Annotated in this window: 55 protein-coding genes and 1 tRNA gene (1 of these 56 running past the window's edge); 20 read left to right on the top strand and 36 right to left on the bottom strand. The window is 69.8% G+C overall.

Features of this window, described 5'->3' with window-relative positions:
* Positions 1–151 precede the first annotated feature (151 nt).
* Entirely contained in the window at positions 152–2710 is a 2559-nt protein-coding gene (locus tag FKR81_RS14145; protein WP_146352012.1) for an ATP-dependent Clp protease ATP-binding subunit, read from the bottom strand.
* A 317-nt stretch (positions 2711–3027) separates the two neighbouring features.
* Between FKR81_RS14145 and FKR81_RS14150 the strand changes: the two genes are divergently transcribed.
* Positions 3028–3822, top strand: a complete 795-nt coding sequence (locus tag FKR81_RS14150; protein WP_146352014.1) for a (2Fe-2S)-binding protein — start codon at positions 3028–3030, stop codon at positions 3820–3822.
* On the opposite strand, the gene FKR81_RS14155 is transcribed toward FKR81_RS14150, so the two are convergent.
* The 3 genes from FKR81_RS14155 to FKR81_RS14165 are packed head-to-tail and all read right to left on the bottom strand — an operon-like array spanning position 3819 to position 6663.
* The gene (locus tag FKR81_RS14155; RefSeq protein ID WP_146352016.1) at positions 3819–4616 is read right to left on the bottom strand and encodes an ABC transporter ATP-binding protein; all 798 of its coding nucleotides are present in this window, start codon (positions 4614–4616) and stop codon (positions 3819–3821) included. The genes FKR81_RS14150 and FKR81_RS14155 overlap by 4 nt on opposite strands.
* Complete coding sequence (locus FKR81_RS14160; protein ID WP_146352529.1) at positions 4613–5608, bottom strand: FecCD family ABC transporter permease; 996 nt, start codon at positions 5606–5608, stop codon at positions 4613–4615. Before FKR81_RS14160 ends, FKR81_RS14155 begins: the two co-directional genes overlap by 4 nt.
* Positions 5609–5667: 59 nt before the next feature.
* Positions 5668–6663, bottom strand: coding sequence for a FecCD family ABC transporter permease (locus FKR81_RS14165; RefSeq protein WP_146352018.1), 996 nt, complete (start codon positions 6661–6663; stop codon positions 5668–5670).
* A 61-nt stretch (positions 6664–6724) separates the two neighbouring features.
* Here FKR81_RS14165 and FKR81_RS14170 point away from each other — a divergent pair, with 61 nt between their 5' ends.
* Positions 6725–7699, top strand: a complete 975-nt coding sequence (locus FKR81_RS14170) for an ABC transporter substrate-binding protein (protein ID WP_146352020.1) — start codon at positions 6725–6727, stop codon at positions 7697–7699.
* A gap of 88 nt (positions 7700–7787) precedes the next feature.
* Here the strand turns inward: FKR81_RS14170 and FKR81_RS14175 are convergent, their stop codons facing one another.
* Both FKR81_RS14175 and lysS read right to left on the bottom strand, forming a co-directional pair.
* Positions 7788–8132, bottom strand: a complete 345-nt coding sequence (locus tag FKR81_RS14175; RefSeq protein WP_146352022.1) for a histone-like nucleoid-structuring protein Lsr2 — start codon at positions 8130–8132, stop codon at positions 7788–7790.
* A gap of 117 nt (positions 8133–8249) precedes the next feature.
* Positions 8250–9704, bottom strand: a complete 1455-nt coding sequence (gene lysS, locus FKR81_RS14180) for a lysine--tRNA ligase (protein ID WP_186762987.1) — start codon at positions 9702–9704, stop codon at positions 8250–8252.
* A gap of 119 nt (positions 9705–9823) precedes the next feature.
* On the opposite strand from lysS, the gene FKR81_RS14185 reads away from it, so the two are divergent.
* Positions 9824–10576, top strand: a complete 753-nt coding sequence (locus FKR81_RS14185; protein WP_146352026.1) for a class I SAM-dependent methyltransferase — start codon at positions 9824–9826, stop codon at positions 10574–10576.
* Positions 10577–10587: 11 nt separating this feature from the next.
* On the opposite strand, the gene FKR81_RS14190 is transcribed toward FKR81_RS14185, so the two are convergent.
* The 5 genes from FKR81_RS14190 to FKR81_RS14210 all read right to left on the bottom strand — a co-directional run bounded on the left by FKR81_RS14190 (position 10588) and on the right by FKR81_RS14210 (position 14895).
* Entirely contained in the window at positions 10588–11379 is a 792-nt protein-coding gene (locus FKR81_RS14190) for a type III pantothenate kinase (protein ID WP_146352028.1), read from the bottom strand.
* Positions 11380–11390: 11 nt separating this feature from the next.
* Positions 11391–11849, bottom strand: a complete 459-nt coding sequence (gene panD / locus FKR81_RS14195; protein ID WP_146352030.1) for an aspartate 1-decarboxylase — start codon at positions 11847–11849, stop codon at positions 11391–11393.
* 13 nt (positions 11850–11862) lie between these two features.
* Positions 11863–12753, bottom strand: coding sequence for a pantoate--beta-alanine ligase (gene panC / locus FKR81_RS14200; protein WP_146352032.1), 891 nt, complete (start codon positions 12751–12753; stop codon positions 11863–11865).
* A 3-nt stretch (positions 12754–12756) separates the two neighbouring features.
* Complete coding sequence (locus FKR81_RS14205; RefSeq protein WP_146352034.1) at positions 12757–13641, bottom strand: Rossmann-like and DUF2520 domain-containing protein; 885 nt, start codon at positions 13639–13641, stop codon at positions 12757–12759.
* Between the two features lie 102 nt (positions 13642–13743).
* Positions 13744–14895 carry a PrsW family intramembrane metalloprotease gene (locus tag FKR81_RS14210; RefSeq protein WP_146352036.1) on the bottom strand — a complete coding sequence of 384 codons (1152 nt, stop codon included), beginning with the start codon at positions 14893–14895 and terminating at the stop codon, positions 13744–13746.
* Between the two features lie 28 nt (positions 14896–14923).
* On the opposite strand from FKR81_RS14210, the gene FKR81_RS14215 reads away from it, so the two are divergent.
* The 3 genes from FKR81_RS14215 to FKR81_RS14225 are packed head-to-tail and all read left to right on the top strand — an operon-like array spanning position 14924 to position 17394.
* Entirely contained in the window at positions 14924–15847 is a 924-nt protein-coding gene (locus tag FKR81_RS14215; RefSeq protein ID WP_146352038.1) for an SAM-dependent methyltransferase, read from the top strand.
* Between the two features lie 14 nt (positions 15848–15861).
* The gene (locus FKR81_RS14220) at positions 15862–16284 is read left to right on the top strand and encodes a DUF1203 domain-containing protein (protein WP_146352040.1); all 423 of its coding nucleotides are present in this window, start codon (positions 15862–15864) and stop codon (positions 16282–16284) included.
* A 21-nt stretch (positions 16285–16305) separates the two neighbouring features.
* The gene (locus FKR81_RS14225) at positions 16306–17394 is read left to right on the top strand and encodes an NADH-quinone oxidoreductase subunit D (protein WP_146352042.1); all 1089 of its coding nucleotides are present in this window, start codon (positions 16306–16308) and stop codon (positions 17392–17394) included.
* A gap of 4 nt (positions 17395–17398) precedes the next feature.
* Here the strand turns inward: FKR81_RS14225 and FKR81_RS14230 are convergent, their stop codons facing one another.
* From FKR81_RS14230 to ftsH, 7 genes are read right to left on the bottom strand one after another with little or no spacing between them, the layout of a single operon-like run.
* A complete protein-coding gene (locus tag FKR81_RS14230; protein WP_146352044.1) occupies positions 17399–19120 on the bottom strand; it encodes a DUF6779 domain-containing protein in 1722 nt (573 codons plus the stop codon).
* A gap of 50 nt (positions 19121–19170) precedes the next feature.
* Entirely contained in the window at positions 19171–19623 is a 453-nt protein-coding gene (locus FKR81_RS14235) for a DUF3180 domain-containing protein (protein WP_146352046.1), read from the bottom strand.
* Between the two features lie 4 nt (positions 19624–19627).
* The gene (folK, locus tag FKR81_RS14240; RefSeq protein ID WP_146352048.1) at positions 19628–20113 is read right to left on the bottom strand and encodes a 2-amino-4-hydroxy-6-hydroxymethyldihydropteridine diphosphokinase; all 486 of its coding nucleotides are present in this window, start codon (positions 20111–20113) and stop codon (positions 19628–19630) included.
* Positions 20110–20481, bottom strand: a complete 372-nt coding sequence (gene folB, locus FKR81_RS14245; protein ID WP_146352050.1) for a dihydroneopterin aldolase — start codon at positions 20479–20481, stop codon at positions 20110–20112. Before folB ends, folK begins: the two co-directional genes overlap by 4 nt.
* On the bottom strand, positions 20474–21286 hold the full coding sequence (folP, locus tag FKR81_RS14250) for a dihydropteroate synthase (RefSeq protein ID WP_146352052.1): 813 nt from the start codon (positions 21284–21286) through the stop codon (positions 20474–20476). The genes folB and folP overlap by 8 nt, the downstream gene beginning before the upstream one ends.
* A complete protein-coding gene (folE, locus tag FKR81_RS14255; RefSeq protein WP_146352054.1) occupies positions 21283–21924 on the bottom strand; it encodes a GTP cyclohydrolase I FolE in 642 nt (213 codons plus the stop codon). The genes folP and folE overlap by 4 nt, the downstream gene beginning before the upstream one ends.
* Entirely contained in the window at positions 21921–24110 is a 2190-nt protein-coding gene (ftsH, locus tag FKR81_RS14260; RefSeq protein WP_146352056.1) for an ATP-dependent zinc metalloprotease FtsH, read from the bottom strand. Before ftsH ends, folE begins: the two co-directional genes overlap by 4 nt.
* A 329-nt stretch (positions 24111–24439) precedes the next feature.
* Between ftsH and FKR81_RS14265 the strand changes: the two genes are divergently transcribed.
* On the top strand, positions 24440–26146 hold the full coding sequence (locus FKR81_RS14265; RefSeq protein ID WP_146352058.1) for a substrate-binding and VWA domain-containing protein: 1707 nt from the start codon (positions 24440–24442) through the stop codon (positions 26144–26146).
* A gap of 67 nt (positions 26147–26213) precedes the next feature.
* Here the strand turns inward: FKR81_RS14265 and hpt are convergent, their stop codons facing one another.
* From hpt to dacB, 4 genes are read right to left on the bottom strand one after another with little or no spacing between them, the layout of a single operon-like run.
* Positions 26214–26762 carry a hypoxanthine phosphoribosyltransferase gene (gene hpt, locus FKR81_RS14270; protein WP_146352059.1) on the bottom strand — a complete coding sequence of 183 codons (549 nt, stop codon included), beginning with the start codon at positions 26760–26762 and terminating at the stop codon, positions 26214–26216.
* Between the two features lie 16 nt (positions 26763–26778).
* Positions 26779–27693 (bottom strand): tRNA lysidine(34) synthetase TilS, encoded by a 915-nt coding sequence (tilS, locus tag FKR81_RS14275; RefSeq protein ID WP_146352060.1) that lies wholly within the window; start codon positions 27691–27693, stop codon positions 26779–26781.
* Positions 27690–28733 carry a zinc-dependent metalloprotease gene (locus tag FKR81_RS14280; RefSeq protein WP_146352061.1) on the bottom strand — a complete coding sequence of 348 codons (1044 nt, stop codon included), beginning with the start codon at positions 28731–28733 and terminating at the stop codon, positions 27690–27692. Before FKR81_RS14280 ends, tilS begins: the two co-directional genes overlap by 4 nt.
* Before the next feature lie 28 nt (positions 28734–28761).
* Positions 28762–31152, bottom strand: coding sequence for a D-alanyl-D-alanine carboxypeptidase/D-alanyl-D-alanine endopeptidase (gene dacB, locus FKR81_RS14285; protein WP_146352063.1), 2391 nt, complete (start codon positions 31150–31152; stop codon positions 28762–28764).
* Positions 31153–31280: 128 nt separating this feature from the next.
* Between dacB and FKR81_RS14290 the strand changes: the two genes are divergently transcribed.
* Positions 31281–31784 carry an inorganic diphosphatase gene (locus tag FKR81_RS14290; protein ID WP_146352065.1) on the top strand — a complete coding sequence of 168 codons (504 nt, stop codon included), beginning with the start codon at positions 31281–31283 and terminating at the stop codon, positions 31782–31784.
* A gap of 52 nt (positions 31785–31836) precedes the next feature.
* Here the strand turns inward: FKR81_RS14290 and FKR81_RS14295 are convergent, their stop codons facing one another.
* Positions 31837–33462 (bottom strand): MDR family MFS transporter, encoded by a 1626-nt coding sequence (locus FKR81_RS14295; RefSeq protein ID WP_146352067.1) that lies wholly within the window; start codon positions 33460–33462, stop codon positions 31837–31839.
* Positions 33463–34002, bottom strand: a complete 540-nt coding sequence (locus FKR81_RS14300; protein WP_235921540.1) for a MarR family winged helix-turn-helix transcriptional regulator — start codon at positions 34000–34002, stop codon at positions 33463–33465.
* Between the two features lie 104 nt (positions 34003–34106).
* Here FKR81_RS14300 and FKR81_RS14305 point away from each other — a divergent pair, with 104 nt between their 5' ends.
* Positions 34107–34562 carry a DUF4442 domain-containing protein gene (locus FKR81_RS14305; RefSeq protein ID WP_146352071.1) on the top strand — a complete coding sequence of 152 codons (456 nt, stop codon included), beginning with the start codon at positions 34107–34109 and terminating at the stop codon, positions 34560–34562.
* On the opposite strand, the gene FKR81_RS14310 is transcribed toward FKR81_RS14305, so the two are convergent.
* The gene (locus tag FKR81_RS14310) at positions 34543–34896 is read right to left on the bottom strand and encodes a CGNR zinc finger domain-containing protein (RefSeq protein ID WP_146352072.1); all 354 of its coding nucleotides are present in this window, start codon (positions 34894–34896) and stop codon (positions 34543–34545) included. The two genes, FKR81_RS14305 and FKR81_RS14310, sit on opposite strands and share 20 nt — an antisense overlap.
* Complete coding sequence (locus tag FKR81_RS14315; protein WP_146352073.1) at positions 34893–35288, bottom strand: uL11 family ribosomal protein; 396 nt, start codon at positions 35286–35288, stop codon at positions 34893–34895. Before FKR81_RS14315 ends, FKR81_RS14310 begins: the two co-directional genes overlap by 4 nt.
* A 114-nt stretch (positions 35289–35402) precedes the next feature.
* On the opposite strand from FKR81_RS14315, the gene FKR81_RS14320 reads away from it, so the two are divergent.
* Genes FKR81_RS14320 through FKR81_RS14335 form a run of 4 tightly spaced genes read left to right on the top strand, consistent with a single transcriptional unit; the run spans position 35403 to position 38570 of the window.
* Positions 35403–36104, top strand: coding sequence for an excalibur calcium-binding domain-containing protein (locus tag FKR81_RS14320; protein ID WP_146352075.1), 702 nt, complete (start codon positions 35403–35405; stop codon positions 36102–36104).
* Between the two features lie 41 nt (positions 36105–36145).
* Positions 36146–36898 carry an excalibur calcium-binding domain-containing protein gene (locus FKR81_RS14325; protein WP_222598269.1) on the top strand — a complete coding sequence of 251 codons (753 nt, stop codon included), beginning with the start codon at positions 36146–36148 and terminating at the stop codon, positions 36896–36898.
* 40 nt (positions 36899–36938) lie between these two features.
* Positions 36939–37604 carry an excalibur calcium-binding domain-containing protein gene (locus FKR81_RS14330; protein ID WP_146352077.1) on the top strand — a complete coding sequence of 222 codons (666 nt, stop codon included), beginning with the start codon at positions 36939–36941 and terminating at the stop codon, positions 37602–37604.
* A 9-nt stretch (positions 37605–37613) separates the two neighbouring features.
* Positions 37614–38570 (top strand): TIGR03617 family F420-dependent LLM class oxidoreductase, encoded by a 957-nt coding sequence (locus tag FKR81_RS14335; protein ID WP_146352079.1) that lies wholly within the window; start codon positions 37614–37616, stop codon positions 38568–38570.
* On the opposite strand, the gene FKR81_RS43565 is transcribed toward FKR81_RS14335, so the two are convergent.
* Entirely contained in the window at positions 38548–38721 is a 174-nt protein-coding gene (locus FKR81_RS43565) for a hypothetical protein (protein WP_186762976.1), read from the bottom strand. The two genes, FKR81_RS14335 and FKR81_RS43565, sit on opposite strands and share 23 nt — an antisense overlap.
* 143 nt (positions 38722–38864) lie before the next feature.
* Here FKR81_RS43565 and FKR81_RS14340 point away from each other — a divergent pair, with 143 nt between their 5' ends.
* Entirely contained in the window at positions 38865–39452 is a 588-nt protein-coding gene (locus FKR81_RS14340) for an ArsR/SmtB family transcription factor (RefSeq protein ID WP_146352081.1), read from the top strand.
* On the top strand, positions 39449–40189 hold the full coding sequence (locus tag FKR81_RS14345; protein ID WP_146352083.1) for an SRPBCC family protein: 741 nt from the start codon (positions 39449–39451) through the stop codon (positions 40187–40189). The genes FKR81_RS14340 and FKR81_RS14345 overlap by 4 nt, the downstream gene beginning before the upstream one ends.
* Positions 40190–40257: 68 nt before the next feature.
* Here the strand turns inward: FKR81_RS14345 and FKR81_RS14350 are convergent.
* Positions 40258–40331 (bottom strand) — tRNA-Thr (locus FKR81_RS14350).
* Positions 40332–40433: 102 nt separating this feature from the next.
* Here FKR81_RS14350 and FKR81_RS14355 point away from each other — a divergent pair.
* Positions 40434–41828, top strand: coding sequence for a hypothetical protein (locus tag FKR81_RS14355; RefSeq protein WP_146352085.1), 1395 nt, complete (start codon positions 40434–40436; stop codon positions 41826–41828).
* On the opposite strand, the gene FKR81_RS14360 is transcribed toward FKR81_RS14355, so the two are convergent.
* Entirely contained in the window at positions 41791–43014 is a 1224-nt protein-coding gene (locus tag FKR81_RS14360) for a glycoside hydrolase family protein (RefSeq protein ID WP_146352087.1), read from the bottom strand. The two genes, FKR81_RS14355 and FKR81_RS14360, sit on opposite strands and share 38 nt — an antisense overlap.
* The gene (locus tag FKR81_RS14365; RefSeq protein ID WP_146352089.1) at positions 43011–44624 is read right to left on the bottom strand and encodes an L-lactate permease; all 1614 of its coding nucleotides are present in this window, start codon (positions 44622–44624) and stop codon (positions 43011–43013) included. The genes FKR81_RS14360 and FKR81_RS14365 overlap by 4 nt, the downstream gene beginning before the upstream one ends.
* Before the next feature lie 109 nt (positions 44625–44733).
* Between FKR81_RS14365 and kduI the strand changes: the two genes are divergently transcribed.
* From kduI to FKR81_RS14380, 3 genes are read left to right on the top strand one after another with little or no spacing between them, the layout of a single operon-like run.
* A complete protein-coding gene (kduI, locus tag FKR81_RS14370) occupies positions 44734–45561 on the top strand; it encodes a 5-dehydro-4-deoxy-D-glucuronate isomerase (RefSeq protein WP_146352091.1) in 828 nt (275 codons plus the stop codon).
* Positions 45562–46293, top strand: coding sequence for an SDR family oxidoreductase (locus tag FKR81_RS14375; protein ID WP_146352093.1), 732 nt, complete (start codon positions 45562–45564; stop codon positions 46291–46293).
* Entirely contained in the window at positions 46290–47033 is a 744-nt protein-coding gene (locus FKR81_RS14380) for an IclR family transcriptional regulator (RefSeq protein WP_146352095.1), read from the top strand. The genes FKR81_RS14375 and FKR81_RS14380 overlap by 4 nt, the downstream gene beginning before the upstream one ends.
* A gap of 531 nt (positions 47034–47564) precedes the next feature.
* Here the strand turns inward: FKR81_RS14380 and FKR81_RS14385 are convergent.
* The 5 genes from FKR81_RS14385 to FKR81_RS14405 all read right to left on the bottom strand — a co-directional run bounded on the left by FKR81_RS14385 (position 47565) and on the right by FKR81_RS14405 (position 54816).
* Positions 47565–48761 (bottom strand): DNA polymerase III subunit delta', encoded by a 1197-nt coding sequence (locus FKR81_RS14385; RefSeq protein WP_146352097.1) that lies wholly within the window; start codon positions 48759–48761, stop codon positions 47565–47567.
* A 76-nt stretch (positions 48762–48837) separates the two neighbouring features.
* A complete protein-coding gene (locus FKR81_RS14390) occupies positions 48838–50835 on the bottom strand; it encodes a bifunctional MFS transporter/dTMP kinase (protein WP_146352099.1) in 1998 nt (665 codons plus the stop codon).
* Positions 50836–50942: 107 nt separating this feature from the next.
* Positions 50943–51335, bottom strand: coding sequence for a hypothetical protein (locus FKR81_RS14395; RefSeq protein WP_146352101.1), 393 nt, complete (start codon positions 51333–51335; stop codon positions 50943–50945).
* A gap of 24 nt (positions 51336–51359) precedes the next feature.
* Complete coding sequence (gene topA / locus FKR81_RS14400) at positions 51360–54122, bottom strand: type I DNA topoisomerase (protein WP_235921541.1); 2763 nt, start codon at positions 54120–54122, stop codon at positions 51360–51362.
* Positions 54123–54246: 124 nt separating this feature from the next.
* Entirely contained in the window at positions 54247–54816 is a 570-nt protein-coding gene (locus FKR81_RS14405; protein ID WP_146352105.1) for a hypothetical protein, read from the bottom strand.
* Positions 54817–54966: 150 nt separating this feature from the next.
* Here FKR81_RS14405 and FKR81_RS14410 point away from each other — a divergent pair, with 150 nt between their 5' ends.
* A complete protein-coding gene (locus FKR81_RS14410; RefSeq protein WP_146352107.1) occupies positions 54967–55533 on the top strand; it encodes a hypothetical protein in 567 nt (188 codons plus the stop codon).
* A gap of 53 nt (positions 55534–55586) precedes the next feature.
* Here the strand turns inward: FKR81_RS14410 and FKR81_RS14415 are convergent, their stop codons facing one another.
* On the bottom strand, positions 55587–56114 hold the 3' portion of the coding sequence (locus FKR81_RS14415) for a hypothetical protein (protein ID WP_146352109.1). 51 nt of this gene lie beyond the right edge of the window; the window shows 528 of its 579 coding nt (coding positions 52–579); its start codon lies off the right edge, out of view; the stop codon is at positions 55587–55589.

The following is a 56114-nucleotide window of genomic DNA, read 5'->3' on the forward strand; positions in this document are numbered from 1 at the left end:
CATCGAAACGCCCCTGTCAAGGCAGCTTTTCCGCCTTGACAGGGGCTTTTCGATGTGGCGACCGTGAGGTGATCAGCGAGGACCTCCCCACCCCACCACCAAAAGAAAACGCCCCCCGAGCCGAAGCTCAGGGGGCGCATTCAGCCAAGCATCACTCGGACTCGGCAGCCTCACCGGCAGCCTCGGTCCCGGCAGGAGCAGCCAGGTCCACAGGCGGAGCGTCCGGCACGCGCAGCGGCTTGGGCTCGCCTCGGAAGACGAACTTGGCCTTGTCGTGCTCGTCGGACACGCCGTCCCAGCCCTCGACGTCGGTGATGATGATCTGGCCCGGCTGGATCTCGCCGAACAGGATCTTCTCCGACAGGGTGTCCTCGATCTCGCGCTGGATCGTGCGACGCAGCGGCCGGGCGCCGAGCACGGGGTCGAACCCGCGCTTGGCCAGCAGCGACTTCGCGCGATCGGTGAGCTCGATCGCCATGTCCTTGTTCTTCAGCTGCGTCTCGACGCGGGCGATCATCAGGTCCACCATGCGGATGATCTCGTCCTGCGTCAGCTGGTGGAAGACGATGATGTCGTCGATGCGGTTGAGGAACTCGGGCCTGAAGTGCTTCTTCAGCTCGTCGTTGACCTTGTTCTTCATCCGCTCGTAGTTGGACGCGGTGTCCTGACCTGAGGTGAAGCCCAGGCCGACGGCCTTGGAGATGTCCGACGTGCCCAGGTTGGACGTGAAGATGATGACGGTGTTCTTGAAGTCCACCGTGCGGCCCTGACCGTCGGTCAGTCGACCATCTTCCAGCACCTGGAGCAGCGTGTTGTAGACCTCCTGGTGCGCCTTCTCGATCTCGTCGAACAGCACCACGGAGAACGGCTTGCGGCGCACCTTCTCGGTGAGCTGACCGCCCTCTTCGTAGCCGACGTAGCCGGGAGGGGCACCGAAGAGCCGCGACGCGGTGTACCGGTCGTGGAACTCGCCCATGTCGATCTGGATGAGCGCGTCGTCCTCGCCGAACAGGAAGTTCGCCAGGGCCTTCGAGAGCTCGGTCTTACCGACACCGGACGGGCCGGCGAAGATGAACGAGCCGGAGGGGCGCTTCGGGTCCTTCAGGCCGGCGCGGGTGCGGCGGATCGCCTGCGACACGGCCTTGACCGCGTCGATCTGGCCGATGATCCGCTTGTGCAGCTCGTCCTCCATGCGGAGCAGACGGGTCGTCTCCTCCTCGGTGAGCTTGAACACCGGGATACCGGTCCAGTTGGCGAGGACTTCGGCGATCTGCTCGTCGTCGACCTCGGCGACGACGTCGAGGTCGCCGTCCTTCCACTGCTTCTCCCGCTCGGCCTTCTGGCCCAGCAGCTGCTTCTCCGCGTCACGCAGCTTGGCCGCGCGCTCGAAGTCCTGCGCGTCGATCGCGGACTCCTTGTCGCGACGCACGTCCGCGATCTTCTCGTCGAACTCGCGCAGGTCCGGCGGAGCGGTCATGCGACGGATGCGCATGCGCGCGCCCGCCTCGTCGATCAGGTCGATCGCCTTGTCCGGCAGGAACCGGTCGTTGATGTACCGGTCCGCCAGCGTGGCGGCGGCGACCAGCGCGGAGTCGGTGATCGAGACGCGGTGGTGCGCCTCGTACCGGTCGCGGAGACCCTTGAGGATCTCGATCGTGTGCTCCAGCGACGGCTCGCCGACCTGGATCGGCTGGAACCGGCGCTCCAGCGCGGGGTCCTTCTCGACGTGCTTGCGGTACTCGTCGAGCGTGGTGGCGCCGATGGTCTGCAGCTCACCACGCGCCAGCATCGGCTTGAGGATCGACGCGGCGTCGATCGCGCCCTCGGCCGCACCCGCGCCGACGAGCGTGTGGATCTCGTCGATGAACAGGATGATGTCGCCGCGCGTGCGGATCTCCTTGAGCACCTTCTTCAGGCGCTCTTCGAAGTCACCGCGGTAGCGCGAGCCGGCCACCAGCGAGCCGAGGTCGAGCGTGTAGAGCTGCTTGTCCTTCAGCGTCTCGGGCACCTCGCCCTTGACGACCATCTGCGCCAGGCCTTCGACGACGGCGGTCTTGCCGACGCCGGGCTCGCCGATGAGGACCGGGTTGTTCTTGGTGCGGCGGGACAGCACCTGCATGACCCGCTCGATCTCCTTGGTGCGACCGATGACCGGGTCGAGCTTGCCTTCCCGCGCCGAGGCGGTGAGGTTCCGGCCGAACTGGTCGAGCACGAGAGAAGAGGAGGGGGTGCCCTCACCGCGGCCGCCCGACTCGGTGGGCTCCTTGCCACCGGAGTAGCCGGACAGCAGCTGGAGAACCTGCTGCCGCACGCGGTTGAGGTCGGCGCCGAGCTTCACGAGGACCTGCGCAGCAACGCCTTCCCCCTCGCGAATCAGGCCGAGCAGGATGTGCTCGGTGCCGATGTAGTTGTGGCCGAGCTGCAGCGCTTCGCGCAGCGACAGCTCAAGGACCTTCTTTGCACGTGGGGTGAAGGGGATGTGTCCACTCGGGGCCTGCTGGCCCTGGCCGATGATCTCCTCGACCTGCTGGCGGACGCCCTCCAGCGCGATCCCCAACGACTCGAGCGCCTTGGCGGCGACACCTTCACCCTCGTGGATCAACCCCAGGAGGATGTGCTCGGTGCCGATGTAGTTGTGGTTGAGCATCCGTGCCTCTTCTTGGGCAAGGACAACCACCCGCCTCGCGCGGTCGGTGAACCTCTCGAACATTCGTCACTCCCTGACTGCTGCGCCGGCGGTCCTCGGCTCCACCGATCTACCCTGGTGAGCGCGGCACCGTGTCACCACTGTAGTGGGCCGGGCCGACCGTCTCAGTTCCCGTTCGCCGACAGTCGCCCGCGGGGATCTCTGATACCTGCATCAACGCAGGTAGTCGCGCCTGGATTCCACGGATCGGGGGATGTCCGCTCAGCGCGAACATCTAGCCGTTTGTCGATACTTGGCGTGACCGGAGTCACCAGCCTGAGCGGAGCACCCCTCGTTTTCGGTAAGGTTAGGCAAGCCTCAGAGATCGGCAGGAGGATTGCATGTCCGTACCGGCGAGGGTCACCCACGACCCGCGAGCGCTCACGCCTCTGGCTGAGTCACTCGCGCGGCTCGAGGTGGGCGCCCAGGTCCGGTTCGGCATGCCCGCGGAGCCGGACTGGATCATCTGCTCCGACCTGCTCGCCGATCCCGAGCGCTTCGACCTGTGGCGCAAGGACCTCGCCGACTGGATGGTCGAACAGTACGGCGAGTCGTCCGACCGGGCCACCGGCGGCTACGTCATGGGCTGGTACCTCAGCATCCCCGGTTTCCTGGCCGGCCTGCTGTTCCACACCGCCCGCCGCGTGCCGACGCTGCGCCCCGCCGACCTGGCGTTCCGCATCGCCGCCGACGGCCGCCCGCACCCGGACGGCATCGCGCTGCTGTGCGACGAGTTCGCGTGCCTGCCGGACGACCCGGCGAACAACCACCCGGCGGCGACCGTGGTGAAGGACGAGGCCGCGCTCGCCGCGGTGCTGCGCGCCAGGTACGCGGGCCACGCCGCCCAGTTCGTGCAGTCGTTCGGCCAGACCGTGCGGTTCGGCCGCCGCCAGCTGTGGGCCGCGGCGACGGACGCGCTGGACTCAGGCGCGTGGACGGCCGGGAAGCTGTGCGGCGACGAGGCGTCCGGCGTGACCGACGCGGCGATGCTGCTGCCGGAGAAGCTGGACCCGTTCACCTCGGCGTCGAAGGTCTACCTGGGCGACGAGGGCTGGACGCGGCGCCGCGAGAGCTGCTGCTTCCACTACGTCCTGCCGAACGCGACGCCCTGCTCGACCTGCCCGCGCGTCAACTAGCCGATCCGGTGGCGTGAGCCGACCGGCACCACGAGCGGCGTGCCGGACACGGGGTCCTCCACGACGCGGGCGTCCAGCCCGAAGACCTCCAGCAGCATCTGCTCCGTCAGCACCTCGGCCGGCGCGCCGAGCGAGACGATCTTGCCGGCCTTCATCGCGACCAGCTGGTCGGCGTACCGGGCGGCCAGGTTGAGGTCGTGCAGCACCATCACGACCGTGCGTCCCATGTCGGTGTGCAGCTGCTGGACGAGGTCCAGCACGTCGATCTGGTGCGCGAGGTCGAGGTACGTCGTCGGCTCGTCGAGCAGCAGCAGGTCCGTGCCCTGCGCGAGCGCCATCGAGATCCACGCCCGCTGCCGCTGGCCACCGGACAGCTCGTCGACGGTCCGCTCGGCGAGGTCCTCGATGCCGGTCATCCGCAGCGCCTCGGCGACCGCGGCCTCGTCGTCCGACGACCACTGCCGGTACCAGGCCTGGTGCGGGTGCCGCCCGCGCGCGACCAGGTCCGCGACGGTCAGGCCCTCGGGAGCCTGCGGTGCCTGCGGCAGCAGCCCGAGCACCTTCGCGACCTCGCGGGTCGGGATCTTGTCGATCTGCTTGCCGTCCAGCAGCACCGCGCCGTGTCGCGCGGGCAGCAGCCGTCCCAGCGCGCGCAGCAGCGTCGACTTGCCGCAGCCGTTCGGCCCGATCACGGCCGTGACGGTGCCGCCGACGACGTCGAGGTCGAGCCGGTCGACGACGGTCCGCTCGCCGTAGCCGACGCTCAGCCCCGCCGCCTGCAGACGCACACTCATATCCGCGCCTCCCGGCGGCTCCGAACCAGCAAGTACATGAGGTAGGGCGCACCCAGCACGGCGGTGACGACACCGACCGGGAGCTCGATCCGGTAGATCGTCCGCGCGACCAGGTCGGACAGCACCACGAGCACGCCGCCGATCACGACCGATCCGAACAGCGGCGGCGTCGCCGTCTTCGCCAGCCGCAGCGCGATCTGCGGCGTCGCGAGCGCGACGAACGCGATCGGACCGGCCGCCGCGGTGGCGACGGACGCGAGCACGATCGCGACGAGGATCAGCATGCTGCGCGACAGGTCGACCCGGACGCCGAGCCCCTTGGACGTCTCGTCGCCGAACTGCAGCGCGCCCAGCACGTGGCCGAACACCAGCGCGAGGGGGATCAGCACGACGAGCGCGAGCGCGACCGGCACGACGTGCTCCCAGCCGCGGCCGTTCAGGCTGCCGGTGATCCACACCATGGCGCGGGCGGCGTCGGTGACGTCGCCGACGGTCAGCAGGTACTGGGTGAAGTTGCCCGCGACGGCCGTGACGCCGATGCCGACGAGCACCATCCGGAAGCCCTCGATGCCCTTGCGCCACGCCAGCGCGTAGACGAGCAGGCCCGCGGTCAGGCCGCCCGCGAGCCCGGCGAGCGGCAGCCCGAACTCGGCGTACGGGCCGGTGATCGAGCCGAGGCTGCCTGCGAACGTGATCACCGTGACCGCGCCCGCACCCGCGCCCCAGGTGATGCCGAGCAGGTCGGGGCTGGCGAGCGGGTTGCGGACGATCGACTGGAAGATCGCGCCGGACAGGCCGAGCGCGCCGCCGACGAGCAGGCCGGTGAGGGTCCGCGGGAGGCGGAGCTCGAGCACGACGAACTGGTCTCGTCGTGCGCCTCCGCCGAGCAGGACGTCGACGACCTGGGAGACGGTGAGCGGGAAGTCGCCGGTGGTGATGTCCAGCGCCATCACGGCGACGAGCGCGGCCAGCCCGATCGCGACGACCAGCATCGGCCGCGGGCGCAGGCGGAACGACGCCCGGCCGACCCGCAGCGCCTTCGCAGGTGCGATCACAGCTTCACCAGCTTCCTGCGCCGCACCAGCACCACGAAGAAGGGTGCGCCGACGAGCGCCAGCATCACGCCGACCTCCACCTCGCTCGGCCGCGCCACCACCCGCCCCACGACGTCCGCGAGCAGGATCAGCACGGCCCCGAACAGCCCGGACAGCGGCAGCAGCCAGCGGTAGTCGGGTCCGACGAGCGCCCGCGCCAGGTGCGGCACGACGAGGCCGAGGAACCCGATCGGCCCGCACGCGGCGACCGCGCCGCCGACCAGCAGCGTGATCGCGACGACGCCGAGCACCCGCGTCTGCCCGACCCGCGTGCCGAGTGCGCGGGCGACGTCCTCGCCGAGCGCGATGGAGTTGAGGCCGGGCGCGTTCACGAACGCCAGCACCAGACCGACGACTAGGAACGGCAGCACCTGGCTCAGCACCGTCAGGTCGCGGCCGGCGATCGAGCCGACCTGCCAGAAGCGGAACGCGTCGAGCGACTGCTGGTCCAGCAGCACGATCGCGGACACCAGCCCGTGCATCAGCGCCGAAACGGCGGCACCCGCGAGCGCCAGCGTCACCGGCGAGGAACCGCCCCGCCCTGCCGACCCGAGCAGGAACACCGCGACCGACGCGATCATCGAGCCGGCGAACGCGAACCAGATGTAGCCGTACAGGGAGGACACGTCGAGCAGGAAGATCGAGAGCACCACCGCGAGCGCCGCGCCGTGCGTGACGCCGAGGATGCCCGGATCGGCCAGCGGGTTGCGGGTGTGGCCCTGCATGAGGGCGCCGCCGACGCCGAGTGCGATGCCGGCCGCGATCCCGATCAACGTCCGTGGCACGCGCAGCGACCGGATGATCACGTCGTCCTCGACCCCGGTCGGCTCGAACAGCGCGTGCCACACGCCGTCCAGCGGGATCGGTTTCGCGCCGACGGCGATGCTCGCCACGCACACGGCGACCAGCGCCAGCCCGAGGAGCAGCAGGCCGATCAGCCGGCGACGGGCCACTGTCCACTCCTCAAACCTATGCTCGGTGAGGGAAGCCTAACCGAACCGACAGGAGCCGCCGATGCGAAGGCCACTCGTTGCGACCGTGGCGCTGCTCGCACTCACCGCCTGCGGTCAGACGACCACGACCAGCCCGCAGGCGCCGACGACGGACCAGGCCTTCGTGCCGGTGACCATCGAGCACGCGATGGGCAGGACCGAGATCAAGGAACGGCCCGCGCGCGTCGCCGCGCTCGACACGAGTTACGTCGACGCGACGCTGGCGCTGGAGACCGAGGTCGTCGCGTTCACCCGCTACCCCGGTCAGGGCGACGAGTTCCCGGAGTACCTGAAGGCCGACGGCGAGAAGTACGGCAAGAACGCCAAGGCGATCGGCGACCTCATGACGCCGAACCTGGAGGAGCTGGCGGGCATCGCGCCGGACCTGATCGTCTCGGCGAAGGTCAGGCACGCCGAGATCTACGACAAGCTCACGAAGATCGGGCCGACGGTGTTCTCCGAGACGACCGGCCTGACCTGGAAGGACAACATCAAGCTGCTCGGGAAGGCGCTCGGCAAGGAGGAGCTCGCGAACAAGAAGATCGCGGACTACGAGCAGCGCGCCAAGAAGGTCGGTGACGCCATCCGCGCCGAGGAGGGCCGCAACCCGACGCTGTCGCTCGTGCGGTTCGTCGCGGGCGAGCAGACCGTGCGGCTGTACACGCCGAACTCGTTCCCCGGCATCGTGCTGAAGGACACCGGCCTCGCCCGGCCGGACGGCCAGCCGACGTCCGAGAAGATCTCGGTGAACCTGAGCCAGGAGCAGATCATCTCGACGGACGCGGACCGGATCTTCGTGTCCACGTGGTCGGATCCGAAGAACGAGTCGCAGAAGATCAAGGAGCAATTTCTGCAGAACCCGTTGTGGAGTCAACTGAAGGGCGCGAAGCAGGACGTGAGTGACACCGTTTGGGTGGCATCAGTCAGCCTTCAGGGTGCACATGGGATGCTCGATGACCTCGCCAAGGCATTCGGAGTAGATCCTCAGCGTAGTTGAGTGGTCACTCAAAGACTGAAGGGCTGTCGCGGAATTTCGTGACAGCCCTTCGTGTCTTTACGAATTTCAGTCCAGCTGGTTCGGGTGTTCAGCCCTGCTGGTGGTAAGCGTCAAGAACCTCGGCCGGGATGCGGCCTCGGTCGGAGACCTTCATCCCCTGCTTGCGGGCCCACTCGCGAATGGCCTGGTTCTGCTCACGGTCAGCCGATGCAGGACGTGCCTTCACACCAGCCGGGCGACCAGGGCCGCGCTTGCGCCCACCGGCACGACGTGCACCGGTGACGTAGTCCGCAAGAGCGTCACGCAACTTGTCCGCATTGCCCGAGGAAAGGTCGATCGTGTACGCGACACCGTCCAACCCGAACTCGACGGTCTCTTCAGCCGTGGACCCGTCCAGGTCATCGACCAGGGTCACGGTGACCTTCTGCGCCATGCGTATCCTCCTGGACTCCGAATGCGCGAGTGACACCCGCGACGCCAACTAATACCACTTCGAGGGCAGGTTAGCGCACGGATGCCGCATTGCACCTATCGACATCCGGAAAGTTACTCATTCAGGGCGAACGAGCGGGAACAAGATGGTCTCCCTGATACCCAGGCCGGTGATGGCCATCAGGAGCCGATCGATCCCCATTCCGACGCCACCGCTCGGTGGCATTCCGTACTCCAGTGATCGCAGAAAGTCTTCGTCGATCGGCATCGCTTCGACATCTCCGGCGGCACCGAGCTTCGCCTGAGCTTCGAGGCGTTCGCGTTCCACGACCGGGTCGACCAGTTCGGAGTAACCGGTCGCCAACTCGAATCCGCGCACGTAGAGGTCCCACTTTTCCGCCACGCCAGGACGGCTGCGGTGCTGGCGGGTCAACGGCGAGGTCTCGACCGGGAAGTCGCGGACGAACGTCGGTGCGTACAACTGGTCGCCGACCAAGTGCTCCCAGAGCTCTTCCACCAACTTGCCGTGGCCGAGCTTCGGGTCCACCTCGAGATCGTGCTTGTCACACAGCTTTCGCAGCACATCCGCGGGAGTTTCCGGCGTGATCTCCTCACCGGCGGCCTCGGACAGCGAGCCGTACATGGTGAGCGTCGTCCACTCACCGGACAGGTCGTAGTCCGTGCCGTCGGCCAACGTGACGACCTGTGAACCAGTAACCGCTTGCGCGGCTTCTTGGATCAGTTCACGCGTGAGTACCGCGTTCGTGTCATACGTCGCATACGCTTCGTAGTACTCGAGCATTGAGAACTCGGGCGAATGCGACGAGTCGATGCCCTCGTTGCGGAAGTTCCGGTTGATCTCGAAGACCTTCTCGATGCCACCGACCACGCAGCGCTTCAAGTACAGCTCCGGCGCGATGCGCAGGAACAGATCAATGTCGAGCGCGTTGGAGTGCGTCACGAACGGACGAGCCGCGGCACCACCCTGCAGCGACTGCAACATCGGCGTCTCGACTTCGACGAATCCGCGGTTGTGGAACGACTCGCGCAACGAGCGGACGACGTTCGCACGGGTCCGAACGGTGTTCCGCGCCTGAGGCCGCAGGATGAGGTCGACGTATCGCTGACGAATACGCGTTTCCTCGCCGAGTTCCTTGTGCGCGACCGGCAACGGGCGCAGCGACTTCGCGGTCAGCTGCCAGCCGTCCGCCATCACGGAAAGCTCACCGCGGCGCGAGCTGATGACCTCGCCGTGGATGAAAACGTGGTCGCCGAGGTCGACGTCGGACTTCCAATCGGAAAGCGCTTCCTCCCCGACTCCGGCAAGGCTCAGCATCGCCTGGAGTTCGGTGCCGTCGCCTTCGCGCAGCGTCGCGAAGCACAGCTTTCCGGTGTTCCGCATGAACATCACGCGCCCGGTGACACCGACGATCTGGCCGGTCTGCGTGTCCGGCTCGAGTTCGGGGTGGGCGTCGCGAATCTCGCGCAGCGTGTGCGTGCGCGGAACCTCGACGGGATACGGTTCGACGCCGCGCTCCAGCAGCCGCGCACGCTTCTCCCGGCGTACCCGCATCTGCTCCGGCAGATCTTCTTCGCTGGTCACGGCGCTTTGCTTGGGCTGCTCACTCACGACTTGAGAGGGTACGGAAAGGCCGGAGCCGGAAGCGAACCGGATACCCCTAGGTTAGGGGGATGGATCTCCACGCGCGCCGTGCCGACTCCTTCGGGGCCCATGCCTTCGCTTACGCCGAGCACCGCCCCGACTACCCCGTCGCCGCCGTCCGCTGGGCGTTGGAACCGCTCGGCACCGGGCACTTGGACGTGCTGGACCTGGCCGCGGGCACCGGAAAGCTCAGCTCCGTGCTGATCGCCGAAGGCCACCGCGTGACCGCCGTGGAACCCAACGAGGCGATGCTGTCGGAGCTGGTGCGCCGCGTGCACGACGTGCGCGCGCTGCCGGGCCACGCCGAGCACATCCCGGTCCCGGACGGCACCGTGGACGCCGTGCTGGTGGGCCAGGCGTTCCACTGGTTCGACCCGCTGAAGGCCTATCCGGAGATCGCGCGCGTGCTGCGGCCCGGTGGCGTGGTCGCGGGGCTGTGGAACGAGCTGGACGTCTCCGTGCCGTGGGTCGACGAGCTGGACGACGCGGCGCGCTCGAGCGTGAGCTCCGCGCGGACCGAGGTCGTGGACACCATGCCGCCGCACCCGTTGTTCGCCGACGGGGCGGTCGCCGAGTTCCCGCACGCGCAACGACGTGCGTCGCCCGAGGAGTACGCGGCGACCATCGGCACCCACTCGCACGCGCTCGTCGTGTCGGAGGAGGAGCGCGCCGAGCTGATGGACCGGGTCGTCAGGTTCCTGTACGCGCGGCCCGAGACGTCGTCCGGGCCGTTCGACGTGCCGCTGGTGACCACGGTGAAACGCCTCGTGCTCGCCGGCTGAGCAACGCCAGGTCAGCGGCTGGCGAGGTTGCGCTCGAACACCAGGCGGAGACCGAGGAGGGTCAGGTCGGGCACGTGGTGCGCGATCGTCTCCGACTCGGCCACCACGAGCGGCGCCAGGCCACCGGTGGCGAGCACCGTCACGGGCCCCGGATCGGTCTCGTGCAGCTCGGTGATGATCTTGCGCACCAAGCCGTCGACCTGCCCGACGAAGCCGTAGACGATGCCGGACTGCAGGCACTCCACGGTGTTCTTCCCGATGACGTTGCGGGGCCGCACGAGCTCGACCTTCCGCAGCTGGGCGGCCCGCGCGGCGAGCGCGTCGACGGAGATCTCGATGCCCGGTGCCAGCGCACCGCCGAGGAACTCACCGCGCGCCGAGATCACGTCGAGGTTCGTGGAGGTGCCGAAGTCGACGACGACGCATGCCGTGGAGTGCAGGTGGTGGGCAGCCAGCGTGTTGATCACGCGGTCCGAGCCCACTTCCTTGGGGTTGTCCACCAGCAGCGGGACACCGGTCTTCACGCCGGGCTCGACCAGCACCTTGGGCACCGCCGAGTAGTAGCGGCCGAGCATGACCCGCAGCTCGCGCAGCACGGCGGGCACCGTGGACAGCGCGGAGATGCCGGTGATCTTCTCGGCGTACTCGCCCAGCAGCCCGCGCATGGTCAGCGCCAGCTCGTCGGCGGTCATGCGCGCGTCGGTGCGCATGCGCCAGTCGCGCACCAGTGGTGCGCTGTCGCCGACCCCGTCGTAGAGGCCGAGGACGATGTTGGTGTTGCCGACGTCGATGGCGAGCAGCACGGCCGAATCCCTTAGTTCTCTGCCTGGATCAAGGCGTCCAATGCGGTGGCTTCCACGGTCTCCGACACGGACCCGTTGACCAGGCCCGACCCCTCCGGCGCGTGCGCCGGGTCCGCGCCGAGGTCGGCGACGCGGTTGTCGGCGTCGACGAAGACGACGCGCGGCTTGTAGGTGCGGGCCTCCGCGTCGTCCATCTGCCCGTAGGCGATGAGGATGACGATGTCGCCGGGGTGCACGAGGTGCGCGGCGGCACCGTTGATGCCGATCACGCCGCTGCCCCGCTCACCGGGGATGACGTAGGTCTCCAGGCGCGCGCCGTTCGTGACGTCGACGATCGCGACCTGCTCGCCCGCCAGCAGGTCGGCGGCCTCCATGAGGTCGAGGTCGACGGTCACCGAGCCGACGTAGTGCAGGTCGGCCTGCGTCACCGTGGCGCGGTGGATCTTGGACTTCAGCATGGTGCGGAACATGGTCGGGCCCCCTCTATTCGTCGCCTGCGCCGAGCAGAACCGGCGCGTTGTCGATCAGTCGCGTCGAGCCCACCCGCGCGGCGACGAGCAGCCGGGCGTCGCCGTTCTCCGGCGCGGGCCCCAGGTCGGGGTCGCGCAGCTCCAGGTAGTCCAGCTCCACCAGCGGCGAGGCGTCGATGACGGACCTGGCGGTCTTCAGCACGGCCTCGGCGCCCTGCGCGCTCACGTGGGCGCCCGCGGACAACGCCGCGGACAAGGCGATCGCCGCCTGGCGCTGCTCGGGGTCGAGGTAGACGTTGCGCGACGACAGGGCCAGCCCGTCGAACTCGCGCACGGTCGGGACGCCGACCACGTCGAGCGGGAAGTTCAGGTCCCGCACCATCTTCCTGATGAGCGTGAGCTGCTGGTAGTCCTTCTGCCCGAACACCGCGTAGTTCGGCCCGACGATGTTGAACAGCTTCGACACGACCGTCAGCACGCCGCCGAAGTGGCCGGGCCGGGAAGCGCCTTCCAGCTCGTCACCCAGCGGACCGGGCTCGACGGTGACCTGTGCGCCCGCCGGGTACATGTCCTCGACGGACGGTGCGAACACGAGGCCCACCCGCTCATCGCGGCAGATGTCCACATCGGACTCCAGCTGGCGCGGGTAGCGGTCGAGGTCCTCGGAAGGCCCGAACTGCAACGGGTTCACGAAGATCGAGACCACGACGACGGTGTTCTGGAGCACGTGGCACTCGCGCATCAGCTGGCGGTGCCCGGCGTGCAGCGCGCCCATCGTCGGCACGAGCACGACGTTGCGGCCCGCGCCGCGCAGCGCCCGGACGACGCGCCCGATCCTGGCCGGATCGCGGTGCACGGTGACGTCCGACGGGCTGTAGTCGTCCTTGGTCAGGGGCTTGGTCATGCGTCAGTCCTCGAGGGTGGTGCGGACGTCTTCTGCGGTGTCGGGCTTCAGCAGCCCGGCCGCCTCTGCGCGGTCGGCCGTGCGGCGCGCGAGCACCTTGTACGCGGGCAGCACCTCGTGCTCGGCGAGCACGTCGAGGTGCTTGCGCAAGGTACCCGTGTCGCCGCGCGCGACCGGACCGGTCAGCGCGCGGTCGCCGTGGCGCAGCGCGTTGTCCAGTGCGGCCGACAGCAGCGGGCCGATGAGTCGCTCGGCGTCGGCGACGCCCGCCCCGGTGAGCAGGTCGACGGCGTCGCGGACGAGCGTGATCAGGTGGTTCGCGCCGTGCGCCAGCGCGGCGTGGTAGAGCGGCCGGATGGGCTCGGGGACGCGCACCGGCTCGGCGTCCATCTCGACGACCAGCGCCTCGCCGACGCTCCAGGCGGCCTCGTCGCCGTCGGCCGCGGTCACGCCGACGCACGCGGCGGTCATCCGCAGCAGGTCCTCGGAACGGCCGGTGAACGTCATCACGGGGTGCAGCGCCAGCGTCAGCGCGCCCAGCTCGGCGGCGGGCGCGAGCACGCCGACGCCTTGCGCGCCACTGGTGTGCACGATGATCTGCCCGGCGCGCAACGAGTTCGTGGCGACGAGACCGCGCACGAGACCAGCGAGCTCGTCGTCGGGAACGGCCAGCAGCACGAGGTCGGCGATGGCGGCGACACCGGGCGGATCGAGGATCGGGACGCCGGGCAGCAGCTCTTCGGCGCGCCGCAGCGAGTGGGAGGAGACGGCGGACGCACCGACGACCACGTGGCCCGTCCTGGCCAACGCGGCGCCGAGCACCGAGCCGACCCTGCCTGCCGAGATGATCCCCACGGCGAGCCTGGCCGGACGTCCTGTCGCGTCCATGCGACTAACTCCTTCTGGCGTTCCAGTCCCTGAGCGGGTACCAGACGACGCCGACGAGGGTAAACCGGCGTTCTGGCCCGCGTACCGCGTCGGTGACGAGCTTCACCGGCGGGCGGCGGCGCGGGCCGCCTGCAATGTCATCAGCAGCGTGCCGTGCCTGGTCTCGGCCTGCGCGTCGGCGGTGCCGCGGTCGATGCGGTGCCGCAGGAACGCCAGCTCCGTCACGGTCTCCTGGTAGGTCTTCACGGCGCGCGCGGCGTCCTCACCGGACTTGCGGCGCACCGCGCGCTGCCAGCTCCGGCGGCCGGGCAGGCTCGCCAGCAGCGACACCTCGCTCGCCGCGATCCACCTGTTCATCGCCATCGCGGGCAGCTGCTCGGCGACGATCCGCTGCTCGCGGCGGCGCTGCCAGACGACGAGCGTCAGCGTTCCGGCGAACACCGGCACCATGATCAGGAAGTACAGGTTGATGAAGTCGGACCCGGTGCCGACGGTCGTGGAGAAGTTCCACAGCGCGTGCAGCCCGATGGCCCCCAGGTAGCCGAGGACCGGAGCGAAGATCCGCACGTTGCGGCTGCTCGTGACGGCCGCGACACCGATGCCGATGCCGGTCATCGCGGTGAACAGCGGGTGCGCGAACGGCGACAGCACGCCGCGCAGGATGAACAACGCGATCACGCCGCCCTCGGCGTTGCCGAACCCGCTGCTCTCGAAGATCCGGCCGAAGTACCAGATGTTCTCGGTGAACGCGAAGCCCGCCGCGGTGATGCCCGCGTAGACCATGCCGTCGACGACACCGTCGTACTCGTGCCTGCGCCGCAGGTAGATCGCGAGCAGGAACACGCCCTTGGCGGTCTCCTCGATGATCGGCGCGCCGAAGATCGCCGCGAAGTCCCGCCCGTCGGTGTTCGTGATCAACGCGCCGAGCACCTGCGTGGTCTGGTTGAACACGAGGCTCGTGATCGTGGCACCGCACGCACCCCAGAGGAACGCGTACAGCAGCATCCGCCCCGGTTCCGGCTCCCAGCGGTCGATCCACAGGAAAGCGCTCACCACGAACGCGACCGGGATCAGCGCGGCGGCGGCACCGATCGCCACCGGCAGCAGGCCGAGCGAAGACGTGCCGAGCCCGAAGAGGACCAGTCCGCAGACGGCCAGCGCGACCAGCCCGACGACGGGGAGGAGGACCGTCCAGCGGCGTTGTTCGATGCGCTTGCGGGTTGGCGGCGTCGGCTCGTAGTCGGCGTCGTTCACGGGGGAACCTTAGAGGCACACTTGTCCGGTGCTCGACCGGGAAGCGGCTTGGCGATCAGCTCTTTACGGACCCGACGGGTTCTTCACCCGAGGTGAGCGGCCTTCCGACCACTTCAGGACGGCCCCGCTCATCGGTCCCGAGCTCGCATCCGCCCTGCTCGAACTGCTGGCGCGGGTCGACCGAGCGCTCGGGTCTCCGCCGGTCGTCGACTTCGTGGACGTCGGCGCGGGCGGCGGAGAGCTCGCGGCGGCCGTGCGCGCGCTGGCGACGGGCTCGCTCGGATCACGCCTTCAGGTGACAGCGGTGGACGTCGGGCCGCGGGTCGAGCTGCCGGGCGTGCGGTGGACGTCATCGGTGCCGTCCTGCATCGGCCTGCTGGTCGCGCACGAGTGGCTGGACGCGATTCCCTGCCCGGTGGTGCGGGGACCGTCCGACGACCCCTGGCTGGCCTCCTGGTGGCCGCTGGAGGCCGGCGGGTGGGCCGAGGTGGGTGCACCGCGTGACGAGGCGTGGACGTCCGCTGTGGCGGCGGTGACCGGCGCGGCGCTGGCGATCGACTACGGGCACACGATCGAGTGCCGGCGGCCGACGCTCACCGGGTACCGGGACGGGCGGCAGGTCGAGCCGGTGTTCGACGGCTCGTGCGACATCACCGCGCACGTCGCGTTCGACTCCGCCGCGGCGGCGGCCGGCGGCGATCACGTGCTGATCTCGCAACGGGACGCGCTGCCCGCACTCGGCCTGGCCGGCGACGTGCCGCCGCTGTCCGACCCGATGGCCTGGCTGTCCGCCACGGCGCGCGCGGGCCGGATCGCCGAACTGCGGGCCGTCGGCGGCCTGGGCGACTTCGGCTGGCTGCTGCACGCGACCGGCCCCGTGCGGGTCGCGGACCTGCTGCCGCCGCTGCCTGCGTGGCGTCCGAATCCCGCCAGCTTTCCGGGCCCGCGCTGAGCAGCCTGGAAGGCATGAGGATTCACGCGATTCCGGTTTCCGCCGCGATGGACGACCCCGGCCGCGAGCACCGCGACTCCGAGCCCGGCGTGCCGCTGCGGTGCTGTCTGCGCAAGTCGCTGCCCGGCGAGCCCGTGTGGCTGTTCCGCTACTCACCCTCGGCGGGCAAGGGCCCGTACGCCGAGGTCGGCCCGGTCTTCACGCACGTCACCTGCCCGACAGTCCCCCAGTCCGACGATCTCCCCGCAGAACTGCTGAACAACTCCCGCGTGCTGCGTGCCTACAACGCGGCCGGGCAGATCCACGACGGGCACGTCGTCGAGCCCGGATCGTTCGCTCGCGCGATCGAGGAGTCGTTCAACGATCCGGCCGTCGACAGCCTGCAGGTCCGCAGCCTGTCGCACGGCTGCTTCCTGTTCGCGATCAGCCGCTCGTAGCGGCCGTGAAACCATGTGCGGGTGAGTGACCAGATCACCGTCGGGGTGGGTGCGGGGGCGAAGTACCTGGGCGTCGACCAGGTGGTCGACCTGGGGCCGCTGCACCCCTCCGCGCACGGCGCGTACCGGCTGCGCCTGACGGTGTCCGGAGCCGACCCGGTGATCACCGAGGCCACCCCGCTCGTCGGCCACCTGCACCGCGGCGCCGAGAAGCTGTTCGAGGTGCGCGACTACCGCCAGGTGCTGACGCTCGCCAACCGGCACGACTGGCTGGCCGCGTTCTGCAACGAGCTGGCCGTCGCGCTGGCCGTGGAGCGGATGACCGGCATGGACGTGCCGCTGCGCGCCCAGTGGCTGCGCGCGCTGCTGTGCGAGCTGAACCGGCTGATGGCGCACATGGTGTTCCTGACCCCGCTCGCTCCCGCGGCCGCACAACACCGCGAGGCGATCCAGTCCGTCATGGAGGAGGCGTCCGGCGGCCGGATCCACTTCATGTTCAACCGCATCGGCGGCCTGCGCGAGGACGTCCCGGCAGGCTGGACGGACCGGGTCCGCCACGCGTTGTCGACGGTCGACGTCGACGCGCTCGCCATCGATGAGGGCCGCCTCGCCGGTCTGGGCGTCCTGTCCCGCGAGGCGGCGCTCGCGCACGGCGTGACCGGCCCGATCGGGCGGGCTTCCGGCGTGGACTTCGACCTGCGCCGCGACGACCCGCTGCCCGCCTACCGCGAGCTGGACGTGCGCCCGGTCGTCCGCACCGAGGGCGACGCGCTGGCCCGTGTGCGCTGCCTGCTCGACGAGGCGCGCCAGTCGATCCGGCTCGCCACCGACTGTCTCGCGAAGCTGCCGTCCGGGCCGGTGAACGTGCGGCTGCCCAAGGCCGTCAAGGCACCGGAGGGCTCGGTCTACACGTGGGTGGAGGCCCCGCTGGGGACGTCCGGCGTGCACCTGTCCTCGCGCGGCGAGAAGACCCCGTGGCGGCTGAAGCTGCGCACCCCGTCGTTCAACAACGTCCAGGCGCTGTCCGCGCTGCTGCCCGGCACGCGCGTGCGGGACCTGCCGCAGGTGCTCGGGTCGTTCGCCGTGGTCGTCGGCGACATCGACAAGTAGCCGGTCAGTCCTCGCGGCGGCGACGCCTGCGCGGCGCCTCACCGCCACCCAGCGACGCCAGCAGCTCGCTCACGGACTTGCCGTCCGCGTGCGCGCCGGACGGGTCGTCCACGGCCGCGCGACGGCCACCGCCGCCGGTCATCTCGGACGCGGTGAGACCGGACGCGACGCGACGGCCACCGGTCATCTCGCTGGCGGTCACCCGCCGCCCGCCGGTCATCTCGGACGCCGTCACCCGGCGGCCGCCCGTGCTCTCGGCGGCAGGGGCCTCAGGCGCCGCACGACGGCCCGTGCGCTCCGAGCTGGAGGACAGGTCGGGTGCGGCCCGGCGACCGGTGCGCTCGGAGCTGGAGGAGAGATCAGGGGCGGCACGACGGCCGGTCGGCTGGTCCGGGTCGATGGTCTCCCACGAACCGCTGCGCTGCGGCGCCTGCCGCTCGGCAGGACGCTCAGCGGGGCGCTCGGCCGGACGCTCGTCGGCACGGCGACGGCCCGCTGCGGGCGGCACCTGCGTGCGGGACTCGGCGGCCAGCGTCTCGCGGCTGATCATCTCGGTGCGCTCGGCGACCCGCGAACGGCGCTCGGCCGACCCGGGCAGCGGCTGGGACACCTGCGGGAGCGGCTGAGAGGCCTGCGGAGCGGGCTTGGCGGCCTGCGGCAGCGGCTGCGACGCCTGGGGCGCGGCGGCCGGCTGCTGCGGCGGCTTGGGCCGCTGCACGAACTCCGTGCGGTCGACCCGCTCGGTCCGCTGAGCCTGGGCCTGCAGCGGCTGGGACATCGGCTGGGACGGCTGGGCAGGGGCGAGCCGGGCCGCGACGTTCTCGGTCGTGCCGCGCGGCGCGATGCGCGGCTCAGCACCCTCGAAGCGGTTGGCGCGCGTCGGCGGTTCCGGCGTGGCGTTGATCGTGATCCGCTCCGGCTGGCCCATGGCCGCGCGGGCGGGCTCGGGACGGGCGACCCGCGTGGACGGCTGCGGCTCGCGGCGCTGCGGGTCCTGCTTGGGGGCCTCGCGGCGGGCGACAGCGGGCTGCGGGCGCGGCTGCGGCGCCGAACGCGTCGGCTCGGGGCGCGCGGGCTCGGGACGGGCGGCCTCGCGGCGCGGCTGCTGGATCTTCACCTCGTGCGCGACGCGTTCGATCAGCTCGGTGCGCTCGGACGGCTTCTCGGCCGGAATCTTCACGACCGGCTTCGACGTGCCCGCGGTGATGATCCGCTTGCTCTCACCGGTGGTCAGGCGGGACCCCTCGCCCAGCGACCGCAGGCGGGTCGACTCGGCGCGCAACGCGACGCGCTCGACGAGGACGTCACCGCCCAGCAGTGCTTCCAGGTTGTCCCGCAGCGCGCGGAGGTCGGCGCGCAGTGACTCGATGTCCCCTCGGGACTCCTCCTCGATCCGCTTGCGGGTCTCGGTCTCGATCTCCAGCTCGTACTCGCGCCTGGCCGCGACCTCGCGCTCCAGCTCGAGCTCGTAGACGGACTGGAGGTCCGCCACCTCGTCGTCGCGGTCGCTGACCTGTCTGCGGTACTTCGCGGCGAGGAACGCGCCCACCAGGGCGGCCCACAGAGCAGCGACCACGGCGAGCCGCAGCATCCGCGCGCTGTCGCTGAGCACGAGCACCGCGGCCGCCACGAGGGCGAGCGCCAGTGCAGCTACTAACAGCAATCGTCCGGAGCCACGACCGTGATCTTGTTGCTCGTCGTCGTACGACGCGCCGCCACCGGTCATGGGGTCTACGGTACCCCGTAGTTATCCGACTGAGACCTACGCATAGGTATCTAGTCCTTTCCCGGTGTCTCCGTAGGCGTCTTGCAGCAGTGCTCCAGCCACAGCGCGGCAGCCGTCAGAGCGAGCGCGGACAACAGTCCGACAACCCCGCTGACCAGGTCGTTCCCCGCGGCCTCGAACTCGTCGCGCACCGGGAAGACGTAGATCAGCAGTCCACTCCAGACGCCGGACATGATCGCGCCGAGAACCGAGGAGGCCTTCGCCAGCGCGACCGCGCGGGCCGCCGTCAGCGGCTGCACCGGACGGGCGCCTGCGCGGCGTTCGATCCTGGCGCGCAACGAGAACGCGAGCAGCGTCTCCACGATCGCGATCACGAAGAGTGTGCTTCCCGCCAGCAACGGCAAGGGCGGCAACGTGTCGTACGCGAGCCTGAGCAGCAGATGGGCCAGCAGACCTGCCACGACGGCGATGCCGACCAGGTCGCGCGACTTGGTGAACCTCACCTGTTCATCCAACCCGAAGCACGAGGTCGGTGCGGCGGTGCACGCCGTCCGCGCTGAACTCCAGCTGGTCCACCCGGCCGCGACCGGGCAGCACCGCGTCCGGATCGATGTCGAGCCATGGGATCAGGACGGTCGCGCGTTCGTGCGCACCGGGGTGCGGCAACAACAACACAGGATCATCCGATCGCACGTCGTCCACCGTCACGACGTCCACGTCCAGCGTGCGCGGGCCCCAGCGCAGCGTCCGCACCCGCCCGGAAGCGTCCTCGACGGCCTGTCCGCGGCGCAGCCAGCCCCGTTCGTCCACATCGGGCGATTCCACGACGAGCACGGCGTTGAGGAAGTCCGGCTGGTCCGTCACACCCCACGGCGCCGTCTCGTACACCGGGGACACGGCGACGAGCACGTCGGCGAAACCGTCGACCGCCTGCTGGAGGAAACCCAGCCGGTCGCCCATGTTCGAGCCGATCGACAGGACCGCCCTGCTCATCGGGCCAGTCGCCGGGAACGCCGGATCGTCACCGTCACGTCGTCGAACGACAGCGGGATCGGCGCGTTCGGCTTGTGGATCGTCACCTCGGTGGCGTGCAGGCGCTCGTCCTCCATGACCGCGTCGGCGATCCTGCCCGCGACCGTCTCGATGAGATCGCACGGCGGCCCGCTGACGATGTCCGCGGCGCGCTGCGCCAGCTCGCCGTAGTGGACGGTCTCCTTGAGATCGTCCGTCGCGGCCGCCTTGCCCAGGTCCAGCCACAGGGTGATGTCCACGACGAAGTCCTGCCCGTCGCGCTTCTCCTGCTCGTACACGCCGTGGTGGCCGAACACGCGCAGCCCGGTCACCGTGATGCGGTCAGCCACGGGTCCACGCCCCGGCGACCGCGACGGCGTCCAGGGACCTGTCCACGTCGTGCACGCGCACTCCCCACGCCCCGGCGAAGGCGGCCAGCGCCGACACGGCGGCGGTGGCGTCCTCGCGGCCGTCCGGTGCCCGCTCGCCGAGCAGCGTCCCGAGGAACCTCTTGCGGGACGCGCCGACGAGCACCGGGAAACCGATCGAGATCAGCTCGTCCAGCCGGTTGAGCAGCTGCCAGTTGTGCTCGGTCTTCTTCGCGAACCCCAGTCCTGGGTCGAGCACGATGTCGTCCTCCGACACACCCGCGCGCACCGCGGCGTCCACCCGCGCGAGCAGCTCCTCGCGAACGTCGGAGACGACGTCGTCGTAGGTGGCCAGCGAGTCCATCTCGGTGCTGTGGCCGCGCCAGTGCATCAGGATCCACGGGACTCCGGCCGACGCGACCACGGACGCCATGTCCGGGTCCGCGAGCCCGCCGGACACGTCGTTCACGATCGAGGCACCCGCCTCCAGCGCGGCCGAGGCCACCGAGGCGCGCATGGTGTCCACGGACACCGGAACGCCCTCCGCGACCAGCGCGCGGATCACCGGCACCACGCGTGCGATCTCGACGTCCGGGTCGACCCGGACCGCACCCGGCCGCGTCGACTCGCCGCCGACGTCGATCAGGTCGGCGCCGCGCTTGTGCATCGCGACGCCGTGCGCCACGGCGTCCGCCACGTCGAGGTAGCGGCCCCCGTCGGAGAACGAGTCCGGGGTGACGTTCAGCACGCCCATCACGACGCAGCGGGAGGGCCTGGGGAGGCTCATCGCAGGCGTCCGCGGATGAGCTCGATCGCCTCCGCACGCGACGAAGCCTGGCTGCGCAGCAACCCGCGCACGGCCGACGTGGTGGTGCGGGAGCCGGGCTTGCGCACGCCGCGCATGCCCATGCACAGGTGCTCGGCCTCGATGACGACGATGACGCCGCGCGGTTCGAGCCTGCGCACGAGCGCGTCGGCGACCTGCGACGTCAGCCGCTCCTGGACCTGCGGGCGCTTGGCGTAGAGGTCGACGAGCCGCGCGATCTTGGACAGGCCGGTGACCCGGCCGGCCTCGTTCGGGATGTACCCGACGTGCGCGACGCCGTGGAACGGCAGCAGGTGGTGCTCGCAGAAGCTGAACATCGGGATGTCGGTGACCAGGACGAGCTCCTCGTGGCTCTCGTCGAAGGTCCGCGCCAGCACGCTGTCCGGGTCCGTGTAGAGCCCTGCGAAGAGCTCTCGGTAGGCACGGGCCACCCGTGCGGGTGTCTCGCGCAGGCCTTCGCGCTCCGGGTCCTCACCGCACGCGAGCAGGAGCTCGCGGACGGCGGCCTCGGCGCGGGCGTGGTCGAACGTCCTCTGCGCGGCGACGCCGGCCTCCCCGTTGGGGGAAAGACCGGCGTCGACGTCTGTCCGCTCGCTCACTTGCGTTCGTCCGCGTCCGTGGGCTCGGGCTTCTTCGGCTCCCAGACGTTGCGCGTCTCGCCCGGCACCGTCGCCGGGGTCCATCCGGGCGGGGCGCCGTAGTTCGGCGGGCCCGACTGGTTGGCCGGCTGACCGGAGTTCGGGTGGTACGCGCCGTTCGAGCCGATGCCGTTGGTCGGAACCGCGGGCTCCACCGGTTCCGCCGCCGGTGCGTCCGGCTCGTCGTCGAGGTGGTCCTCGATGGCGGGCGGCCACGGCTCGCCGCGTTCCTTGGCGAGCTCACCGGGAGTCTTGATCGGCGGGATGTCCGACGGCGTGCGGTCACCGAAGTCGTTGAACTGGGTGATCCGCGGCCGCTTCTCGACCCGCGCGAAGATCCGCTCCAGCTCCTTCTGGTGGAGGGTCTCCTTCTCGATCAGCTCGAGCGTGAGGTCGTCGAGGACGTCGCGGTACGTGGTGAGCACCTCGTACGCCTCGGTGTGCGCGGCCTCGATGAGCTTGCGCACCTCCTCGTCGATCTCGTGCGCGACCTCGAGCGAGTAGTCCGCCTGACGTCCCGCCGAGCGGCCGAGGAACGGCTCACCCTGCTCCTGCCCGTACTTCACGGCGCCGAGCTTGGCGCTCATGCCGTACTCGGTGACCATCGCGCGGGCGATCTTGGTGGCCTGCTCGATGTCGTTGGACGCACCGGTCGTGGGCTCGTGGAAGACGAGCTCCTCGGCCGAGCGGCCGCCGAGCGCGAACACCAGTCTGGCGATCATCTCGGACCTGGTCATCAGGTCCTTGTCCTCCTCGGGCACGGACAGGGTGTGTCCACCCGTGCGGCCGCGGGCGAGGATCGTGACCTTGTAGACCGGGTCGATGTCCGGCATGGCCCACGCGGCCAGGGCGTGCCCGGCCTCGTGGTACGCGGTGATCTTCTTCTCCTTCTCGGAGATGATCCGGCTCTTGCGGGCCGGACCGCCGATCACGCGGTCCACCGACTCCTCCAGCGCGGCCGCCGTGATGACGTGACCGTTCTGGCGGGCGGTGAGCAGTGCCGCCTCGTTGATGACGTTCGCCAGGTCGGCGCCGGAGAACCCGACGGTGCGCTTGGCGAGCCCGTCGAGGTCGGCGGCGTTGTCGAGCGGCTTGCCCTTCGAGTGCACGCGCAGGATCTGCTTGCGACCCTTCAGGTCCGGTGCGGACACCGGGATCTGCCGGTCGAAGCGGCCGGGGCGCAGCAGTGCGGGGTCGAGGATGTCGGGCCGGTTCGTCGCCGCGATCAGGATGATCCCGCCGCGCGAGTCGAAGCCGTCCATCTCGACGAGCAGCTGGTTCAGCGTCTGCTCGCGCTCGTCGTGCCCGCCGCCGAGGCCGGCACCGCGGTGACGGCCGACGGCGTCGATCTCGTCGACGAAGATGATGCACGGCGCGTTCTGCTTGGCCTGCTCGAACAGGTCGCGGACGCGGGAGGCACCGACACCGACGAACATCTCGACGAAGTCCGAGCCGGAGATCGAGTAGAACGGCACGCCGGCCTCACCGGCGACGGCCCTCGCGAGCAGCGTCTTGCCGGTTCCGGGCGGCCCGTAGAGCAGGACGCCCTTCGGGATCTTCGCGCCGAGCGCCTGGTAGCGGCCGGGGTTCTGGAGGAAGTCCTTGATCTCCTCGAGCTCCTCGACGGCCTCCTCGGCACCCGCGACGTCCGAGAAGGTCGTCTTGGGCATGTCCTTCGAGAGCTGCTTGGCCTTGGACTTGCCGAAGTTGAGGACCCGGTTCCCGCCGCCCTGCGCGTTGTTCATCATCCACATGAGCAGCAGCAACAGCAGGCCCAGCGGGACGAGGTAGATCAAGATCTGCATCAGGACGGACTCCTGGCTGACCTTGGTCTCGACCGTGGGCTTGTTGCTGGCCTCGTCGAGGATGTTGAAGACCTCGTCGGTGGCGCTGGCGGGGAACTGCGTGATCAGCCGGTTGTGGCCGTCGACGTTCGCGCCGTCGACGAGGGTCAGCCGGAGACGCTGCTCCTTGTCCTCGAGCGTGGCTTCCTTGACCTTGCCCTCCCGCACCTGCTGAAGGGCTTGGGAAGTCTTGACCTGGTGGTAACCCCGTGAGTCGTCAAAGAGCACGGTGAAGACGAAGTAGAGCAGCAACACCGCAGCGATCCACAGCAGCGGGTTGCGAAGCAGGCGCTTGCGGTCCATGCATTTACGGCCGACGGGCGGCCTCGACCCTCCCTGACTTGCGTGTCGGGCGGTGGAGGACCCACCTCTCCCGCGTCCGGCCAGCCTACCGCCCGCTGGTCGGGTACTGAGCAACCAACGGCCGGGAGTGGACTGCGGTTCCCCGGCGTGACCACGGACACGGATGTTCCTAGTGTCTGGTTCACCCGGAATACGTTGGGCCGTCCAGACGAGTGACGCAGGTCACCCAGTCTCATTACGTTGGACGGTCACATGTCATCCTCAGTCACCCCCCAGTGTTTCCCCGCCCACTCGAAAGAGTGAACACGCTACTGAAGGTACGTAACCGAATGACAGCTCGTCACACGCCACCCGGCCTGTTCAGACGCGTCGCACTGCCCGCAGGGGCACTGCTCGGCGTGATCGCGGCCGCCGGCGTCACCGTGGTCGCGCTGCGCGCGACGAGCGGTGCCGACTGCCAGGGCGCGCTGCCTCTCAAGGTGGCCGTCACCCCAGCCGCCCTCGAGGTCGTCAACGCGGCCGCCGAGGACTACCAGCGAACACAGCCGGTCGTGAACGGCCGGTGCGTGCAGGTGCAGGTCGAGTCGCGCAACGCGGCGGACGTCGCGCACGAGCTGCCCACAGCTCAGATCAGCCCGCACTCGCTCTGGATCCCCGACTCCACGATGTGGGCCGCCGAGGCCCAGCGCCAGTCCGCCGAGACCGGTCCGGAAGCCCCGAAGCTCGACATCAAACCGTCTCTCGCGTCGTCACCACTGGTGCTCGCGGGGTCGCAGACGGCGATGAGCGCGCTCGGCCATCCGGTCCAGCCGGTGTCCTGGCAGAAGGTCCTCGACCCCAAGGTCGCCGTGTCGCTGTCCGACCCGACGATCACCTCCGAGGGCCTGGCCACGCTGTTCGTGATCAGGACCCTGCTCGGCAACCCGGACGGCTCCCCGAAGCCCGAGCTGGTCGGCGCGCTGCTGCGCGTCGGCCGCAGCGCCGTGCCATCCGTGCGCGACGCCTTCAGCAAGGTCACGACCGATGCCGACAAGGCGCCCGTCTTCGCGGCGTCCGAGCAGCAGGTCGTGTCCAACAACCATTCGATCGGCTCGAACTCGCAGGCCACGGTCTTCGGCGCCCCGCCGAAGGAGGGCACGCTGAGCTTCGACTTCCCGCTGGTGCGGGTGTCGCGGCCGTCCGAGCAGCCCGGCACCGGCGAGGCCGCGCAGGGCTTCGAGCGGGTCCTGCGCTCGAACGAGACGATCAAGCGCTTCTCCGATGCGGGCTTCCGCAACGTGGCAGGCGAGGCGCCGCAGGGCTGGACGAACGACAAGGACGGCGTCAAGGGCGACCAGGTCAAGATCATCGAGACCCCCAACGCCGACCAGGTGTCCGAACTGCTGCGCACGTGGGGTGCCATCAACCTCGACATGCGCATGCTCACCGTGTTCGACGTGTCCGGCTCGATGATCGAGAAGGGCGCCAACGGCAAGACCCGCGTGGAGGCGGCGACCGAGGCGGCGTTCACCGCTCTCGCGATGCTGCCGGACACCACGCAGATCGGGCTCTGGGCGTTCTCGACGGACAAGAAGCCGCCGAACGACTGGATCGAGCTGACCCCGATCGGGCCTCTCGGTGAACCGCTGCAGGGCGTTCCCCGGCGCAAGCGGCTCGAGGGTGGCGTCGGGCAGCTGAAAGCGCTGGTCGGTGGTGGTACCGCGTTGAACGACACGACGCTCGCCGCCTACCGGCACGTGCTGGCCGGGTACGACGCTTCCAAGGTCAACTCGGTCGTGCTGATGACCGACGGGCGCAACGACGACATCTCGTCGATCGACACCGCTTCGTTGATCGAGACGTTGAAGCGGGAGTCCGATCCCGCCAAGCCGGTGCCGGTCATCATGATCGGGCTCGGCCAGGAAGCCGACATGGAGTCGCTGAAGGCGATTTCCGCGGCGACCGGTGGCAAGGCTTACCAGGCTCTGCAGCCGGACGACATCCGCGGCGTCGTGCTCGACGCGTTGAGCCAGCGCCGCTGCCGCCCCAACTGCTAGCCGATCGCCATGAGGGGAGCTTTCCCAGCGTTGAGCGCTGGGAAAGCTCCCCTCATGGCATCAACGTTCAGTTGGAGTAGACCTTGGGGTCCAGGGTGCCGATGTACGGCAGGTCGCGGTAGCGCTCGGCGTAGTCGAGGCCGTAGCCGACGACGAACTCGTTGGGGATGTCGAACCCGACGTACTTGACCGGCACCTCGACCTTCACGGCGTCGGGCTTGCGCAGCAGCGTGCAGACCTCGAGCGAGCGCGGACGCCGCGACTGGAGGTTCTTCAGCAGCCACGACAGGGTCAGGCCGGAGTCGATGATGTCCTCGACGATGAGCACGTCGCGGTCGGCGATGTCGCGGTCCAGGTCCTTCAGGATGCGCACCACCCCCGACGAGGACGTGGACGAACCGTAGGAACTGACCGCCATGAACTCGAGCTGCACCGGCACGGGAAGTGCGCGGGCCAGGTCGGAAGTGAACATCACCGCGCCCTTGAGCACGGTGATCAGCACCAGGTCCGAGTCACCTTGTGGGTGATCGGCCGCGACCTGCTTGGCGAGTTCGGTGACCTTGTCGCTGATCTCCTGCTCGGTGATGAGCACGGATGCGATGTCGCCGTCGTACACGGACAGGTCCCCTCTGTTAAGGCTGAGCTGCGTCGACGACGAGCCTGCCATGCGAGCGCCGCGCGACAAAGCCGCCGGGCAGCCACACCGCGCCCTGGCCGCGCCACGCCGACACCAGCTCGTCGACACGCCGCAGGTGCGAGTCGGACAACTCGGGCACGCCTTCGTCGAGGAGCCACCGCCTGAGCACTCTGCGTCGCAGTGCGCTGGGAAGATCCTCGATCTCCACGACCTCGCAGCAGTCGCCTGCGAACGCGTCGGCCAGCGAGTCGAGTGCGTCACAGTCCTCGCGCAGCTGCGCGGCCGTGCGCGCCAACGCCTCCGCGACACCGCCCTGCAGGACCTCCTCCAGCAGCGGCAGCACCTCGGTCCGCAGCCGCACGCGCTGGAACGACGGGTCGGCGTTGTGCGGGTCCGCCCACGGCGTCAGCCCCTGCTCCGCGCACGCGGCAACGGTCGTCGCGCGCGTGACGCCGAGCAGCGGACGTCCCCACGGCGGGTCCACCGAGCGCATCCCGGCGATCGACCGCGGGCCGCTCCCCCGGCCCAGCCCCAGCAGCACGGTCTCGGCCTGGTCGTCGAGCGTGTGGCCGAGCAGCACGAGCCCGCTTTCCGGTCGCAGCGCGGCATAGCGGGCCTTGCGCGCCGCCGCCTCCGGGCCGCCGGTGCCGTCGACCCGCACGGTCAGGACGCGGGCGTCGAGGCCGAGCTCGGCGCACGTCCGCGCGGCGCTCGACGCGACCTGCGCCGAGCCCTCCTGCAGCTGGTGATCGACGATCAGCGCCCGCGCGCCGGGCACGAGACGCGCGGTCGCCGCGGCCAGTGCCAGTGAGTCGGCGCCGCCGGACACGGCGACGGCGAGCTCGTCCGGCTGGGCGGCGTCGAGGAAACGACGGACCGCGGTCCTGACCTCGGAGACGGGTCCGTTCACGGTGCGACGCGGCGCAGCCAGGTGATCGGTTCGGCGATCTCGGCGCGGGTCGGCAGCGTCTCGGCGGACGTCCAGATCGCGTTGAAGCCGTCCATGCCGACGCGGTCCACGACGTACTCGGTGAACGCCGCGCCCTCGGCGTACTGGCGGACCTTCGCCTCGACGCCGAGCAGCGTGCGCAGCACCCGGTCCAGCAGCCCGCCGCCCTTGCGGCGCGCGGTGAACCTGCTGCGGATCGTCGCGACGGACGGCACGACCGACGGGCCGACCGCGTCCATCACGTGGTCGGCGTGCCCTTCGAGCAAAGTGGACAGTGCGATCAGCCGGTCCAGCACCAGTTTCTGCTGCGGCGTCTGGACGAGCTCGATCAGTCCCATCGGGCCGTCGCCAGCGCGCAGCTTCTGCCGGAAGTCGCGGATGACGTCGCCGAGCGGCGCGCGTGCGGTGTCCATTGCGGACAGCAGCGACACGACCTGGTCGGCGAAGTACGGGCGCAGCCAGGGAACCCCGGTGAACTGCAGGCGGTGCGTGCACTCGTGCAGGCACACCCACATGCGGAAGTCGTCGGCGGGCACGTCGAGCGCCTGCTGCGCGCCGACGATGTTCGGCGCGACGAGCAGCAGCCGTCCGGCGAGCTGTTCGTTGGGGCTGAACGGGTCGTACTGGCCGAGCACCCGCGAACTGAGGAACGCGAGCACCACGCCCGCCTGCACACCAGCGGTCCCGGCGAGCACGCCGGCGAGCGGGCTGGCCGACCGCGGCAGCGCGGGTGCGGTCAGCGCCTCGAGTCCCTGCACGGCCGCGCGGACCCACGCGGGACGGTCGACGACCTCACCGGGCAGCAGCGGAAGTCCCTGACCGAGACCGGTCAGGTCGCGCACGTGCACCTCGGCGCTGGTGGCGAGTTCGCGCAGTCTGCCGACGACGTGGTCGGCCTCGTCGCGCGGTATCTGCGGTCCCGGCCGCACGAGCCGGACGGCCGTCGCCGCCGCGAGCTCCCAGTCAACCGGCCCGAGCTCGGCCTCCGTCGCCCCGTTCACCCTTCCGACGCTACCTGCCGGTATCGCGTCATGAACAGCCGCAACCACGCAGCGTGGCGGCGAGTACGTCCAGCGCCTGGCGCACGTCGTCGGTGTTGCCCGTGCTGGCCGTCATGAACGCGAACACCAGCAGCCTGCCGTCCTTGTCGACGACGACACCGGCGAGCGAGTTGACGCCGGTCAGCGTGCCGGTCTTGGCCCGCACCCAGCCCTTCCCGCTCGCCGCGACGTTCTGGTAGCGCTCGGCGAGCGTGCCGCTGCCACCCGCCACGGGCAGCGCGGTGAGCAGCGGGCGCAGCTTCGCGGTGCGCTGGTCGTCGAGTCCCGGTTTGGCGGCGGCGGCCAGGATGTCCGCGAGCAGCTTGGCCGGGACCTTGTTCCGCGCGGACAGTCCGCTCGCGTCGTAGACGTCCACTCCGGTCACGTCGAAGCCGTTCTTGGCGAGCACGTCCTTCACGGCCTTCATGCCGCCCGCGAACGACTGCTCGTTGCCGGTGGCCCTGGCGACCTCGCGGGACATGGCCTCGGCGAGGAGGTTGTCGGAGATCTGCATCAGGTTGTCGACGAGCTGCTCGACCGGCGCGGACTTCACCTCGGCGATCACCTGCGCTCCTGCGGGTGCGGTACCGACGGTCGCGCCAGCCCCGCCGACCCGCTGCGCGAACGCGTCCGCGACGGCCTGTCCCGGCGTCGCGCTGCGCGGGCTGACGACCTTGGCCGGGTCGGCGCGCCCGCCGTCCATCATGATCGGCACCATCGGCGCGATCGAACCGCCCGCGATGTCGAGCGGGTCCCAGCCGGGTGCCATCGCGTCGCCGGCATACCGGCTGAGGTCGACGTACACCTTCGTGACCGGCCCCTTGGCGGTGACCTTGGCGGCGAGATCGTCGAGCGTGGCCGCGCCGGGGTAGACGGTGGTGGTGCCGGCGGGTTTCGAGGACAGCGTCACGTCGCCGCCGCCGACGAGCACCACGGAGCCGGGCTCGGGTCCGGCGACGACCTTGGTGGTGAGCTGGTCGGTGCGTTCGAGCTGCAGGAGCGCGGCGGCCGCCGTGAGGATCTTGAGCGACGACGCGGGCGTGCCGGGCGTGGCCGCGCCCTGCTGCCACAGGACCGTGTTGTTCGCCGGGTCGATGACCGCGCCCGTCAGCGGCTGCAGCAGCCCGCTGGCCGCGGGACCCGTGAACGCCTTCCCGATGCCGCTCGCGCTGGGTGCAGGCGCCTTGCCGTCGACGGTCTTGACCATCGGGCGGACCTCGGCGGGCGGGGCGGGCGGCTGGGTGGTGACGGCCGCGGGACCGCTGAACGCGTTGTAGGTGAGGATCGAGCCGACGCCCAGGATCGCCACCGCCAGCTGTGAGCCGATGACGAGCCACGGTCTCTTGCGCTTCTCGGCGGTGCCGATCCTCTCGGGCTCCGCGTGGGTGTCTTCGGGATCCGCCTCGGGCGACTTCCTCGCGTTGCCGCCGACCGGCTGGGTCCTGCTGTTGTCGGGCGCCCCGGAATTGTGCGGACCGATTTTGGGTTGTTGCTGGCTCGACGGCCCAGAACTGTCGGTGCCGGCTGGGAGAATGAAGCCAGGGGGACCCCCTGGCGGGGACGCCTGCTGAAGCTTGGCCGCGGGCGGCTGGGCCATCGGCCTGGTCGGGCCCCCGTCGAGCCTCGGCTGACCGCTCTGGTCGAGCTGCCGCGGGCCGCCGAACTCCGGCCGCTGCCCGCCCTGCTCAGGCGACTGCTGGCCGTGCTCCGGCTGCCTTCCCCGGTCGAACGGCCGCTGGCCGCCGTTCTCGGGCCGCTGGTCGAACGGCCGCGGACCCCCGTTCTCGGGGCGTTGGCCGCCCTGGTCGAACGGCCGCGGTCCACCGTTCCCAGGCCGCTGCCCACCGTGCTCGAGCCGCTGGCCGCCCTGCTCAGACTGCCGCTGCCCACTGCTCTCAAGCCGCTGGCCACCTTGCTCAGACCGATGCCCGCCGTGCTCAGACCGCTGGCCACCCTGGTCGGACTGCCGCTGCCCACCGTGTTCACCGGCGCGCTGGCCCGCCTGCTCCCCCTGGCGCGCCCCACCCTGCTCGGGCCTCGAGCCACCGTGCTCCGGCTTCGGGCCACCGCGCCGCGGACCGTGCTCGGAGGGGCGCCCACCACCGAACAACGGCGAGGCGGGCTGCACCCCGGGAGGGGGCTTCAACAGGGGCCCGGCACCAGTCCGCAGGTTGCCCGGCCCGGCGTCCACTCGGGATCCGGACGGCGGTACCGACTCGCCCCCACCGGAGCCACCCTGGGACTTCCGCACCCCACCGGCGGGGAACCGCATCGTCGGCGATTCGACGGGCGGCCGCTTGACCTGCACGGTTGGCGGTTCGGGCACGTCCTGCGAAGGGGTGTCGTCGTCCACCGTGGGCCACGAGGGCTCGTCCGGCACTCGGTCCTCCGTCAGCTCGGTACGGGCAATCTCACACCCTTCTGCTGTCCCTCCGATGAGGGTTGACAGGGCGTCTTGGTCCACACTAGTGGGAGTCAAGAACAGCGAGCATTGAGCGAGGGACCGCAGTGGAGTTCGACGTCACCATCGAGATCCCCAAGGGCGTGCGCAACAAGTACGAGGTGGACCACAAGACGGGCCGGATCAAGCTGGACCGGACGCTCTTCACGTCGACGCAGTACCCGGCCGACTACGGGTTCGTCGAGAACACCCTCGGTGAGGACGGCGACCCGTTGGACGCCCTCGTCCTGGTGCAGGAGCCGACGTTCCCCGGCTGCCTGATCCGCGCCCGCGCGATCGGCATGTTCAAGATGACCGACGAGAAGGGCGGCGACGACAAGGTTCTGTGCGTCCCGGCCCACGACCCTCGTCAGGAGCACCTGCGCGACATCCACCACCTGGCCGAGTTCGACCGGCTGGAGATCCAGCACTTCTTCGAGGTCTACAAGGACCTCGAGCCCGGCAAGTCCGTCGAAGGCGCGACCTGGGTCGGCCGCGTCGAGGCCGAGGCCGAGATCGAGCGCTCCTACAAGCGTCAGCTCGACGCTGAGGAAAGCGGCGAAGAGCACTGAGAACGCCGAAAAGGGGCCCCGGAGATCCGGGGCCCCTTTCGTTTGCCGAGAACTACACCGCGGCGACGGCCTCGCCGTCGGCCACCCGCTGGAGGCCGGACTTCTCCGACAGCGGGATCTCGCGGATGAACCACACCAGCAGGAACCCGACGATCATCACGAGACCACCGGTGAGGAACACCGTGTCCATCGCGCCGGAGAAACCGTCGAGGAACGGCCGCGCCAGCACCGGGTCGAGTCCCTTGAGGAACTCGGTGTTGTTCAGGTCCACACCAGAGCCGCCCTGCTGCAACGACTGCGCGAACTGCGGGTTCTGCGCGAGCGCCGTGCGGAACGCCTCGGTCTGCATCGCCGACCGCAGGCCGGACCCGATCTTGTCGCCGACCGTGCTGAACAGGATCGACAGGAAGACCGCGGTACCGACGGTGCCGCCGATCTGCCGGAAGAACGTCGCCGACGACGTCGAGACGCCCATGTCCCGCGGTTCGGACGAGTTCTGGATCGCGACCAGGATCGTCTGCATGCACTGGCCGAGCCCGGCGCCCATGATGAACATGAAGATCATCACCAGCCAGATCGGCGTGTCCGTGCCGACCCTGCTGAGCAGCAGCAGCGCCGTCGCCATCATGCCCGCGCCGATCACCGGGAAGATCTTGTAGCGACCGGTCTTCGCGGTGACCTGACCGCTGATCGCGGTCGCGGACATGATGCCCAGCATCATCGGCAGCAGCATCAGGCCGGACTGCGTCGGCGAGACGCCCTTGACGATCTGCAGGTACAGCGGCAGCGACACCATGCCGCCGAACATGCCGATGCCGAGCACGAAGTTGATCGCGTTGCCCAGCGCGAACGTGTGGTTGCGGAACAACCGCAGCGGCAGCAGCGCCTCGTCGCCCATCCGCCGCTCGGCGAGGATGAACGCGATGATGCCCAGCCCGCCGACGACGTACATCGCGATGGACGTCCCGGAGGCCCAGCCCCACTCACGGCCCTGCTCCGCGACGAGCAGCAACGGCACGAGCCCGACGATCAGGGTGAGCGCGCCGACGTAGTCGATGCGGTGGTCGACCCGGTTGTGCGGGATGTTGAGCACCTTCGCGACGACGGCGAGCGCGGCGAGCGCGACCGGGACGTTCACCAGGAACACCCAGCGCCAACCGGCCACGCCGAGGAAGCTGTCCATACCGGCGAACAGGCCGCCGATGACCGGGCCGAGGACGCTGGACGTGCCGAACACGGCCATGAAGTACGCGGAGTACCTGCTGCGCTCCCTCGGGGAGATCATGTCGGCCATGATCGCGAAGGCGAGCGACATCAGACCGCCCGCGCCGAGACCCTGCACCGCGCGGAACGCGGCGAGCTCGTACATCGAGTTGGCGATGCCCGACAGCAGCGAGCCCGCGAGGAACAGCGAGATCGCGGCCAGGTACAGCGGCTTGCGGCCGTAGATGTCCGAGAGCTTGCCGTACAACGGCGTCGTGACCGTGGCGGTGATCAGGTAAGCGGTCGTGGCCCACGCCTGCAGCGTCTGGCCGTGCAGCTCGTCGGCGATGGTCTTCATCGCGCTGGCGACGATCATCTGGTCCAGCGCGGCGAGGAACATGCCGAGCAGCAGTCCCGACAGCACCGTCAGGATCTGACGATGCGTCAGCGAAGCCTGCTGAGTTTCCGTTGACATCTACCTTTCCCCTCCTGTGCGAGCCCCCAGCCCGCCTTCAGACATGAAGTTCGGAATCGCGGTCTCGTAGTCCTGCACGAAGCGCTCGAAGAGGTCGGCGAACTGCTTCCAGTCCGCCTCCTCCCACTCCTCGAACATCCGTGCGATGGCGACGTTGCGCAGTCGCCTGCGTTCTTTGAGCAACTTGAGTCCGGCGTCGGTGGCGGCGAGCACGCTGGCGCGGCCGTCCGCGGGGTCGGCCCTGCGCTCGACCAGCCCGTCCTTCACCAGCACGGCTACCTGCCTGCTGATCGTCGACGGGTCGGACAGCACCGCTTCGGCGAGCGCGCTCGACCGGCACGGCCCCATGCCCGCCAGGGTGGCGAGCAGGATGAAGGACGCCTTGTCCATGCCCTGCTTGGCCATCTGGTGTGCGACCTGGGCGTGCATCTTGTTCAGGCGGACCATCGCCATGCCGACGCGGTCAGCCAGTTCGTGGCCCGAATCGGCGGCGGAGCAGAAGCCCGGCTCGACCATCACCAACTCCGTTGCTTGCATCATCCAACTAGTTGCTCGCTACAAGCATCCATCTCGAACGGAGTATTGGCAAGTGAGTTTCAGCTCTCACTCGCACGAAGTGGTTACTCATGGGTAACATCCGCTGCATGAGCCAGGACTTCTCGTTCGTCGCCGACGCGATGAAGCAGGTCGTGCCGTGGGTGAAGACCCTCGGGATCGAGTTCGAGGACGTGTCGGCCACGCGCGTGGTGGCCGTCCTGCCGGACGACGAGCCGATGCGCAACCACGTCGGCGGGCCGCACGCGGCGAACATGTTCGGCGTGGGCGAGACCGCGTCGGGCGCCGTCGTGATGGCCGCGTTCGCCGAGTACATGGACAAGGCGACGCCGCTCGTCGCGCGCGCCGAGATCGCCTACAAGAAGCTCGCGCTGGGCGCGCTGCGCGCGGAGGCCGTGCTGGAGCGCTCAGCCACCGACGTGATCGCCGAGCTGGAGTCGGGCACCCGCCCCGAGTTCCCGGTCGCCGTCACGATCACCAACGCCGAAGGCGTGACGACCGGCGAGATGACCGTCGTCTGGACGCTCAAGCCGAACCGTTCCTGACGTGCTCGCGGCACCGGCGGCGGGAACAGCCGTTGGTGCGGTCGACGAACGCCGCGGCACAGACCTCGCAGCGCTTGACCCGCCGCCACCCGTCGGTGACGACCAGCGCGACGAGCCCGGCCGCCGCGGTGTCCACCACGTCGTCGAGCTCCGCACGCCACCGACCGTCCACTTCGGACAGCCGGAGCCCGCGGAGCGCCGACTCGAGCTCGCGCGCCGCCAGCCGCTCGTCCGGCAGCGCGGTGACGACGGCCGCGAAGACCCCCTGTGCCAGCAGGGTCTCCGCGGTCCTCAGCGCCGGGTCGAGCAGCCGGAACGGCGGCACGGCCGTCATTGCTCCTCGATGGTGACTCCCATGGACCGCGCCGTGCCCGCGATGACGCGCATCGCGGCCTCGACGTCGGTCGTGTTGAGGTCGGGGAGCTTGCGCTCGGCGATGACCCGCAGCTGAGCGCGCGTGAGCACGCGCCGCCCGTTCATCGCCTTCTTGATGAGCGAGCTGGTCGGCGGGGTCTTGAGCCGCAACGCGAACGTCTTGTCCTCGAAGACCGAGATGACCACCGGGACGGTCTCGCCGCGCTGGCCACCCGTCGCCTCGTCGTAGGCGCGCTTGATCCCGACCAGGTTCGTGCCCGTGTGCCCCAGCATCTTGCCGAGGTCCATCATCGAGGCGTTGCCCGCCTCGAGCTGCATCGTGATCTCGTGGATCGTCTTCTTCGCGGCCATGGGCCGAACGTAGGAACTGACGTAGCGTCAGACTCAAGTCGATAACAAAGTGAACTACTTCCACCCTCGCTCCGTACGCCTAATTAGCTGGTCACAGGTGTAGGGAGGCGTACGGTGGGGCGTACGGTCGTCGGACGGCGAGTCGCGGGCACAGTGCTGCTGCCGCTTCTGGTGGTGGGGTGCAGCAGCACCCACGCCGCCCCCGTTCCTGTTGCCCAACCCATCGCGCCGCCGTCGACGACCATCACGACGACGACCACACCGGACAGCGGTCCCTCCTCCCAGCTCACGGTGCAGAACATCGTGGACGGCCGGACCGTGACGCTGTCCGACGGCACGAACGTGCAGGTGGAAGGCCTCGCCCCGATGGGCGAGTGCTGGGCCGAGATGTCCGCCCAGTTCGCCGCGACGATGGTGCTCGGCAAGCCGGTCAGGGTGAACCGCGGCTCGCCGGCGTCTCCGCTCAAACTCGAGGACGGCACCGACTACGCGTTGCTCGCGGTCGGCCAGGGAGCCGCGCGCGCCGAGGCGCCCTCCGGCGTGATGCTGGAGGCCCAGACCGCGGCGCAGCAGGTGCCCAGCGGGCTGTGGGGTTCGCCGTGCAACGGGCAGGACGCCAAGCCCACGACGCCGGCACCTCCTCCCCCGCCGCCTCCGCCCGCCACCAAGAAGCCTCCGGTCACGCCGACCACGCGGTTCGTGTTCTTCTTCGACTGCGAAGAGGCCAAGCGGGCCGGTGCGGCGCCGATCCGCAGGGACCAGCCGGGGTACCGGCTGCAGCTGGACCAGAACCAGAACGGCATCGCCTGCGAGTGACCTGAGTAACACTCCGGCCGCCAGGCCCCGATAGGGCTGCCGTGACCGCAGCCCAGTTCTGGCGCCAGCTGCCCAAGAAGGCGCGCATCGTCCTGATCGCCATCGCCGCCGTGCTGCTGCTCGGCCTGATCGGCAGCATGTCCGGCAACGAGAAGCCGCGACCGCAGTCTCTGGCGACGTCAGTACCCGGGGCGACGAGCACGACCACCACCACAACGACAACCACAACGACAACGACCACGTCGGCCGCTCCGCCGGCGGTGACGGTGCAGAGCGTGGTGGACGGCCGCACGCTGCTCCTGTCCGATGGCACGAAGGTCGTGGTCCGCGGACTCGCGCAGCCCGGCGCGTGCTGGGCGACCGCGTCACTCGACTTCGCCAAGAGCACTCTCGTGAACCAGTCGATCCGCCTGGTCGACACCTCAGCCGAGGTGGCCACGGTGCTGCTGCCCAACGGCAGCGACTACGCGGTTCTCGCGCTGAGCAAGGGAGTCGCCCGCGCGGAAGCGGCCGCGATCAAGACGCTGCAGGACACCCAGGCGGCAGCACAGCAAGCCGCTGCGGGGTTCTGGGGTCCGTCGTGCGAAGGCCTCGACGTCAAGCCGGTTCCCCCACCCGCACCGCAGCCGGTGGTCCCGCAACCCCAGCGGGAACCGGCGCCGAACCCACCTGCCGCGGCCTACTACGCGAACTGCGCCGCCGCACGCGCCGCGGGTGCCGCACCGCTCCGCGTCGGCCAGCCCGGCTACCGGCCCGCCCTCGACGGCGACAAGGACGGAGTCGCGTGTGAATGACGTGCGGTAACACTTCCCGTGTCCCCGCGATCCCACTCCCGTGACGACAGCCGAGTTATCGCGGCACGCCCGGTCCGCCCTGATCGTGGTCTGGATCATGGTGACGGGCGTCCTCGTCGGGAACATGCCCGGTGACTCGCCACTGCCGCCCCGAGCGAAACCAGCGGCCGCGGCACCGGCGCCACCGCCGGAAGTGCTGGTGACGGGCATCGTCGACGGACGCACGGTCGTGCTCGCCGACGGCGGACAGGTGCTCGTCGACGGCCTGGCGAACCCCGGCGAGTGCTGGGCGGCCACGTCGACCGAGTTCGCGGTGACGACGTTGCTGGGCAAGACGGTCGGAGTTGTTCGGCGGGCGGACAAAGCCGGCCTGCTGCTCGCGGACGGCACGAGCTTCGCGGTGCTCGCGGTGAGCAAGGGCGTGGCGCGGGCGGAAGGCCTTGCCGACCACGCCATCAAGGACGCGCAGTCGACGGCCATGCACGCCGCCGTCGGGTTCTGGGGGCCGGAGTGCGGCGGTCTCGACGTCAAGCTCGTCCCCGTCACCGACGCGACGGCCGAGACCGAGACCGAGCAGTACCCCTACGTCTTCTACCGGAGCTGCGCGGCGGTGCTGGCCGCGGGCGAGACGGCGCTGAACTCGTGGGAGCCCGGCTACCGCGCCGAGCTCGACGCGGACGGCAACGGTGTGGCCTGCGACAACTAGCCTGTCCGCATGAAGCTGGACAGCGCTGAGGTCTCCGGCAGCCCCCTCGACGTCGGCGACCGCGCGGCGCGGGCCGAGGAGCTCGGCTACGACGGGTTCTGGCTGGCCGAGACGAAGCACGACCCGTTCGTCGCGCTCGCCGTCGCCGCGGGCCGCACGACGCGGATCGAGCTGGGCACCGGCATCGCGGTGGCGTTCGCGCGCAACCCGATGAGCACCGCGGTGCTGGCCAACGACCTGCAGCTGCTGTCCGGCGGCCGGTTCAACCTCGGCCTCGGCTCGCAGGTCGAGCCGCACATCACCAAGCGGTTCGCGATGACCTGGTCGAAGCCGGCCGCGCGGATGCGCGAGTTCGTGCTCGCGATCAGGGCGATCTGGCACAGCTGGGCGACGAGCGAGCGGCTGGTGTTCCGCGGCGAGTTCTACCGGCACACGCTGATGACGCCGATGTTCGACCCCGGCCCCAACGCGTTCGGCAACCCGAAGATCCACCTGGCCGGTGTCGGCGAGCTGATGACCGAGGTCGCGGGTGAGGTGGCGGACGGCTTCCTGTGCCACAGCTTCACGACCGAGCGGTATCTGCGCGAGGTGACGGTGCCCGCGCTGGAACGCGGCCGCGCCAAGGCGGGCAAGTCGTTGGAGGGCTTCGAGATCAGCGGCATGTCGTTCGTCGCGACGACCGACGAGGAGGCCGCGGACGTCAAGCGGCAGATCGCCTTCTACGGGTCGACGCCGTCGTACCGGAAAGTGCTGGACCTGCACGGCTGGGGTGCGCTGCACGAGGAGCTGCACCGGATGTCGCGCCGGCAGCTGTGGGCGGAGATGACCGAGCTGATCAGTGACGACGTGCTGCGGGCGTTCGCGGTGGTCGGCTCGCCGGACGAGGTCGTGGCGCGGCTGCGGGAACGCCGGATCGACCGCGTGACGACGCCGGCGAACGTGCTCAGCGCCTGGCGGAGTGGCTGAGGCCCTGCCTGGCCAGCTCGTCGTGGAACCACGCGAGCTCGGCGCGGACTCTCGCGACCCCGCGCTTTCTTATCCACCGTCTCCGGCCGACGTTCGCCGCGGTCAGGGCGAACGGCAGCGCCATCACGGTGAGCACCAACATCACGAACATGTACGTCTCCTCGGGTTGCGAAGGTGCAACGACCTATCGAGACGCTGCTTACGGTACCGCGCCCAACGCCACCCCGATGGAGCAAAGTCACCGACTAACGACGCTGTCTTGACTAACAAAGTTGTCGGTGAGACCGTGGGTGCATGTTCGAAGTCGCGGTGATCGAGGACCCGGCGGCCGCCGAGGTCTCACTGGACCCCATGAGGGCCCGGCTGCTGGCCGAGCTCTCCGAACCGGGCTCGGCGACGATGCTCGCCGCCAAGGTCGGTCTGCCCCGGCAGAAGGTCAACTACCACCTGCGGGCACTGGAGCGGCACGGCCTCGTGGAGCTGGTCGAGGAACGCCGCAAGGGCAACGTCACCGAACGCGTCCTGCGCGCGACGGCGGCGTCCTACGTGATCTCGCCGCTGGCGCTGGCCGCGGTGGAACCGGACCCGGCCCGCTCACCGGACAGCCTGTCCGCGCGCTGGCTGCTGGCCGTCGCCGCCCGATTGGTCCGCGACGTCGGCACGTTGATCACCGGCGCCACGAAGGCGAAGAAGCGGCTGGCGACGTTCGCGCTGGACGGCGAGATCCGCTTCGCGTCGGCCTCCGACCGCGCCGCGTTCGCCGAGGAGCTCACCGTCGCGGTGTCGCAGCTCGTCTCGAAGTACCACGACGAACAGGCCGATGGCGGCCGTCCGCACCGCGTTGTCGTCGCACTGCACCCGAGCGTCAAGGAGGAGTCGTGAGCAAGGAGTTCGAGCTGCGCAAGGAGGTCTCGCTCGAGGCAACTCCCGAGCAGGTGTGGGACGCCATCGCGACGGGCCCCGGCATCTCGTCGTGGTTCATGGGCCCGCACACCGTCGACCCGGCCGTCGGCGGACGCATGACGCTGACCATCGGCGACTTCTCGGAGTCGGCGACGATCACCGCGTGGGACCCGCCGAAGCACCTCGCCTACCGCGGCGACACGGCGGAGGACGGCTCGTTCCACGCGATGGAGTACCTCGTCGAGGGACGTGACCAGGGCAGCACCGTGCTGCGGTTCGTGCACAACGGCATGATCAGCGACGACTGGGGCGACGAGTACCTCGCGCAGTCCAGCCACGGCTGGGACATGTACCTGCACACGCTCGGGCAGTACCTCCAGCACTTCACCGGCCTCCCCGGCACCTACGTGCACGTGCAGGGCCCGCCTGCCGCCGAGGGCGCGGACGCGTGGTCGTTGCTGCTGGACGGGTTGGGCGTGACCGAGCCGATCAACGAGGGCGACACCATCCGGTTGACGCCCGCTGGACTCGCGCCGATCGAGGGTGTCGTCGACTGGTCGCCGCCGGGGTTCCGCGGCTTCCTCGGCGTGCGCGGCGCGGAGGGGCTCTACCGGTTCCACGGTGGCGGGCCGTCGATCGGGATCGGGCACCACGTGTTCGCCGGTTCCGGTGACGCCGCCGCGTGGGAGAAGTGGATCAACGGCGTGTTCAGCTGAGCTGTCGGTGACGTCCCAGAACAAAGCGAAGGGCCAGGTCAGAAATGACCTGGCCCTTCATCTCACCGAGCCGCCTATCGGAATCGAACCGATGACCTGCTCATTACGAGTGAGCCGCTCTGGCCGACTGAGCTAAGGCGGCGAGACGCGACAACTATAGCGGATGGAGGACCCGTCACTTACCAGGGGTGCCCTCGTTGAACGGACAGTGACCGGTGTCACCACTCCACCGCCGAGGAGAGCAATGCGCCGAGCTCTGTCCCTGCCAGCGACCGGTTTGCTGCTGTTCCTGCTCGCCGGCCCCGCGCTCGCGCAGCCGACCACGCCGGTGCCCGGTCCGCGCGATCCGAACCAGCCGCCCGCGAGCGCGCCGAACGGGCCGCAGCCGTTGGCGCACGCGGTCGGGGACGCGGGGACGGGGCTCGCGGTCGTGCGGATCGGGCCGAACGCCGTGCCCACCAACACGATCCTGCCCGGTTTCTCCGACCAGCTGCCGAAGCAGTCCGCGGGTGAGTTCGGGCTCGGGCTCGCCAGCGCGCAGGTCAACACCGAGGCGTTCCTGACGACGGAACGCGTGATCACGCAGGCCTCGCCGGTCGGGTTCGCGATCGCGGGGCGCTCGCCGCAGAGTCCCGGCACGCTCGTGCAGACCGCGATCCCGGACAACCCGCAGCCGACCAACGGCGGGTTGAACCCGCCCGCGAGCCCGCTCGACACCGTGCTCGAGGTCGGACTGCTCAACGGAAGCGTGCACTCGCGGTGGGACACCGAGAAGGGGCCGTGCGTCGAGCCGCTCGCGAACGCGCAGACCGAGGCCGCGAGCATCAGCGTGCTCAACGCGATCCCGACGTTGCCGAGCACGCCCGAGCTGCCGAAGTTGCCGCTGCTGGACGGGTTGCTGTCGAACAGCACGTCGCTGGTGAGCCTGCCGGAGACGTTCAAGGCGCAGTCGAAGGTGCAGCTGGTCGACCTGCCCGGCGGCAAGAACAAGGCGGTGCGGTCGACGTCGACGATGCAGGCGGTCAGCGTGCGGCTCGCGGGTGGCGTCCAGATCGACGTGGTCAGCCAGCCGACGCTCACCGCGACCGCCACCGGTGACGAGACGACGTCGAAGATCGAGTACACCGCGCCGGTGCTGCGGGTCAGCCAGGGCGGCAAGGAGCTCGGCGTGCTCGACGCGGCGCATCCGCAGCTGGACGTGCCGCTGTTGCTCGACCTCGTCGTGGCGCGGCTGCAGATCGCCGAGCTCACCGAGAAGAAGGCGTCCTTCAGCGGGCCCGGTTTCAGCGGGTTCCAGCTGGGTGCGACGGCCCGGCTGCTGGACGTGCAGCTGCTGCCGACCGACCGGTTGAAGATCAAGGACCTGCCGTCGGCGCTCGCGCAGATCTCGCTGGGCGAGCAGATCGTGCGGGCGGCGGCCCCGAAGGACGGCGTCGTCTGCGGTACGGCCTCGGCGCCGAAGCCGCCCGGCGGGCCGGTGGCGGCGCCGCCGAAACAGGCGCCACCACTGGCCTACACGAACGCCGCGTACAACTCGATCCCGCTCTTCTGGGTCGGGACCGCGCTCCTGCTCACCGGCGTGATCGTCGTCGCCGCCATGCCTAGAGGCCGACGGCCTGCGCGATCTCCCGAGGCTTGAGCACGCGCAGCAGGGCTTCCATGAGGTAGTAGTCGCCGTACGGGAACGACACCTCGATGCCGGTTTCCGCGCGGCGGTTGCGGGTTGCCCGCGCGAGCACCGCGTCCGAGCGTTCCGACTCGGTCGTCAGGCACGTGCGGCAGATCGCGTCGAGGATGCGCAACGCGGCCGCGTGGTAGCTGTACCTGCCGGTGACCTTGGCCAGGTCGATCAGGCCGCACGCCATGATCACGCCCGCTGACGAGTCCTTGACGTCGTTGGGCGCCAACGGGGAGCGGTAGTCCCAGATCGGGATCTGGTCCGGGGTGAGTGCCTTCAACGCGAAGTCGGAGAGCCGCTTCGCGGTGTCGAGGAACTCGGCCTTCTTGGTGCGCCGGTACATCGTCGTGAACCCGTAGATGCCCCACGCCTGGCCGCGCGACCAGCAGGACGTCGGGCTGTAGCCCTGGTTCGTGTTCGGTCCGATCGGCGCGCCCGTCGCCGGGTCGAAGTCGTAGACGTGCGGCGTGGAACCGTCAGGGCGCAGGAAGAACTGCCTGGTGGTCTCCGCGTGCGCGACCGCGACGTCGAGGTACTTGCTGTCGCCGGTCTGCTGGGTCGCGAACGTCAACAGGTCCAGGTTCATCATGCAGTCGATGATCACCCGGCCGTCGCTGTCCGGGGTGCCGAGCTTGCCCCAGGCGCGGATGAACCTGCCCTTCGGGTTGTACCGCTGGATCAGCGACCCGGCGGCCTCCACGGCGCCGTCCCGCCAGGACACGTCGCCCGTTAGTCGGTACCCCGTCACCCACGACGGGTAGAAGAGGAAACCGATGTCGTGCGTCGAGGTGTCCGTGCGCCGCGGCGACAGGCGCAGTGCCGATTCCACGGCCCACTTCCTGAACTGCTCGTCGCGGCTGTCGAGGTACGCGAGCCACAGCGAGCCGGGCCAGAACCCGCCGACCCAGCCGCCGTCGTCGGCGAACGTCCACTTCTCGAACTTGGTCTCCTGCGGGAACGACGTGATGGCCGGCGCGGTCGCGCGCAGCTTGGCGACCGCGAAGTCGAGCGACTTGCGGAACAGCCGCCGGGAAGCCTCGGCTTCGACTTCCGGTTGCTGCGCCTGCGCTTGCGCCTGCGTCGCTGAACCGATCGTCACCGCGGCGGCACCGGTGGCCGCGAACAGGGAACGTCGAGAGATCGTCATGGCACCATCCATCCCAGTACTGGTGTCGACTGCAGGTAAGCGATCACGCACATGGCCAGCAGCAGCAAGAGACTCCAGCCGAATACCTTGCGGAACAGATCGCCTTCCCTGCCAACGAGACCGGCGGCGGCGGTGCCGATCGCGAGGTTCTGCGGGGAGATCATCTTCGCCATCACGCCGCCGGAGCTGTTGGAGGCGCCGAACAGGAACGGCGACGCTCCGAGCTGGTCCGCTGCGGTCACCTGCAGGCCGCCGAACAGCGCGTTGGATCCTGCGTCCGTGCCGGTGATCGCGACGCCGAACCAGCCGACGACCGGCGACAGGAACGCGAAGAACGCGCCGGTGCCCGCCAGCCAGAGGCCGAGCGACGTGATCTGGCCGGAGAAGTTCATGACGTACGACAGGGAGAACACCGCGAGGATCGCGAGGATCGCCCAGCTGAACTGCCTGATCGTCTGGCCGTAGATCTGCAGCGCCTTGCCCGCCGCGACCTTGAGGAACAGCAACGACAGCAGGCCGGAGACGAACAGCAGCGTGCCCGTCGCGGACAGGATGTTGAGCGTGTAGGTCGTCGCGACCGGCTTGCCCGCGGCGTTCGTGATGTGCAGGCCTGGCCAGGGGAACTTGTAGGTCGCCTTCTCCAGCAACGCCTTCACCGCGGTGATCTGCGCGATCGAGAAGACGGCCACGATGATCGCGTACGGCGCGAACGCGGTGATCACGTCACTGCGCGAGTCGGTCGTCGAGCCGCCGGCGATGACCGGCGGGATCGACCGCGCGGGCTGGCGGACCTTGACGTAGAGGACGACCGCGAGCACGGAGACGATCGCGGCGACGATGTCGCACAGCTTGTAGGACCAGAAGTTCGACACCGCGAACTGCGTGATGCCGAAAGAGAGACCGGCGACGAGCGCGACGGGCCACGTCTCCTTGAGGCCGCGCTTGCCGTCGACGACGAAGACCAGCACGAACGGCACGAGCACGGCGAGGATCGCGACCTGGCGGCCCGCCATGGCGCCGAACTGGTCGGCGGGCAGGCCGGTGACCGTGTTCAGCACGGTGATCGGGTTGCCCATGCCGCCGAACGCGACGGGCGCGGTGTCCGCGATGAGCGCGAGCGCGACGGCCTTCATCGGGTCGACGCCGAGCGCGATCAGCATGACCGAGCAGATCGCGACCGGTCCGCCACCGCCGGCGAGCGCTTCGAGCAGCGCGCCGAATGAGAACGCGATCACGATGGCCTGGACGCGCTGGTCGTCGCTGATCGAGCTGAAGCTGCGCCTGAGCACCGCGAAGTGTCCGCTGTGGACGGTCAGGTTGTAGATCCAGATGGCGTTGAAGGTGATCCACAGGATCACCAGGACGCTGGTGGCCGCACCGAACGCACCGGCGTTGAGCGCGGTGCCCAGCGGCATCGAGTAGCCCACGACGGCGACGGCGAGTGCCAGGGCGAGTGCCGTCAGGCCCGCCCAGTGCGCCTTCCACTTGAGGCCGCCGAGCAGGACCAGCACGGCCAGCAGCGGGATGAGGGCCAAGAGTGCCGACAGGAACAGCGACCCCGTCGGGTTGGGGTTCTGCTGGTACACGACAACCGCCTTTCGGATGCCCATCGTCACCGGCGGCGGGGTGACGAGGCTTGTTCCAGCCCACGGAACGTAGTTCCATGTTGGTCGGCGCACATCGTGTCACTCCGCCGCCTCGATCGGAAGGCATCCGAGAATGCAAATCAGGCACTCGACCCATCCGGACCAGTTGCAGGAGTTCGACACCGACCAGCTGCGGGCGCACTACCTGGTCGAAGACCTGTTCGTGGCGGGCGAGATCAAGGTGGTCTACACGCACGAGGACCGCATCGTGGTGGGCGGCGCGGCCCCGGTTCCCGGGCAAGCGCTTACCTTGGGCAGTTACGGGCCTTTGCGCACTTCGTCCTTTTGCGAACGTCGGGAGCTCGCCGCTCTGGTGATCCGCGGGTCCGGCAGCGTGTCCGTCGACGGCACCGAGCACAAGCTCGGCACGCGGGACTGCGTGTACGTCGGCCAGGGCGCGGTGGACGTGCAGTTCCACGCGGCGGAGGACGACACGCACTTCTACCTGTTCTCGACCCCGTCGCACGCGTCGTTCCCGACGGCCGTCGCCCGGTTCGACGAGGTGGACGTGCTGAACATGGGTTCGCCGGACACCGCGAACGTGCGCGAGATCCGCAAGTTCGTCCACGCCGACGGCATCCGCTCGTCGCAGCTCGTGCTCGGCGTGACGAGGCTGGCGGCGGGCAGCGTGTGGAACACGATGCCGCCGCACACGCACGACCGGCGCACCGAGTGCTACCTGTACTTCGACCTGCCAGCGGACCAGCGCGTGATCCACCTGTGCGGCGAGCCGCAGCGGACGCGGAACATGGTGGTGCGCAACGAGGAGGTCGTGATCTCCCCGTCGTGGTCCATCCACAGTGGAGTGGGCACGCACGCGTACACGTTCGTCTGGGCCATGGGTGGCGAGAACCAGGCGTACGACGACATGGACCAGGTCGCTGTGACGGAGCTGCGCTAGATGGACCTCTTCTCGTTGAGCGGAAAGACCGCACTGGTGACCGGCGCCCGCACGGGCATCGGCCGAGCGATCGCGGTCGGTCTCGCGGCGGCCGGCGCGAAGCTGGTCCTGCTGGGGCGCGGCGACCTTTCGGGAATCTCTTCCTCGGTGATCGACGTGGTGTCCGTCGACCTGGAAGATCCTTCGGCTCTGTCTCCCGCGCTCGCGCCGGTGCTGGAAGCGCACCAGATCGACGTGCTGGTGAACAACGCGGGCACGATCGGCCGCGGACCTGCTTCGTCGGTGTCGCTGGAGGACTGGCGGCGCGTGCTGTCGGTGAACCTCGACTCGGCGTTCGTGCTGTCACAGCTGGTCGGTAACCAGATGCTGGCGGCGGGCAGCGGCAAGATCGTGAACATCGCGTCGCTGCTGTCGTTCCAGGGCGGCATCCTCGTGCCCGCGTACACGGCGTCGAAGCACGCACTGGCCGGCCTGACGAAGGCTCTGGCGAACGAGTGGGCGTCGTCGAACGTGCAGGTCAACGCCATCGCGCCGGGCTACATCGCAACCAACAACACCGCGGTGCTCCAGGCCGACCCCGAGCGCGAGCCCGCGATCAGCTCACGCATCCCGGCCGGCCGCTGGGGCTCGCCGGAGGATCTCGTCGGGGCGGCGGTGTTCCTGTCGTCACGCGCGTCCGACTACGTCACGGGACACGTGCTCGTCGTCGACGGGGGTTGGATGGGCAGATGACCGACACCGCCGTCGAGAAGACACTCGCCGTGCTCGAGGCACTGGCCGACCACTCGCGCATCACCGACATCGCGCGCGTGACCGGCCTGCCGAAGTCGACGGTCCACCGGCTCCTGCAGGCCATGGTGGACCGCGGCTTCGCCGTCGTGGGTTCCGAGGGCAACTACCTCGCGGGCCCGCGCGTGCTCGCCCTGGCCGGCAAGGTGCTGCGGCCGATCGACACCGTCGAACGCGCACGGCCTGCCCTGCGGTCGCTGCAACACGACACGCGCTGCACGGTGCACCTGGCCGTGCTCTTCGGCGACGAGCTCGTGTACGTCGACAAGATCGAGGCCGACAAGCCCTACCGGATGGCGTCGCGGATCGGGATGTCACTGCCCTGCCACGGGACGGCGATCGGCAAGGCGGTGCTGGCGTCGTGGTCGCCGGACGAGCTCGACGCGCTGATCCTGCGCGTCGGGCTGCCCGGCCGGACGCCTCGCACCGTCACCTCTGCCAAGCGCTTGCGGGCTCAGTTGTCGCGCGTGCGGCGGTCCGGGTTCGCGTTGGACGACGAGGAGAACGAGCGCGGGGTGCGGTGTGTCGGGGCGGCGATTCGGGATCACGCCGGGGTGGTGATCGGTGGAGTGTCTGCCTCGTCGTTGGCCATGGAGCACGGGATTGCCGAGCTCATCGCGTTGGGGCCTCGGGTTGTTCGGGCTGCGGCTGAGGTGTCGGCCGCGCTCGGGTTCACGGCATGATCCGCCGGGGCACGGCGTGATCCGGCGTGCGGGCTCGTGCGCCGGCTGCGCAGCCGGCGCACGTGGTGATCTGCCGGGGCACGGCGTGATCGGGCGGGTGCGGGCTCATGAGCGGCGGCCCGACCCCAGCGCGCGTCGCGACCGGCTGTGCCTTCGGGTGCGCATCCCGGCCGACCAGGCGCCCGGTGTGCACGATGATCTGGCCCGTGCGCCGAGTGTGCAGCTGCCTTGACCATGCGCCCCGGCACGCGGCTTGCCATCGACCGTGAGCTCCGGCGCGGGCCCGGTCAGCCAGGCTCCGAGCCACCGGTCAGCAGGACACCGGTCAGCGTCGCCGGTCAACCTGACTCCGGGTCGCCGGTCACCGTGGCCGATCAGCGTGCCTCCGGTGCGGAGCGTCGCTCCAGGGTGCGCGTCGTCGTTGACGTGGACCCGTGGCCCGGCTCCCCCCGCGTTCCTCTTCCTTGCGGGAACGAATGGGGCCATCCCCTTCGTTCCTCACCATCGGGCGATGTGGACAACCAGAATCCGTCACCCTCTGTGCAAAGTGGTGACCATTGCCTCGATCGCGATGCGGGGTTTCACGTTCAGGTCAATGGCTTCGCGGCAGGCGAGTACGGCTTCGAGGCGGCGCAGGATCGAGTCGGCTGACCACTGGGCGGCGGCGGTGCGTGAGTCGGCTGAGCGGTCCGGGTGGTTCAGGGACGCCTCGGAGCCTGTTTTGGTGACCAGGGCGTCGCGGTAGAAGCCGGCCAGGTCGACCAAAGCCAGGTCCAGGGAGTCGCGTTGGGTGCGGGTCGCGCGGGATTTCTGGCGCTTTTCCAGGTCTTTGATCGCGCCCTTCGCGCCGCGGCTCGCGGCGGCGGTGCCCTTGCCGGTGCCGCCTGCGCCCATCGCGGTTTCCAGGGCCTCGCGTTCCGCCTCGTTGCGGGACTCGTTGGCCGTTGAGGCGTCTTCCTCCGCTGCCTTGATCAGTTCGTCGGCGCAGGTGAAGACGTCGGCGGGGCGGCGGAGTGCCAGTGGGATGCGCAGCACTGCCTCGCGGCGGGTGCGGGCTGACTCGTCCACCGCCAGGCGGCGGGCGCGGCCAACGTGGCCGCCGCAGACGGACGCGGCCCACGACGCCATCTCGGGTGGGATGCCGTCGAGTTGTTCCAGTGCGGACGCGATCGACGGTGGGCGGGGTGAGCCCAGTGGCACCAGGCGGCAGCGGGAGCGGATGGTCACGGACACGTCGTCCGGGTGGTCGGACGGGGCGCACAGCAGGAAGACGGTGCGGTCCGGTGGTTCCTCCACTGCCTTCAGCAGTGCGTTCGCGGCGCCTTCGGTCAGGCGGTCGGCGTCTTCGATGATCACTACCTGCCAGCGGCCGCCGGTTGGTCTGCGGGCCGCGGTCTGCACCAGGGCGCGCATCTCGGCGACGGAGATCGACAGGCCCTCCGGCGCCACGACGCGGACGTCGGCGTGGGTGCCGTGCAAGGTGGTTCGGCAGCCGGGGCAGACACCGCAGCCTGGGCGGTCGTCGGTCGCGGTGCACTCGAGGGCGCCTGCGAACGCGCGGGCCGTCGACGAGCGGCCCGAGCCGGGTGGGCCGGTGAACAGCCACGCGTGAGTCATCGCGCCCGGCGCCGGTGTGCCACCTGCCACGATGCTCGCCGCTGCCTCGGCGGCGGCGCTCAGGGTTGCGACGGCATCGGGTTGGCCGACCACCTCAGCCCACACGCTCATGCCCACCTCCGTATCCGCCCACAGTCATACCAGCGACCCCCGACAGCCCTGTCGCCGAGGACACGGGAGGACACGATCAGACGGTGGCGTGGGGACGGTTCCGGCTTGCGACGAGCGGGAAGACCGCGGCGTGGATACGGGACGCGACCTCGTCCGGGTCGGCGTCGGCGTCCACCACGACGTAGCGGTCCGGGTCTGCGGCCGCCATCTCGGACAGCAGGCGCTGCACGCGCCAGTGGTGTTCGACGTTGCTGAACGAGCGGTCGTCGGACACCGTCGAGTCCGGCGGGCGGTCCAGCAGAACGGTCAGGTCGGGGCGCAGGCGACCGGTCGCCCAGTCGACCAGGCCCTCCAGCTCGGTGTGCTCCAGCGAGCCCGCGGCGGAGAAGTGCGCCATCGGGCTGTCGACGTACCGCTCCATCACGACCAGCGATCCGGCGTCCAGCGCCGGACGCACCTGCCGCTCCACGACGTCGGCGCGCACGGCAGCGGCGACCAGGGCCTGCGCCCGCACACCGGCCAGCTCGGCCGACGACAGGACGTTGCGCAGCCTGCGCTCGTCCAGCTCGGGATCAGCGGCCAGCAGGACGTCCAGCCCGTCGGCGCGCAGAGCGGCGGCCAGGCGGCGGGCCTGCACGGACGTGTCCTCGCGGGTGTCGCCCTCGACGGCGATCAGCATGCCCTCGGTGCGCACCGACCGGCCGCGGATGGCCGCGAACAGCGACGACAGCACGCGTTCGTCGCGCCGGTCGTCCATCTGCCGATAGGCGACGAGTCCGAGTGCGATGGCGATGACGGCGCCGCCGAGCATCACCGGGCGGGTCGCGTCGACCTCCATCGGGTGACCGAACACGCTGATCTGCCGCCGCTGGATCACCGACACCAGCAGTGGCGCACCAGCGGAGGCACCGAACAGCACGATCTTCAGCAAAGACTGGATCAGGGCGACGGTCCGGCCGCGCATGGCGTCCTCGACCTGCGAACCCACGATCGTCAGGCCGGTCAGGAACGCGACACCGGCACACGCGCCGACCAGGGCGACGGTGAGCAGCGCGACCCACAGGTGCGGCGCGAACGCGACCAGCCCCAGCGTCACGCCGGCCAGCACGATCGTCACGCCGAACAGCCGGTTGTACGACAGGCGGCGGGCGAACCTGGGTGCGCCTGCCATGCCGAGCGCGAGTCCGACGAACACGGCCACGAACAGCAGGCCGAACGTCGACGCGCCACCGAGCAGCGACTCGGCGTAGAGCTTGGCGGTGCTGATGACCACGCCGGCCGCGGCGAACGCGCCGATCATGCCGATCACCAGGCCGCGGACGAGCGGCGTCGCGGCGGCGAAGCGCAGGCCGTCGCGCAGCATCTCCCAGAACCCCGGCGCGTCCTGCTGCTTCTTGGGCGTCGACGCGGCGCGGCCGGAGAGCTCCGGCAGCCTGGTCGCGACCAGGACCGCGGACGTGAAGTACAGCAGGCCGTTGATCATCACGGCGATGGTGGCGATGCGGAACTCGAGGTTGCCGCCCTGCAGGTTCAGGTAGCCGGGGATGCCCGCGATCAGCGAGTACAGGCCGAAGCCGCTGATCGTCGAGATGCCGTAGGTCATGACGAGACCGAGCTGGTTCGCCGACTCCACCTGGTCCGGGCGGCGCAGCAGGTTCGGCACCGCGGACTCCTTGGCCGGAATCCACAGCATCGCGCAGCAGCCGACCAGGAAGTTCGCGACGAACAGCCACCACGTGGTGCCGATCAGCGCGATCGAGAAGAACAGCGAGCCGCGCGCGATGTCGCAGACGACCATCACCTTGCGCCGGTCGAACCGGTCTGCGAACACACCGCCGAGCGGCGCGAAGAGGATGCCGGGCAGCAGCTGCGTCAGCACGACCAGGCTGAGCGCGAAGCTCTGCCACTGGTAGCTGTTCGTCAGCTCCGACACCAGGCCGGTGAGCGCGAGCAGCGACAGCCAGTCGCCGACGCTGCAGAGGTAGGTGACCAGCCACAACCGGCGGAACGGCCGGATCGCCAGGACGCTGCGCAGCCGGTGGCTCATGGACACACCGGACTCGGCAGGCCTCATCCGGCCAGCCTCGTCCGCACCTGTGTCCGCATCCTGAATGACTTCACCCCTTGTTGAATCTGCCCTCGGATCAGCGTAACCGGAGGGCCTGACAGATTTCGGCCGACTCAGCCGAACAAAGCCACAACGATCACTACGACCGCCACGACGATCATGAGTGCGCAGCCGCAGCCGAGCAGCGCGTTGGTCGTGTCCGACGTTCTCGCGACCGCCTGTTGTGCCTGCTGAACAGGCAACTCAGCCGGTGGCCGCGGTATCTGCGCCGGTGGCCGAGGCTGTTGCGGCTGCCGCCGTTGCTGCGGCCGCCTGGCCTGCTGTTCCCGCGCCATCTGCGCGGCGATCGCCCGCCGTGCCTCCTCGGAGGGCTCCGGTGGAGCCGGTGGCTTGGCCAGCGGCAGCACCGGACGGGCCAGGTACTTCTCGGCGGCTACCAGGCCCGCGAGCGGGTCCGGGTACACCCGGAGCGGTGGCGGAGCTTGGGTTCCATCGAGTCCGAACACCGCCACCTCCGGCAACTACGAACGTCAGCTCTTGCTGGCGGCCTTCTTGGCCGGTGCCTTCTTCGCCGGAGCCTTCTTGGCAGGCGCCTTCTTCTTGACCGGCCCCTTGGCCCGCTTCTCGGCGAGCAGCTCGGCGGCGCGCTCGTCGGTGATCGTCTCGACGCTGTCGGTCTTGCGCAGTGACGCGTTCGCCTCGCCGTCGGTCACGTACGGCCCGAAGCGGCCGTCCTTGATGACCATCGGCTTGCCGGACACCGGGTCGTTGCCCATCTCGCGCAGCGGCGGCGCCGCGGTGGCGGAACGGCCGCGCTTCTTCGGCTCGGCGTAGATCTTCAGCGCCTCGTCGAGGGTCACCGTGAAGATCTGCGACTCGTCGGTCAGCGACCGCGAGTCCGTGCCCTTCTTCAGGTACGGCCCGTACCTGCCGTTCTGCGCGGTGATCTCGGCACCCGTCTCCGGGTCCTTGCCGACGACGCGCGGCAGCGACAGCAGCAGCATCGCGTCGTCCAGCGTCACCGTGTCCAGCGTCATCGACTTGAACAGCGAGCCGGTGCGCGGCTTCGGCGCCTTCTTGTTGCCGTTGTCGGCCTCGGGCAGCACCTCGGTGACGTACGGACCGAAGCGGCCTTCCTTGGCGACGATCTCGTGGCCGGACACCGGGTCCGTGCCGAGCGAACGGCCTTCCTGCGGCGTCGAGAAGAGGTTCTCGGCGATCTCCGCGCTCAGCTCGTCCGGCGGCAGGTCGTCCGGCAGGTTCGCGCGCTGCGCGGTGGGGTTGCCCTCCGCGTCGTTGATCTCGCGCTCCAGGTACGGCCCGTAGCGGCCGACCCGGACGACGACGGTGCGACCTTCGGCGTCGCTGAACAGGGGGATGGAGTTGACCTCGCGCGGGTCGATCTCCTCGACGCTGGAGCCGACGAGCTTCTTGAGGCCACCGGAGCGGCCGACCGACCCGTCCGGGCCGACGGAACCGCCGAAGTAGAAGCCGTTCAGCCACGTCGTGCGCTGCTGACGACCGGCGGCGATGCCGTCCAGCTCGTCCTCGAGCGCCGCGGTGAAGTCGTAGTCGACGAGGCGGCCGAAGTGGTTCTCCATCAGGCCGACCACGGCGAACGCGACCCAGGAGGGCACCAGCGCGGCGCCCTTCTTCCACACGTAGCCGCGGTCCTGGATGGTGCTGATGATCGAGGAGTAGGTCGACGGACGGCCGATGCCCAGCTCTTCCATCATCTTGATCAGGCTCGGCTCGGTGAAGCGCGAGGGCGGGGACGTCGAGTGGCCGTCGGCGGACAGCTCGGCCACCGTGATCGCCTGGTCCTTGACCAGCTGCGGCAGGCGCGACTCGGCGTCGTCCGACTCGCCGCCGGCCTCGGCGTCGACGGTCTCGACGTAGGCCTTGAGGAAGCCGGGGAACGTGATCGTGCGGCCGGACGCGGCGAACGTGCACTCCTGGCCGGTGGTCGCGGCACCCGAGATGCGGACGCTGGTCGTGTTGCCCCGCGCGTCGGTCATCTGGGACGCGATCGTGCGCTGCCAGATCATCTCGTAGAGCTTGAACTCGTCCGAGTCGAGCTCGCTCGCGACCTGGCCGGGGGTGCGGAACACCTCTCCGGCCGGCCTGATCGCCTCGTGGGCCTCCTGCGCGTTCTTGACCTTGCGCGTGTACTGGCGCGGCTCCTTCGGCACGTACTGGGCGCCGTAGAGCTGCGTCGCCTGCGCCCGCGCGGCCGTGATCGCCGTCTCCGACAGCGTGGTGCTGTCGGTACGCATGTAGGTGATGTAGCCGTTCTCGTACAGCTTCTGCGCCGTGCGCATCGTGCGGTCCGCGGAGAAGCGCAGCTTGCGGCCGGCTTCCTGCTGGAGCGTCGAGGTCATGAACGGCGCGTACGGCTTGCGCGTGTACGGCTTCTCCTCGACCGAGGAGACCTTGAGGTGTGCGCTGTCGAGTCCGGCGGCGAGCGCGCGGGCCTGCGCCTCGTCCAGCACGGTGACCTCGGAGCTCGCCTTGAGGCGGCCGTCCGAGCCGAAGTCGCGGCCGGTCGCGAGGCGGGTGCCGTCGACGGCGACGAGCCTGGCGCCGAACTGGCGCGGCGTCGCGTCGGCGCCCGCGTCCATGGTCGCGGAGAGGTCCCAGTACGAGGCGGAGACGAACTTCATCCGCTCGCGTTCGCGCTCGACGACGAGCCTGGTCGCCACCGACTGCACGCGGCCAGCCGAGAGCTTCGGCATGACCTTCTTCCACAGCACGGGGCTGACCTCGTAGCCGTAGAGGCGGTCGAGGATGCGGCGGGTCTCCTGCGCGTCGACCAGGTCCTGGTCGAGGTCGCGGGGGTTGGCGGCGGCGGCCTGGATCGCGGACTCGGTGATCTCGTGGAACACCATCCGGCGCACCGGGATCTTGGGCTTCAGGGTCTCGAGGAGGTGCCAGGCGATGGCCTCACCCTCGCGGTCACCGTCTGTCGCGAGGTAGAGCTCGTCGACGTCCTTCAGGGCTTCCTTGAGCTCGGTGACCGTCGTCTTCTTGTCCGCGCTGACGACGTAGAGCGGCTCGAAGTCGTGGTCGACGTCGACACCGAGGCGGGCCCACGCCTGCCCCTTGTACTTGGCCGGCACGTCGGCCGCGCCGCGTGGCAGGTCCCGGATGTGTCCCCTGGAGGACTCCACGACGAAGTCAGCGCCGAGGTAGGAGGCGATCTTCTTCGCCTTCGTGGGTGACTCGACGATCACGAGCCGTCGATTGCCGCCCGTTCCCTCGGTGCTCTTTCTCGTCCGTGTCGTTCCAGCCACGCTGTCCCGCTCTCTTTCCAACCCGTGTCCCAGGCCCGCCGGTGCTGCCCAGACCTGCCAGTGTGCCCTGTCCGCGGCGCACCTTCGACGAGACAGAGTGACACAACCTTGCCTGAAAGCCCGCCTAGGCTGCCGGCCAGGTGCGCTCGGCCACCCCGCTCGGAGGGCTTCCGACCAGCTCAGCGAGCCGTGCGAGGCGCCGCCGCCCGGTCACCCGCAACGCGGGCGCGTTCACCAGGGTGCACGGAAGGCCGGACCGCAGCAGCGCATTTCTCAACGGTTCGTGTGTCGCGGGTGCGTCCGGGTCGAGGCCGAGGAGGTAGGCCGACTCCACCCAGTGGCCGGACGCGAGCGCCCACACGCGCAGCATCGCACCATCCAGTTCGAAGCAGGGCGGAACGGTCTTCGCGGTGCCGTCGAGCCACCGCGCGGCGAGCCCGGTGAGGTCCGTGCGGAACGGCGTGCGCACGTGCCGCTCCCCCTCATCTGAGGAGAAGACTTCCGAGGTCACGCCCCGTTCGGCGCACGCGGAGCGCAGCGGGACGGCGCGCCAGTCGTCGCGCAGTCGCACGGAGATTCGCGCCGCGGTACCCCGTGCGAAGCTCAGCGCCTGGCCGGGCCCGCACAGCAGCCCGGCGAGGTCGGCCACCCCTGGTGTGCGCGCCTCGGCGGAGAAGAAGGACAGCTGCCCCACGGCGCACAGGGTAGAACAGACGTTCGACGAGAACCAGTGGCGCCGTGATTCAACCGTTACCGAGCAGGCACAACGCGTTGCTCCATCCGGCGTCTTCTGTCATGTCGCCATGACGGCGACCTGGGGGAACTTGATCTGGGGGATCTGGAAATGAAGCTCAACCGCGCTGTTCTCATGACCGCTGCGGCCGTGGCCGGCGTGCTCGCACTGACCGCGTGTGGCGGTGGAAACACCACTCCGCCGAGCGCGACCAGCACGCCCACCTCCGCGTCGACGCCGGCCAGCAGCGCGGCGCCCACCGAGAGCGAGAAGCCGAACGCTCCCGACGCGCCCGGCGACGTGACGATGCGGCCGTCCGGCTTCGGTCCGTTCAAGATCGGCATGGACGAGGCCGCGGCGAAGGCGACCGGCCAGCTCGGCGCGCTGGTGTCCGACGACAGCGGCTGCAAGATCTACGAGACGGGCTCCGACAAGAGCGGCCGGGTGCGGATCGGGCAGGGCACCGAGGGCATCTACAGCCTCACCGCGCCGAACGGCGTGCGCACGCCGCAGGACATCGGGCAGGGCTCGACCGACGCCGAGGTGCGGGCCGCCTACCCGGACGCGAAGGACTTCCGGGCGGGGTTGTCGACCGAGGACTACCTGTTCGTGGTCGAGGGCAGCAAGGTGATCCAGGTCGTCGTCCAGGGCGACAGCGCGTGCCCCGGCAAGCTCTGACCGCATGAGAACGGCCCGCCGATCACTCGGCGGGCCGTTTCCACGTTCGGGTCTTACGAGGTGGGCGCCGAGGACGACGAACCGGCGCCGCCCTGGAGCTCCTGGCAGTTCTTGGCCTTCTTCTCCGCTTCGGCCAGGTTCGACTGGACGAAGGTGTCCTGGAACTCGGTCGCGACCTTCGCGAAGTCACTCATCTGGGTGCCGACCTTCGAGAAGGCGTCGGCGATCGCGGCCGGGTCGTTCGGGTCGGCCGCGTCGATGGTCTTCTTCGCGTCGTCGAGCGCGGTCTTGAGCTTGCCGAAGACCTCGGTGCCCGCGGTGACGAGCTTCTCGGAGTCGGCGTGCGGGCCCTTCTTGAGGGCTTCGAGGTCCTTGATCGACTTGTCGACCGAGGCCGAGCCGCTGCCAAGCCACTCGGAGAAGCCGGTCTTCAGCTTCGCCGGGTCGGACATGTCGAGGTTCGGTTCGGTCGAGAGCGACTTCACCGCGTCCAGGCTGGCACCGCACACCTTGTCGACCCAGGCGACGACCTCGTCGTCCTTGCCCGAGCCGGTGCTGCCGCCACCGCTGCACGCGGTCAC

Origin of the sequence: Lentzea tibetensis (genome assembly GCF_007845675.1) — a bacterium.
Lineage (GTDB): Bacteria > Actinomycetota > Actinomycetes > Mycobacteriales > Pseudonocardiaceae > Lentzea > Lentzea tibetensis.

Bases quoted from the DNA above. Each gene is read 5' to 3' on its own strand.
- FKR81_RS14145 (WP_146352012.1), bottom strand. From the start codon at position 2,710: ATGTTCGAGAGGTTCACCGACCGCGCGAGGCGGGTGGTTGTCCTTGCC.
- FKR81_RS14150 (WP_146352014.1), top strand. From the start codon at position 3,028: ATGTCCGTACCGGCGAGGGTCACCCACGACCCGCGAGCGCTCACGCCT.
- FKR81_RS14155 (WP_146352016.1), bottom strand. From the start codon at position 4,616: ATGAGTGTGCGTCTGCAGGCGGCGGGGCTGAGCGTCGGCTACGGCGAG.
- FKR81_RS14160 (WP_146352529.1), bottom strand. From the start codon at position 5,608: ATGCTGGTCGTCGCGATCGGGCTGGCCGCGCTCGTCGCCGTGATGGCG.
- FKR81_RS14170 (WP_146352020.1), top strand. From the start codon at position 6,725: ATGCGAAGGCCACTCGTTGCGACCGTGGCGCTGCTCGCACTCACCGCC.
- FKR81_RS14175 (WP_146352022.1), bottom strand. From the start codon at position 8,132: ATGGCGCAGAAGGTCACCGTGACCCTGGTCGATGACCTGGACGGGTCC.
- lysS (WP_186762987.1), bottom strand. From the start codon at position 9,704: ATGCGGGTACGCCGGGAGAAGCGTGCGCGGCTGCTGGAGCGCGGCGTC.
- FKR81_RS14185 (WP_146352026.1), top strand. From the start codon at position 9,824: ATGGATCTCCACGCGCGCCGTGCCGACTCCTTCGGGGCCCATGCCTTC.
- panD (WP_146352030.1), bottom strand. From the start codon at position 11,849: ATGTTCCGCACCATGCTGAAGTCCAAGATCCACCGCGCCACGGTGACG.
- panC (WP_146352032.1), bottom strand. From the start codon at position 12,753: ATGACCAAGCCCCTGACCAAGGACGACTACAGCCCGTCGGACGTCACC.
- FKR81_RS14205 (WP_146352034.1), bottom strand. From the start codon at position 13,641: ATGGACGCGACAGGACGTCCGGCCAGGCTCGCCGTGGGGATCATCTCG.
- FKR81_RS14220 (WP_146352040.1), top strand. From the start codon at position 15,862: ATGAGGATTCACGCGATTCCGGTTTCCGCCGCGATGGACGACCCCGGC.
- FKR81_RS14230 (WP_146352044.1), bottom strand. From the start codon at position 19,120: ATGACCGGTGGCGGCGCGTCGTACGACGACGAGCAACAAGATCACGGT.
- folK (WP_146352048.1), bottom strand. From the start codon at position 20,113: ATGAGCAGGGCGGTCCTGTCGATCGGCTCGAACATGGGCGACCGGCTG.
- folP (WP_146352052.1), bottom strand. From the start codon at position 21,286: ATGAGCCTCCCCAGGCCCTCCCGCTGCGTCGTGATGGGCGTGCTGAAC.
- ftsH (WP_146352056.1), bottom strand. From the start codon at position 24,110: ATGGACCGCAAGCGCCTGCTTCGCAACCCGCTGCTGTGGATCGCTGCG.
- FKR81_RS14265 (WP_146352058.1), top strand. From the start codon at position 24,440: ATGACAGCTCGTCACACGCCACCCGGCCTGTTCAGACGCGTCGCACTG.
- FKR81_RS14295 (WP_146352067.1), bottom strand. From the start codon at position 33,462: ATGTCAACGGAAACTCAGCAGGCTTCGCTGACGCATCGTCAGATCCTG.
- FKR81_RS14300 (WP_235921540.1), bottom strand. From the start codon at position 34,002: ATGATGCAAGCAACGGAGTTGGTGATGGTCGAGCCGGGCTTCTGCTCC.
- FKR81_RS14305 (WP_146352071.1), top strand. From the start codon at position 34,107: ATGAGCCAGGACTTCTCGTTCGTCGCCGACGCGATGAAGCAGGTCGTG.
- FKR81_RS14310 (WP_146352072.1), bottom strand. From the start codon at position 34,896: ATGACGGCCGTGCCGCCGTTCCGGCTGCTCGACCCGGCGCTGAGGACC.
- FKR81_RS14315 (WP_146352073.1), bottom strand. From the start codon at position 35,288: ATGGCCGCGAAGAAGACGATCCACGAGATCACGATGCAGCTCGAGGCG.
- FKR81_RS14335 (WP_146352079.1), top strand. From the start codon at position 37,614: ATGAAGCTGGACAGCGCTGAGGTCTCCGGCAGCCCCCTCGACGTCGGC.
- FKR81_RS43565 (WP_186762976.1), bottom strand. From the start codon at position 38,721: ATGTTCGTGATGTTGGTGCTCACCGTGATGGCGCTGCCGTTCGCCCTG.
- FKR81_RS14340 (WP_146352081.1), top strand. From the start codon at position 38,865: ATGTTCGAAGTCGCGGTGATCGAGGACCCGGCGGCCGCCGAGGTCTCA.
- FKR81_RS14355 (WP_146352085.1), top strand. From the start codon at position 40,434: ATGCGCCGAGCTCTGTCCCTGCCAGCGACCGGTTTGCTGCTGTTCCTG.
- FKR81_RS14360 (WP_146352087.1), bottom strand. From the start codon at position 43,014: ATGACGATCTCTCGACGTTCCCTGTTCGCGGCCACCGGTGCCGCCGCG.
- FKR81_RS14365 (WP_146352089.1), bottom strand. From the start codon at position 44,624: ATGGGCATCCGAAAGGCGGTTGTCGTGTACCAGCAGAACCCCAACCCG.
- kduI (WP_146352091.1), top strand. From the start codon at position 44,734: ATGCAAATCAGGCACTCGACCCATCCGGACCAGTTGCAGGAGTTCGAC.
- FKR81_RS14375 (WP_146352093.1), top strand. From the start codon at position 45,562: ATGGACCTCTTCTCGTTGAGCGGAAAGACCGCACTGGTGACCGGCGCC.
- FKR81_RS14380 (WP_146352095.1), top strand. From the start codon at position 46,290: ATGACCGACACCGCCGTCGAGAAGACACTCGCCGTGCTCGAGGCACTG.
- FKR81_RS14385 (WP_146352097.1), bottom strand. From the start codon at position 48,761: ATGAGCGTGTGGGCTGAGGTGGTCGGCCAACCCGATGCCGTCGCAACC.
- FKR81_RS14390 (WP_146352099.1), bottom strand. From the start codon at position 50,835: ATGAGGCCTGCCGAGTCCGGTGTGTCCATGAGCCACCGGCTGCGCAGC.
- FKR81_RS14410 (WP_146352107.1), top strand. From the start codon at position 54,967: ATGAAGCTCAACCGCGCTGTTCTCATGACCGCTGCGGCCGTGGCCGGC.